Origin of the sequence: Streptomyces sp. P1-3 (genome assembly GCF_050613155.1) — a bacterium.
Taxonomy (GTDB): domain Bacteria; phylum Actinomycetota; class Actinomycetes; order Streptomycetales; family Streptomycetaceae; genus Streptomyces.
Genome location: NZ_CP192512.1, coordinates 6,204,973 through 6,262,643, shown reverse-complemented (window position 1 = coordinate 6,262,643; position 57,671 = coordinate 6,204,973). Strand labels below are relative to the sequence as shown.

Here is a 57,671-nt window from a genome sequence, read left to right as displayed (position 1 = left end):
CTTGTTGATGTCGGCGGCACCGGAGCGCTCCTTGGGGTAGAGGGAGCCCGCGGTCACCATCGCCTTGACGGGCAGCCGTCCGGCGTCCAGGACGCGGGCGCGCAGCGCGGCACCGGGGGCCTCAGGCCGGCCGTCGAGCTGGTCGACGGCCTCGCCGAGGCGGCGGCGCAGCAGGTTCAGCAGGGGGGCGCGGCCCACCCGGCCGCGTGCGGCGAGCTCGAAGAGCGGGGCGGCGGCGCACAGATGGACGGTGATGGTGGTGAAGACGTCGGTCAGCGCGCCGTCCCCGTCCACCAGGATCCTGCGGTCGTCGAACCCGCCGCAGAGCTCCGCGGCGCGCGCCGGGTCGCCGCCGAGGGCGGCGGCGAGGCGGCCGGGGTGGACGCGCGGCCCGTCGTGGTCCTTGACCAGCAGCCGCAGCCCTGTCTCGTCGAGGACGAGGGAGGTGTTCTGCTGGTGCGCCTCCAGCGCGACGCCGTACGCGAAGAGGGTGGTGTGGACGGCGAACAGCGCGGTGAGGTAGGCGTCGAGGAAGGCGGTGAGGTCGCCGCCGTAGAAGCGGTCGGCGAGCGCGTCGGCGACCAGGGTGCCCTGGGGGGTGGCGGCGAGGAGCGCGGCGACGGGCACGACCTGGCAGTGGTCGAGACCGGCCGGGTAGCGGCGTATGAGCGTGGCCAGGAACTCGTGGTCCGCGTGCAGGCAGGTGGTTTCGTCGGCGAGCAGGAGGGTCCGGGCGAGTACGGGTTCGCGGGCGGTGACCGTCTCCAGCAGCCGCTGCGCCACCGCGCCGTCGGTGAGCGTGCCGGGTTTGATGGTGCGTCTGTTGAGCGCGCCGAGGGTGGCGGTGGGCAGCGGCAGTTTGAGGTGGGTGGCGGGGTCGCGGAGGGTGGCGACGGTGCGGGTGGAGAGGGTGGGGCGTACGTCGATGAAAGCCCGGTCCGCGAGGTGGGCGTCGTCGGCGAGACCGGCGGCGCGCAGGACCGCGGGCAGCGCGCGGCCCACGGTGAGTGGGTGGACGGGCAGCGCGAGGTGGGTGCCGTCCAGGGCGGGCAGCCCGAGGGCACCGGGGGTGGGCCACCAGGCGGGCAGCCGGGCGGGGTCGCCGGTCACGGCCGCGCGGGGCAGCGCGACCCAGCGCAGCACGAAGGCCGGATGGAACTCCGGTGCGTAGGGCGTCAATTGGTCGGCAGTGAGTCCGATGCGCGCCCGGCCGGTGGGGTGGACGGGGTGGCCGCGGAAGGCCGCGAGGGTGTCGTAGGCGAGGGACCCGGCCAGTCCGCGCCAGTGGTCGGCGGGCCGGTCGCCGTGGTCCCGGGCCAGCCGACCGACGACACCGGGGCGGATCCGGTCGTGCAGCCGTAAGGCCGCCAGCTCGGCACGGCATTCGACGGCGAAGGCGTCGTAGCGGTCGTGGTCTTCGGGGGTGGTGATCCGGCGTACGCGGTCCAGGACGGCGTCGAGGGTGTCGAGGGTGGCAGGCGGGGTGAGCGCGGGATCGCCATCCGGCTGGTGCTCGGCATACGGGAGACGTACCACCAGGTCGCCCTGGAAGCCGTCGGGGCCGACCGGCAGCAGCAGGTGCCCGGCCCCCGGGCCCAACGGGACGCGCAGCCAGTCACCGTCGGCACGCCGCAGCGGGCGGGCACGGGTGCGCAGCCCGTAGGCGTCCTCACGCAGGAGGGTGGTGAGCACGCGGCCCAAGAGCGGGGGTTCGTGATCGTCGGGTACGGCTCGGGTGGGCGTGCGGCCGGATGTGGGACGAGGCGCGGGGCCGGGCAGGCTGGACGGGCCGGACACGGGACGAGGCACGGAGCCGGGCGTGAGGTGAGGCGTGGGGCCGGGTACCGGCCGCGGGGGCTTCACGGCACGATCTCCCATCGCTGCGCTGCCAGGAACTCCGCGACGGCCCGGTCGATCCGCTGCTGGTCGGTGCCGGTTGCGCGCAGCACGCCCAGGAAGTCCCGGTTGGTGTGGTGGAGCGGGTGCTCCTCGCCGATCTCCCGCAGCGGGCGGTAGTCCAACCGCACGCCGCCGGTCTCGCGCACGCTCGCGGCGGGGGCGGAAACCAGTCTGCCGCCGCGGTCGGCCGTGACGTACTCCAGGCGGGCCCGCGCGTCGGTCCGCGCGCCGAGGTCGTCCGGCAGCGGTTCGCCGAGGTGGGTACGGAGGATGTGGTCGAAGAGCGGGACACCGAGCAGTCCGGCCAGCACCAGGTCGCACTGGTCGCCTATGGCACGGTAGTTGACCTCGATGAGGCGGGCGCGGTCGCCCTGCACCACGTACTCGGTGTGGCTGGCGCCGAAGCCCACCCCGAGCGCGCGCAGCTGGTCCAGCACCTGGGCGGTGTGCGGCTGCGGCGGCTCGGGGAGCAGCACGAGGCGTTCTTCGATGAAGTGCGGGGGCGGCGACAGCTCGGTGCTGAAGGAGGCGTAGGCGTGCAGGGTACGGCCGTCCCCCAAGGTCTCCAGGGTCCGCAGCGGCCCGTGCAGGAACTCCTCCACGACCAGCGCCTCCCCCGGGCGCCGGGAGCGGATCTCGCGGCAGCGGGCGAGGAGTTCACCGGCGTCGGCGACGAGCCGGACGTCCTCGCTGGCGACGCCCTCGCGGGGTTTGACGACGCACGGGAAAGGCGGGGCGAGGGCGGTGAGCACGGCCGGGTCCTGGGCCGGGCCGAGCTCGGCGGACCAGACGGTGTCGGCGCCCGACTCGGCGAGAGTGCGCCGCAGTTGGGCCTTGTTCTTGGTGCGCAGCGCGGCCCGCCAGTCCTTGCCGGGCAGGCCGAGGAAGTCGGCGGCGAGCGCGGCCTGGGTCTGGAGGTGGTCGCTGTTGCTGAAGACGGCGTCGGGGCGGGCGGGCCCGGCGGCGATCCGGCCGATGACCTCGCGGAAGTCGCGTACGTCGCAGGGCGTGACGGCGAGGTCGGGGAGCAGGCCGCCGGCGGCCGCGTAGCGCCGGTACGCGCGCTCGTGCGCGGCCGGCTGGTCGGTGAGGAGGGTGACGGCCAGCCCGAGCCGGGCGGCGGCGGGCAGGAAGCCCTCGGTGACGGAGTCGGTGGGATTGAGCGCGAGGAGCTGGAGCCGCCGCGTGGCGCGCGGCCGACGCCGGGCCGCGCCGTGATCATTCTCGTGCACAGGGAGAGATTAGGTTAGGCATGCCTAATGCCGCCAATTCGCGGGCGCGACATGCCCGTTTCGCCCCCTTCGCCGTCAACTCTCCTGGAAGGGAACGTCAACCGGGCAACCCTATGGCGCGGTGCCGGGCGCGGCGCGCGGCCAGTCGTTCGCCCTCGTCCTGGGCGCGCAGGTCGGCGAGTTCGGCACCGAGGGCGCGGCCGAGCCGGGCGAGGAAGCCCGTAGGCGACTCGGGGCCGTCGTCTCCGCGCTCGGGGCCGCCGTCTCCGCGCTCGCGGGCGTCGTCTCCGCGCTCGGGGCCGTCGTCTCCGCGCTCGCGGGCGTGCTGTTCACGCTCGCGGGCGTCCTCTTCGACGATACGGTCCACGATGCCGTGGGCGAGCAGATCGGCGGAGCGCACGCCCTGCCGTCCGGCGATCTCGTACGCCCGGTCGGTGGTCCGGTACAGGATCGCGGACGCGCCCTCGGGCGGCAGCGGGGAGAGCCAGGCGTGCCGTGCCGCCAGCACCCGGTCGGCGGGCAGCAGGGCCAGCGCGGCACCGCCCGCACCCTGCCCGAGCAGCAGGCACAGCGTCGGCGCGGGCAGCGTCACCATGTCGGCCAGGCAGCGGGCGATCTCGCCCGCCAGGCCGCCCTCTTCGGCCTCGCGGCTGAGGGCGGCACCCGCGGTGTCCACGACGGTCAGCAGCGGCAACCCCAGTTCGGCGGCGATCCGCATCCCGCGCCGCGCGGTGCGCAGCCCGGCCGGGCCGAGCGCCTGTCCGGGCCCGTCGGCGGGGTGCCGCCCGTCGCGGTCGTGGCCGAGCACGACACAAGGCGTCCCGCCCACCCGCGCCAGGGCGAGCAGCAGCCCCGGATCGTGCTCGCCCGCGCCGGTACCGCTGAGCGGGGTCACATCCTCGGCGGTGGCGCGCAGCAGGGCGCGGATGCCGGGGCGTTCGGGCCGACGCGAACGCCGGATCGACTCCTCGGCGGAGGGCACGCCCACGGGACCGTACTCCGGTCCGCCTGCCCCGGGCTCGGCGGCCGGAGCCGAACCACCCGCTTCGGCGGCGTCCGCCGACAGCACGCGCAGCGCCCGCGCCGTCACCTCCGCCAACTGCTCTGCGGGCAGCACCGCGTCGACCAGTCCGTGCGCCAGCAGGTTCTCGGCGGTCTGCACGCCCGCCGGGAACTCCTCGCCGTACAGCGCCTGGTGCACGCGCGGGCCGAGGAATCCGATCAGGGCACCCGGCTCGGCGGCGGTCACATGGCCCAGCGATCCCCAGGAGGCCAGCACCCCGCCGGTCGTGGGGTGGCGCAGATAGACGAGATAGGGCAGGCCGGCCGCTTTATGCTCCGTGATGGCCGCCGCCACCTTCACCATCTGCAGAAACGCGATCGTGCCCTCCTGCATCCGGGTGCCACCCGACGCGGGCGCGGCGAGCAGCGGCAACCGCTCCCGCGTCGCCCGCTCCACGGCCCGGACCAGCCGCTCCCCCGCCGCGACCCCGATCGATCCGCCCAGAAACCCGAACTCGCCGACGACGACCGCCACCCGCCGCCCCTCGACGCGCCCCTCCCCACTGACCACGGACTCGTCCAGCCCGGTCCGCGCCCGCGCCCGCTCCAGGTCGGCACGGTAGTCGGGGTCGCCGGCGGTGACGGCGACGGGTTCGTCCCAGGACCGCCAGGTCCCCGGGTCGGCCACGGTCTCAATCAACTGACGCGCACCAACGCGCCCGGGCGTTCCGCTCATGGCACCCACCATGCCACGGCGGCCGTTGCGGCGACCGACCTGATCTCAGACTCAGCGCCCCCTTAAGCGGACCATAAGGATCGACCCGCGGGCCTTCTGAGCGGCGAATCGGCCGGTCGGTGCGGCTAGCGTGCTGCTCCCCCACCCCACCTCTGGAGGAGCCCCCCATGCACGTTCGCCGCAAGGCCGCTGCCCGGATCGCCGTGCTCGGCATCGTGTCCATCGCGCTCACCGCGCTGGCCGCCGATCCGGCCGTCGCGCACGGGTCCATGTCGGATCCGGTGAGCCGGGTGGCCGCCTGTTTCGCGGAGGGGCCGGAGAGTCCTGACTCGGCAGCCTGCAAGGCCATGGTGGCGGCCGGCGGGACCCAGCCGCTGTACGACTGGAACGAGGTCAACATCGGCGACGCCGCGGGGCGGCACCGGGAGATCATCCCGGATGGCAAGCTGTGCAGCGCCGGCCGTGAGAAGTACAAGGGGCTGGACCTGCCGCGCGCCGACTGGCCCGCCACGAAGCTCGCCCCCGGTGCGCACTCGTTCAAGTACCGCGCGACCGCCCCGCACCGGGGCACCTTCGAGCTGTACATAACCAAGGTCGGATACGACCCGACGAAGCCGCTGAAGTGGTCGGACCTGGAAGCGAAGCCCTTCGCGAAGGTCACCGACCCCAGGCTGGAGAACGGCAGTTACGTCTTCTCCGGTACGGTCCCGAAGAGGTCCGGCCGCCATCTGATCTACAGCATCTGGCAGCGCTCGGACAGCCCAGAGGCGTTCTACACCTGCTCGGACGTGGTCATGGGCGGCACCTCGGGCAAGGTCCCGGCGTCGGCTCCGGAGGCGCCCAGTGAGGAGCAGATCACCAAGGAAGCCGCCAAGTCGACGGTGGACCACCACGGCCACGGCGGCGACGAGCACGCGGCGCACTCGCGGCAGGCCGAGGCGGAGGGCACGGGCGTCCGGGATGCCGAGGCGGAGGGCACAGACGCCCGGGATGCTGAGGCCCGGAAGGCCGCGGCGCAGCCCGGCAACGCCCCCGCGCCGCAAGGCGAACGCCTCGCTCAGACCGGCGGGGACTCCTCGACCGCGCCCTTGGCGGTCGGCGGCGCCGCCGTCCTCGCCGCGGGTTCCGCGCTGCTCTTCGTGACCGCCCGCCGGCGCGCCGCCCGCAGCCGCGGCTGAGTGAAACCTTCGACAGCCTTCGACAGCCCCTCGATGGCCCCCGATAGACCTTGATAGGCCTTGATAGGCCTTGATGACGTCGCCGTCAGCGCCGCCCCGCGCTGACAGCGACGTCATTCCGCTTCATCCGTCCAGGGCGGAGCTCCCCATGACGGCATCCTCCAGGGCCCCGCCCTCCAGCGCGGAGTCGAGCGCATGGGTCAGCCGGTGCAGCCGGGTCCGCAGCTCGGCCAGCTCGCGCGGGTCCAGGCCGCTGGCGGCGATGACCTTGCGCGGCACGGCCCCGGCGTCCGCCTTGAGCGCCGCGCCCTCCGCGGTCAGCCGGACGTTCACCGAGCGCTCGTCATGGGCGCTGCGCTCCCGCTGCACCAGCCCGGCCGTCTCCATGCGCTTGAGCAGCGGGGAGAGGGTCCCGGAGTCCAGCCGCAGATACTCACCCAGCTGTTTGACCGGCATCTCGCCGTGCTCCCACAGCACGAGCATCGCCAGGTACTGCGGATAGGTGAGCCGGGTCTCACGGAGGACCTGGCGGTACACGCCCCCGAAGGCACGCGAGGCGGCGTGCAGTGCGAAGCAGATCTGCAGGTCGAGACGGAGCAGGTCCTGCTCCTCGGATCCGTCCGGGTGGGGTGCCGGGTCGGTGGTTTCGGGGTGGCGTGCCATGCCCCCAGCGTACCTTTTAGTTGTGCGCAATTAAGTTGTGCACTATCGTTCGAGGTGTTGGCGCGACAAGCACGCGCGGCGACACGCATCAGGCATCAGGCATCACAAACACGCATCACGCATCACAAAGGGGAATGGTCTTCATGGACGCGCTGTACACCGCGGTGGCAACGGCCAACGGCCGCGAGGGACGGGCCGTGAGCTCCGACGGGCAGCTTGACCTGCCGCTGGCCCCGCCGCCGGCCCTTGGCGGCAACGGCCAGGGCACCAACCCGGAGCAGCTCTTCGCCGCCGGTTACGCCGCCTGCTTCGCCGGTGCGCTCGGTGTCGTCGGCCGCCAGGCGAAGATCGACACCAAGGACGCCTCGGTCACCGCCGAGGTCGGCATCGGCAAGGACGAGTCCGGCTTCGGGATCAAGGTGACGCTCCGCGTCGAGCTGCCGGAGTCCCTGCAGGGCGAGACCGGCCGCGACCTGGTCGAGCAGGCCCACCAGGTGTGCCCGTACTCGAAGGCGACCCGCGGCAACATCCCCGTGGAGCTCGTCGTCGAGTAAGTCGCGTACGTCGCGTCACCGGGCGCCGGACAGCCGGCGCGATCCGGTCCGCGTGTTCCCCGCCTCCGCCCCCGCAGGAGGCGGGGAACACGCTTGCGGTCGCCTCGGGTGCCGGCGGACGGCCCGCGCCAGGTCAGGGCCGCCACGCATCGCGCGCCTCCCGCACCGGGTCAGGGCCCGCTGTCGGCCGCGGGCGGTGCCTCGGCGGGGAACGGGACGACACGGTCGCCGACGAGTTCCGGCGCGCGCCGGGCACCCCGACGTGCCGCTGATCGTGCTCTCCGCCATGGGGCACGACGCCACCCAGGCCAGCCTCTGGCCGGAGGGCAGCACTGCGCCGGCCCGCTCCCTCAGTGGCGTACCAGACAGAAGGGGTGCCCTGCCGGGGCCGCGTAGACGCGCCAGGACTGCTCATCGGCGCCGTCACCACCCCCACCGGCGCTGTCACCGCCGTCCAGTAGCGTCGCGCCCAAGGCCGGCACCTGCTCCTGCGCTCGGTCCAGGTCCGGAACACCGAAGTCCAGATGGAACTGAAGGCCGTCGGTGCGGGGTCGGAGCCTGTCACGCCGCATCCAGGAAGGACGCGGGCCGCACCGCCCCCGCGCCGAAGCGGGCCCGGGCGCGGTCGGCGGCGGCCTCGGCCCGGTGGGCCTTGTCGTCCTCCGGGTCGAACGTCAGCTGGTGCGCGGCGAGTCCGGCGTCCATGAGGCCCTCGGCCCGCAACGCCACGGACCGTACCCGCGCCCGTTCCAGAGCGAGCCCCGCGTGCAGCGCGTACGCGGCGGCGGTCAGCGCCGGGGTGTGCGCGGTCGGTTCGGGGAGGGTCCGGGAGCGGGTGGTCGTGGAGCGGTCCGCGTAGCGGACGGTGAGGGTGAGGGTGCGGGCCACCTGGCCGCTCGTACGCAGCCGTACGCCGAGGCCGTCGGCGAGAGTGAGCAGCGCGCGGCGCCGGCGGCCGGGGTCCAGTTCGTCATGGGCGAAGCGGTGTTCGGCGGCCATGGCGCGGGCGGGGGCGTTGGGGGTGACCGGCGCCGGGTCAGTGCCGTGCGCCCGCTCGTGGACCCGCCGCCCGGCCGCCGCGCCCAGGATGCGCTGGAGGGTGGCCAGCGGAGCCGCCGCGATCCGGTCGACGCTGTCCAGCCCGTACGCGCACAGGGCCCTGGCGGTCGCCGGGCCCACGCCGGGCAGGGCGGCCGCGGGCTTGTGCGCGAGGAAGGCGGCGACCGCCTCCGGAGTGCCGGGAACGGAACGGACCGCGCCGGGCACGCCGCCCTCCGCCAGGTGCGCGGCGGCGGCCATCCTGGCGAGCAGCGGGTTGGTGGCGACGCCCACGGTGCAGTCCACGCCGTACCGGGCCAGGGCCCGGACCCGTACGATCTCCGCCAGCCCGGCCGCGTCCCGGCCGAAGTAGCGCAGCGCGCCCCGGACATCGGCCAGCGCGGCGTCGGGCGGCAGCGCCTCGACGACGGGGGTCAGTTCGGCGAGCAGGGCGAGCAGCCCTTCGTAGGTGTCCGCACCGGGCTCGGCGCCGTCGGCGGAATGGAAGCGCACGTACAGCACACCCGGCACGTCTCGCCGAGAGCCCCCGGCCGGCCCCACCGGCACACCCGCCACGCCCCGCCGCGAACTCCCGGCCGGCTCCACCGGTACGGCCCCCACCGCCGGTCGTCCCGTGCCGCGCGCCTCCACCGTGCGGGTCGGCGTCCGGCCGCGCACCGGCAGCCGCGCGCCCGGGCCGCCGCCCGCGCCCTGCGGCGCGCCGGACGGGCGGGGCGCCCCGCCGACCCCGCGCACCGCAGGGGTCAGCGCCGTGGGCGGGGGCGGCGCGGACGCCCCGGACGGTTCGGGTACGCGCAGTGGCCGTCGTGTCATCGTCCCGCGCTCCCTGGACTGGAGTGCCACAACTTGCGCCCCGTGGCCGCGCCTTCACCCGCGGGGCGGAGGTCGGCCCAAGGGTGCATCTCGTAGCCGGTGGGCAGGTGGATACGGCGCGCCGTGTCCGCGGGGGCCTCCTCGTCGCCGGGGGCCTCGCCGGGGGCGGCGTCCCGGCCTTCGGACGGCGGCGCGGACGTCCCGGCGGGAGCCGGCGCCGCGAGCCGCGCGGCGACCGCCTCCAGGCCGCCGGTGCGCCGCAGTTCGGCCAGTTCCGCGAGGTTCCACGCGGCCGAGCCGACGACGCTGAGGCTGCGCGGGCCGCGCCGCTGGACCACGCCCCGTACGAGCAGCAGCCAGGAGTGGAAGACGGTGTGCGCGCACGTCGCGTGGCTGTCGTCGAAGAACGCGAGGTCGACCAGGCCGGTGCCGTCGTCGAGGGTGACGAAGATGACGCGCCGCCCGGAACGGATCGGGGGCGTCTGGGTGGCGGCCTTGGCCCCGGCGACCAGAACGGTCTCGCCGTGCCGGGCCACCCGCAGCCGCTTCGCCGGGATCACGCCCAGCTCCTCCAGAAACGCGCGGTGATCCCCCATCAGATGCCGTGATACGTCCATGCCGAGGACCCCGAGCTCGGCGTCGAGGCGTTCGGCCGCGTCGAGGTCCGGGAGCCCGGCGGGCGCGGCCGGGCCGGTCTCGGCGAGCGGCAGCTGGCCGCTGTGGGCCCCGCCGCCGCGCGAGGAGGCCCGGCGGTGCAGTTCGGCGATGTGCAGCAGCAGGTCGCGGCGGTTCGCGCCGAAGCCGTCCAGCGCGCCGACCTCCGCGAGCCGTTCGGCGACCGGCCGCCCCGGACGGGCCCGCAGCCACAGGTCCTGGAGCGAGGAGTACGGCCGTCCCGCGGCGATCCGCGCCGCTTCCGCCTCGCTGATGCCCCGTACGTCGCACAGCGCCATCCGGAGCCCCACACTTCCCCGGTCACTGCCTCCCTCGCCGCTTTGCCCGCTGCCGCCTCCCCCTTCACCACCCTTACCGGACATCAGTTCGATTCGATAGACCGTGTCGGACCGGTTCACGTCCAACGGCAGGATCGGCACCCCCTGCCGCCGCGCGTCCGCCAGCAGCAGCCGCTTGGGGTACATCCCGGGGTCGTGGGTGAGCAACCCGGCATAGAAGGCCGCCGGATGATGCGCTTTCAGCCAGGCCGACTGGTACGTGGGCACGGCGAAGGCGACCGCGTGCGCCTTGCAGAAGCCGTAGGAGCCGAACGCCTCGACGATCGCCCAGGTGCGCGCCAGCACCTCCGGGCCGTAGCCGCGCCTGGCCGCCTCCGCGTGGAACCAGGCCCGCACCCGGCCCTGCCGCGCGGGGTCCGACAGGGCGCGCCGCCCCTCGTCCGCGAGGTCCCGCCCGCAGCCGGTCATGATCGAGAGGATCTCGATGATCTGCTCGTGGAAGACGACGACGCCGTAGGTCTCGCGCAGCGCCTCCTCCAGGTCCGGGTGCGGGTAGTGGGGCCGGGTGCGGCCGTGCCGGGCGGCGATGAAGGGCCGCACCATGTCGGCGGCGACCGGTCCCGGCCGGAACAGCGAGATGTCGACCACCAGGTCGTGGAAGGTGGCGGGCTGGAGCCGGCCGATCAGGTCGCGCTGGCCGGGCGACTCGATCTGGAAGCAGCCCAGCGTCTCGGTGGAGCGGATCAGCCGGTACGTGGCCTCGTCGCCGGGCGGCACCTGTGCCGGGTCGTCCAGGTCCAGCGGCCGCCCGGTGACGCGTTCGACCTCCCGCGCCGCGTGGGCCATCGCGGACTGCATCCGCACCCCGAGGACGTCGAGCTTGAGCAGCCCGAGCTCCTCGACGTCGTCCTTGTCGAACTGCGACATCGGGAAGCCCTCGCCGCTGGTCGGCACGACGGGCGTACGGGCCAGCAGCCCGGCGTCCGACAGCAGGACGCCGCACGGGTGCATGGCGAGGCCGCGCGGCAGCGCGTCGAGCGCCTCCACCAGCTCCCAGAGGGCGCCGTAACGTTTCTGCGCGGCCGTGGCCTCCCGCACCTCCCGCAGTTCGGGCAGCTCCGTGATGGCCGCGCGCGCGTCCCGGGCGCGGATGTGCGGGAAGGACTTGGCGAGCCGGTCCACCTCGGCCGGATCCATGCCGAGGGCCGCGCCCACGTCCCGTACCGCGTGCCGCACCCGGTAGGTCTCGGGCATCGCGACGGTCGCGACCCGCGCCGCCCCGAAGCGGTCGAAGATCGCGCGGTAGACGTCCAGGCGGCGCGCGGACTCCACGTCGATGTCGATGTCGGGCAGCGCGCGCCGCCGCACCGACAGGAAGCGCTCCATCAGCAGCCCGTGCTCGACCGGGTCGGCGTGGGCGATGCCGAGCAGGTGGTTGACCAGGGAGCCGGCGCCGGAGCCCCGCGCGGTGACCCGGATGCCCAGTGCGCGGGTGTCGTCCACGACCTGGGCGACGGTCAGGAAGTACGTGGCGTAGCCGAGCCGTTCGATGGTGTGCAGCTCGTCCTCCAGCCGCCGCCAGCGCCGCCCGTCGCGGTCGTAACCGCGCAGCACCATGGCGGCGGCACAGCGGGAGCGCAGCACGCGCATCGCGGTCCGGTGTCCGGCGCCGACCAGGTGCGGTTCGGGGAAGTGGACGCTGCCGAGCCCCAGGTCGTCCTCGGGGTCGACCCGGCAGGCGGCGGCGGTGTCCTGGGTCTCCTCCAGCAGCCGGTGCGCGGCGGCGCGGCGGAATCCGGCCGCCGCCGCGACGCGCTCGGCGGTCCGGGCCATGTCGGCGGGGCCCTTGAGCCAGCCCTCGCCGCTGTCGAGCGCGCCGGGGGTGCGGAAGTCGATGGGGACGAGCCGGCGGGCGGCGTCCAGGACGTCGGCGACCGGGCCCTGGCCGGGGTCGGCGTAGCGGACGGCGTTGCTCAGGACGGCCCGTACGCCCTGGTCGGCGGCGAAGCCGACGGTGCGGGCGGCCAGCCGCAGCGAGCCGGGGCCGGTGCCGGTCCGCCTGTGCCAGACGGCCTCCAGCCGCAGCGCGTCACCGAACATTTCGCGCCAGGGCGCCAGCAGCCGCTCCGCCCGGTCCGGGCGCCCTGCGGCGAGGGCCCGGCCCACGTCGGAGTCCGGGCCGAGCAGCACGGTCAGCGGGGCGAGCGCGCCGGACGCCGCGCCTTCGAGGTCTTCCCAGCGCAGCAGGGGGCGCGCGTCGTGGTGGGCGGGGCCGGTCCGGTGCGCGTCGGCCGACCAGCGCGCGGGGTCGGCCGGACGCGTGTGGGACCCGGTGCCCTGGTGCGCGTGGGCGGCGGAGACCAGTCCGCACAGCGCCGCCCAAGCGGGCGCGCCGCCACGGGCGAGGAAGACAGCACGGGGCGTGGACTCGTCGATGAACGCCCCACCGCGCACCGGGGCGCGCCGCCGGGAGCCGCCGGCCGCGCCGGCCGCCCGCTGCGGTTCCCGTACCGCCAGGTCCACCCCGAACAGTGGCCGGATCCCGGCCTCGGCGGCGGCTCTGGCGAACCGCACGGCCCCGGCGAGGCTGTCGCGGTCGGTCAGGGCGAGCGCGTCCATGCCGCGTTCGGCGGCGCGTTGCGCCAACCGCTCCGGGTGGGCGGCTCCGTACCTCATGGAGAACCCGGACGCGGTGTGCAGGTGCGTGAAGTCTGGCATCCGCACCTCCTGCTCCTTGCTCACCCCCTGACCAGCCTGCCTCTGTCCCCTCTCCATCACCATAGACCACTTTTCGAACGTTCGTGCGATGCGCGGGTTGGGGGCACGACGGGACCCCGGGGTCACGTCGGCCCGTCGCCTGAACGGTCCGCGCCTGAACGGCCCGCGCCGCCTGCGCCGAACGGCTCCGGCCGCACACCATGTGGAGACACCTGCCCCGGACGGCGCCCGGCGAGGAGCGACGGATGACCCCTACGAGCAGAGCCACCCACCTCACCTACAGCGCCGGAGGCGGAGACGGGGTGACGAGGCGCGCCGCCCTGCTGATGGTCGGCGTGCTGCTGCTCCAGCTCGCCTTCATCACCTCGTACGTGGGCGCCTTCCACAACCCCAGGCCGGAGCGCGTCGACCTCGCCGCCGTCGCCCCGGGCCCGGCCGTCGACCAACTGGTGCGCGACCTCGACGCGCTGCCGGGCGAGCCGTTCGACGCACGCGCGGTCGGCAGCGAGGCCGCGGCGATCCGGAAGATCAGGCACCGGGAGGTCGACGCGGCGCTGGTCGCCGCCCCGGCCGGCACCACCGACCGGCTGTTCGTCGCGAGCGGCGCGGGAGCCTCGCTCTCCCTGGCGGTCGAGCAGGCCGTGACCGCGGCCGAGAAGGCCCGGGGACGCGCCGTCCGCACCATCGACGTCGCTCCGGTCCGCAAGGGCGACGCTCGGGGGCTGACCTCGTTCTACCTGGTGGTCGGCTGGTGCGTCGGCGGCTATCTGTGCGCCGCGGCGCTGGCGATCAGCGCCGGGGCACGGCCCGCCACCCCGCACCGGGCGCTGATCCGGCTCGGTGGGCTCGCGGCGTACTCGGCCCTCGCGGGCCTGGGGGGCGCGGTGATCGCGGGCCCGATCCTCGACGCGCTGCCGGGCAGCGTCTGGGCGCTGTGGGGGCTGGGCGCGCTCGTGGTCTTCGCGGTCGGGGCGGCGACCCTCGCGTGCCAGGCGGTCGCGGGTGTGGTGGGCATCGGCCTGGCGATCCTGCTGGTCGTCGTCCTGGGCAACCCGAGCGCGGGCGGCGCGTACCCCTACCCGCTGCTGCCGGACTTCTGGCGCGCCATCGGGCCCGCGCTACCGCCGGGCGCGGGCACCTGGACGGCCCGCTCGATCGCGTACTTCCGCGGCAACGGGGTGACCGGTCCGCTGCTGGTGCTCGCCGCCTGGGCGGTCGCAGGCGCGGCCGTCACCCTGATCGCCTCGGCGCTCCGCGGCCGCCGACCCGGACGCGGCATCCAGCTGGTTCCACCCGTCCCCGGCAGCCCGCACATCTGACGCCGGAGCGACGCTTTCCGGTCGAGCCTCGCCGACCGATGCGCGGCCGTCGGCGCCACACTCCGGCGATGGTACGGATCTCAACGAACGACCGGACGGCTGGCCAGACCGGCTGTGACGCATTGTGGGCAACTGATCTACACAGAGATACTGGTCATCGGATTGACACAATCAGCCACCAGACGATTGCCGACAGTGACCGGAAGTGACTGTTCGACTGTGCGCTTCTCGCCCGCTTGAGCAAGACTCCGGTCCAGACCGGACACCTGTCCGGTATCTGCAACCACGAGCAAGGGAGTGTTCGGAATGCGGAAGATCGCTGGATCGATCGGCCTCGGCGCCGCCCTGACCATGAGCTGCCTCGTCGCGGCCGGCAGCGCCGCCAGCGCCGAGCCGGCGCAGCCGCGCAGCCTGTACGCACCCTCGGCACTGGTCCTCACCATCGGCAGCGGGGACGACCCGGCGACGGCCACGGTGCAGCGCGCGGTGACCCTGAACTGCCGCCCGAAGGCCGGCGGAACGCACCCGGCGCCCACGACGGCGTGCGCGGAACTCTACGCGGTCAACGGCCAGTTCGCCGACCTTCCGGCCCTGAATTCGGAGGGCCGGGCCTGCACCAAGGACTACCGACCGATCGTGGTCACCGCCCAGGGCGTGTGGGACGGCAAGCGGGTCGAGTACGCCAAGACCTACGGGAACGCCTGCACGATGGAGTCGCTGCGGTCCGTGGTCTTCTCGTTCTGACCTCGGCCGACTCTCCGGCACGTTGAAAGCCTGCCACCCCGCGCAGGGGGGAGGCCCCGGACACAAGTGGGGTGTCCGGGGCCTCCCCATCCGCGGCCGTTCCGTGGCCGGCGGACGTCCGCGTCAGCCGATCTCGGCGCCGTATACCTCCAGCGGCTCGGTCACCGGCTGGAAGAAGGTCTCACCGCCCGAGGAGCAGTCACCGCTGCCCCCGGAGGTCAGACCCAGCGCCGTCTCGCCGGCGAAGAGCGCGCCGCCGCTGTCGCCGGGCTCGGCGCAGACGGTGGTCTGGATCAGCCCCTCGACCGTGCCCTCCGCGTAGTTGACGGTCGCGTCGAGAGCGGTGACCTGGCCGTCGTGCACCTGGGTGGTGCTGCCGCTGCGCCGCACCTCCTGACCGACCGTGGCCTCACCCGCCTGGGTGATGGCCTGGCTGCCACCGTCGTACAGGTTCACCTCGCTCGGGTGGTCGATCTCCGCGGTGTACTTCACGAGTCCGTAGTCGTCGCCCGGGAAGCTGCTGCCCTCGTTGGCGCCGATCTCGGAGCCGCCCTGGGAGTCGGACCAGCTGCTGACCGCCTCGGTGCAGTGCCCGGCGGTCAGGAAGTACGGCTGTCCGTCCTTGACCACGTTGAACCCCAGCGAGCAGCGCGCGCCGGAGCCCCAGATGGCGTCGCCGCCCGCGATCCGGGTCTGGAACTTCCCGGCCGAGTGGCGCACCCGGACCTTGTCGCCTAGGGAGCCCGCGACCTTTTCGAGCTTGGCCAGCCGGTCGCCCGTGACCGTGCTGTCCGCCGTGATGACGACCTTGTTGGTCTTGGGGTCCATCGCCCACGCGGTACCGGGGATGGCGGCCTTGGCCTTCAGCGTCGCGCGTGCCGCGTCGAGCTGCGCCAGCGTGTGCTTGACGACCTTGGCCTCGGCGCCCGCGTCGCGCACCGCGTCGGCGGCCGCCTCGTCCACGACGTTGACCACCAGCTTCCCGGCCTCGGCGTCGTAGTAGGAACCGGCCGTGTCGCCGTTGAGGGTGGCGGCGAGATGGGTGGAGAGCTTGCCGGCCGCGGCGGCCGAGAGGGTGTCCGCGTGCGCGGCGGGCGCGGCGTTCGCGTTCTGCAGGGTGAGGGTCACGAGGGCCAGGGCGGCCACGCCCGCTCCGGCGATGGCGGTGCGGCGCTTGGATATGCGTCCGTGCTTCAACTCAGTACCTCCAGTGGGGGGATGGGCCCGGCGGTGGGGTGCCCGGCCCGGAGGACCTGCCAGCATGAGCACGCCTGCCCACAGGAAGTCGCGTCCATGCCAACTCGTTTCACTTGAGTATTCCGAGGGCGCGCGGGCGCACACAAGGTCGCGTTCTGGTCGCTCGAGCGAAAGTCGAGAGGTCCCGGCCGCCCCCGGGCACGCCGGTGCCCGCGCATGTCAGTCATGACGCGGGCACAGGGTGCGACGGCTGCTTGAACAGCCGGTGACGGCTACGCCTGTCCGGTTACCGCCCTTCCGCTTCCGGTATCCGACTGCGCGCCCGGACGGGGCCGCGAGCGCGGCCCGCCGGGGTGCGGTTGGTCGGGGTGCGGTTGGTCGGGGTGCGGCTCCCGGGTCGGCTCACCGGGCGGCGCGTCAGCGGCGGACTCACCCGACTCCACTTCGGCACGCGGCTCGCCCGGTTCGATGTCGACGCGCGATTCGCCCGGCTCGATATCGGCGTGCGGCTCGCCCCGCTCGATGTCGACGTGCGGCTCGCCCGGCTCCATTTCCGCGTGCGACCGGCCCGGCGGTACTCCGGTGTGCGGCTCGCGCGGCTCCACTTCGGCGTGCCGTTCGCCGTGCCGCGCGCCCTTCTCCTCGGCCCCCTTCTCCAGGAAGCGCAGCAGCTCCACCGGAATGGGCAGGACCAGGGTGGAGTTCTTCTCGGCGGCGACCGCCATCACGGTCTGCAGCAGCCGCAGTTGCAGCGCCGAGGGGGTGTCGGCCATTTGCGCGGCCGCCTCCGCGAGCTTCCTAGACGCCTGGAGTTCGGCGTCCGCGTTGATCACGCGCGCCCGCCGCTCGCGGTCGGCCTCGGCCTGCCTGGCCATCGAGCGCTTCATCGTCTCGGGGAGCGACACGTCCTTGATCTCGACCCGGTCGATGTGCACGCCCCAGCCGACCGCCGGGCTGTCGATCATCAGCTCGAGGCCCTGGTTGAGCTTCTCCCGGTTGGACAGCAGATCGTCCAGGTCGCTCTTGCCGATGATGGAGCGCAGCGAGGTCTGCGCCATCTGCGAGACGGCGAAACGGTAGTCCTCGACCTGCACGATCGCGTCCGCCGGGTCGACGACCTTGAAATAGACGACGGCGTCGACGCGCACCGTCACGTTGTCGCGGGTGATGCCCTCCTGGGCGGGCACGGGCATCGTCACGATCTGCATGTTGACCTTGCGGAGCCGGTCGATGACCGGGACGATCATCGTGAATCCGGGCTGGCGGACCGCCGAGCGGAGCCTGCCGAGCCGGAAGACGACGCCCCGCTCGTACTGCTTGACCACACGGGCGGCCGCCATGGCATAGACCGCCGCACCCGAGAACGCCAGCGCACCCGCTGCCACGAGCTCTTCGACCATCACGGCCACCTGCCCGTCCGTACCTGTCGCGAGCGATGCCCCCGAGAGGGACCCCGCGAGGTCCGGCAGGGGGCCTCCCAGGGACCCACAGGGGGTCTGTTTTGTCCACGATAGTCCCGCTCTGACCGGGCCGGGAGGCCTCGGGGAACGAACCGGGGCGCCACTGAGCCCCCGCCCGGTGCACCAGGCGGGGGCTCAGCCTCGACTCGTCTTCGACGCGCCCTCGGCTCACCCGCGGACGGCCGCGGCGCCACGGGTCCTACAGGTGGGGGGCGGCGATCAGTAGACGCTCACGCCGTACGCGTTCAGGGCCTCGACGACCGGCTGGAAGAAGGTCGTGCCACCGGAGGAGCAGTTGCCGCTGCCGCCGGAGGTCAGACCCAGCGCGGTGGTGCCGGAGTACAGCGGGCCGCCGCTGTCGCCGGGCTCGGCGCAGACGGTGGTCTGGATCATGCCGTAGACGACATCGCCTCCGCCGTAGTTGACGGTGGCGTTCAGACCGGTGACCCGGCCGCTGTGGGTGCCGGTGGTGCTGCCGCGGCGGGTCACCGTCTGACCGACGGTCGGGTTGGCCGCGCGGGTGATGTCCTGGCCACCGACGGTGCCCGAGGGCGTGACGGATCCGCTGTAGCGGACCAGGCCGTAGTCGTTGGTCGGGAAGCTGGAGCCGGCGGTCGGGCCGATGACCGTGCTGCGGCCGGAGTTGGAGTACCAGGTGCCCGCGCCCTCGGTGCAGTGCCCGGCCGTCACGAAGTAGTTGGTTCCGCTGCTGTTGCGGACGTTGAAGCCCAGCGAGCAGCGCCCGCTGGACGAGTAGATGGCGTCGCCGCCGGAGATGAGCTTGCTGAACGTGCCGGAAGTGCGCTTGACCTCGATGGCGTCGGCGTTGGCACCGGCCGTCTTCTTGATCTTGGCTATCTCGGCTTGACTCACGGTACTGTCGGCCGTGACGACAAGGGTGTTGGTCGCCTTGTCGACATACCAGGCGGTGCCGGCGACGTCGGCGTCGAGCACCGCGGCGCTCGCGGCCTTGGCCTCGGACGCGCTGAACGTCTTCGCCGGGTCGTCGGACGCGTTGGCCACGGACGGCACGGCGATCGCCGCGGTGGCCACGACCGCCGATGCCGCGGCGATGAGCTTGGCACGTCTCGCGACGCCGGTGCGGGGGGTGTTGCGCTTGATCCTCAACTCTTCCTCCGAGGGGGAATCGGGGGCCCTCCCTCCTGGCCCGCCATCGGGCAGGAGGGGCCCAGATGAGCGGAGGGCCCGTGAGGCGCAGCCAGGACACGCGACGAACTCCGCTTTCGCCGTGCTCCTGACAAGCGCTGCCGGAAGTATTCGCGCATTCAACGGGATCGCGCAAGACGTCACATCGGACTATTGCGAACTGTTCGCAAATAGGCATGGCCCCGGCGGCCGACCAGGCCGCCGGGGCTGCGCACACCCGATTCCCCTCAGGTCGCCCCTTCGACGGACCAGCGGGCGACCGGGTTCCGCCCTCTCACCGATTCACCGTCCGCAGGCCGCAGTTGGTGGACTCAGCAGCCGTCGCAGGGGCAGCAGCAGTCACAGCCGCAGCCGCCGCAGTCGCACTGGTGGCACCAGCCCTCGCGCTTCTTGTTCTTGCGCCACGGGTCGTCGTACTTCTCCCGGCAGCAGACCTGGCACGTGCAGAACAGCCCAAGCCAGACCGCGCATCCGGCGATCGTGCCGCGCTTGCGCGGGTACGGATCGGACGGCCCATGTCCGTACGGACCGCCACCGTACGGTCCGCCGCCACCGGGTCCACCCGGTCCGCCCGGTCCACCCGGCTGGTAAGGGTTGTTGGGTCCGCCACCGTACGGATTGCCGTACGGCTCCCCGTACTGACCGGGGGCGTACGGCCCGCCCTGGCCATACGGGTTCCCCTGACCGTACGGGTCGCCTTGGCCATACGGGCCGCCCTGGCCGTAGGGCCCCTGGCCGGGGCCCGGCGCCGCGTGCGAGCACGTCGTGCCGAACGCCCGCTCCACCGCGTGCTCCAGCTCGTGCACCAGCAGCAGATGCGTCAGTTTGCCCGCGCCCTTGGTGAACTCCGCGTCGTGCAGCGCCAGGTGCACACCGCGCACCGCGTCGTCACACAGCCTGCGCACCTCGGCGAGCTCCGTGCCGGTGGCCGCGACCGGGTTCCACGCCCCCGTCTTCGCGTCCTCGTGCAGGTCCTCAACCGCGTCCAGCAGATGCGCGATCCGCCCGAAGAGCCGTCCCGCCTCCTCCAACGGCGCGATGTTGCCGGGGCGGCCGGCCAGTACGGCGGTATGGCCGAAGGCCGCGGCCGTCGCGGTCTCGGTCGGTTCGGTGATCTCCAGCAGCGGTGTGCCGAGTCCGGCGGCGCGTTCGAGCGCGTCCTGCCGGCCGACCGCGTCGAGCAGTACGGCGGTGTCGAAGCCGATGTCCGCACCGGACCGAGCGCCGGCCCGATCCCACTTGGCCGCCACCCGGCGGGCCGCCGCGGCGAACGGACGGCGCGCCAGAAGCCCGTCCCGGTCGACCACATGGTCCCGTACCTTCGCCGAGGCCAGCACCAGCGAGACGGTCGCGGCCAGCCGCGCGCCCTCGCCCTGGGCGACGGGGGCGGTACGCATCCCGCGCAGCGGGCACGGCCCGGCGGTGCGCCGCCAGCCGCCCGCGGCACCCGGCAGCTCCGACTGGGCCTCCGTCAGAACGGAGATGACCAGGCCGTCGTAGTTGGTGGCCACCCGCGCGAACTGCCCGTGAGCACCGCGCAGCGCCAGGCACAACCCGCACAGATGCGCCATCCACTCCGTGCGCAGCGTCTCCGACATCCGGTGCCGACAAGGCCGAATTATTCCGAACATACTCCCCCGATCACCCAGACGTCCTCGACGTCACCCGTCCGGCTCGGCGGAGTTTACCCATTGCCACGTCATGCCCCCTACGCAGCAGGAACTCTGAGCATCCGCCAACCGTTCTGCACCAGTACCGTCACGAATCCCCTGTGCGACGGCTAACCACTTGGCACATCATCCACGTCATGGAGGACGATAGAGGGGAGGAGACAATACACACCGTTGGTGAGAGGAGGCGTCCATGGGATCGGTGCGCAAGGCGAGTGCCTGGCTTGGCCTCGTCGACGACAGCGATGACGAGCGCTACTACGACGACGACTACGCCGAGGGGCCCGAGCCCAGCGACGCCTGGGTGACCGACCCCCGGGTGCGGGTGGCCGACGAGGCCGCGCAGGACCAGGGGACCCGTATCGCGACAGTGACCCCGGACGGCTTCCGGGACGCCCGCACCATCGGCGAGCTGTTCCGCGAGGGCGTCCCGGTGATCGTGAACCTCACGACCATGGAGCCCGGGGACGCCAAGCGCGTCGTGGACTTCGCGGCGGGGCTGACCTTCGGGCTGCGCGGCTCGATCGAGCGCGTCGCCACCCGCGTCTTCCTGCTGACGCCCGCGGACTACCAGATCGTGAGCGGCGACGCGGGCCGTGCGAGCGGCGGCTTCTTCAATCAGAGCTGAGCCGGGCGGGGCGGCTCATCGGAACCGGCGCGTGGAACCGGCTCACCGGAACGCGTCGAGGCCGGTGAGCGCCTTGCCCAGCACCAGTTGGTGCATCTCCACGGTGCCCTCGTAGGTGAGCACCGATTCCAGATTGGTCGCGTGCCGCATGACGGGGTACTCCAGCGAGATCCCGTTGGCGCCCAGGATCGTCCGGGCCGTGCGGCAGATCTCGATCGCCTCGCGCACATTGTTGAGCTTGCCGAAGCTGACCTGCTCCGGGCGGAGCTTCCCGGCGTCCATCCGCCGCCCGAGGTGGTGGGCGAGCAGGATCCCCTTGTGCAGTTCGACCGCCATGTCGGCGAGCTTGCCCTGGGTGAGCTGGAATCCGCCGATGGGCCTGCCGAACTGCTCCCGGCTCCTGGCGTACTCCAGGGCGCTTTCGAAGGAGGACCGGGCCGCGCCCATCGCGCCCCACACGATGCCGTAGCGGGCGTGGCTGAGGCAGCTCAGCGGCCCGCGCAGTCCGGTGACCCCCGGCAGTACGGCATCCTCCGGCAGCCGTACCTCGTCCAGGACCAGCTCACTGGTGACGGACGCCCGCAGCGACCACTTGTGCCTGATCTCCGGGGCCGAGAAGCCGGGGGCGTCCGTGGGCACCGCGAAGCCGCGGATGCCCTCGTCGGTACGGGCCCAGACCACCGCGACCCCGGCCACCGAACCGTTGGTGATCCACATCTTGCGGCCGGTCAGCACCCAGTCCGCGCCGTCGCGCTTGGCGTACGTACGCATCCCCGCCGGGTCCGAGCCGTGGTCCGGCTCGGTCAGTCCGAAGCAGCCGATGACCTCGCCGGAGGCCATGCGCGGCAGCCACTGCCGCTTCTGCTCCTCGGAACCGTAGGCGTGGATGGCGTACATCGCGAGCGACCCCTGGACGGAGACCAGCGACCGGATCCCCGAATCGGCCGCCTCCAGCTCCAGGCAGGCAAGGCCGTACTGGACGGCGCTCGCGCCCGCGCAGCCGTACCCCTCCAGGGACATGCCGAGGGCGCCGAGCGAGCCGAGCTCACGGGCCAGCTCGCGGATGCCGGGCAGCTCACCGCGCTCGTACCAGTCGGCGATGTGCGGCAGGACCCGGTCGGCGGCCCAGCGGCGGACGGTGTCCCGGACCGCGAGCTCCTCGGGGTCGAGGAGGTCGTCGATGCCCAGCGGGTCGGTCGGGTCGAACGGCGGCAGGCTGCGCGTGGACATGGATTCGCCTCCGGCTGAGGATCTTCACGGCTCGCCTGACGTTACGACTGGGTAACCCATGCCGTCCAGACCCGCCCGCTCAGCCTGCCGGGGCGCGGCCGAGGCGGCGGGCCCTGGAACACCCCACCGGGGCGCTCAGCCCGAGGGCTCCACGGTCACCGGGGCCCGGGAGGTCCCGGCCGTGTCCTCCGCGCCGGGAGGGGGCACTGCCGCGTCCTCCCCGCCCGCGGCGGGCACGACCGCGTCCTTCGCACCGGAGTCCGCACCGCACTCCATCACGCGGGGCAGCCGGAGCGCCGCGACGGCTCCCAGGACCAGCAGCAGCGCGCTGACCAGGAGGGTGACGTGCAGACCGTGGACGAACGCCTCACGAGCGGCCACCCGCAGGGCGCCTCCGGCGGGTCCGGCGAGCTTGTCGGAGACCTCGTACGCCTCGGCCAGCGACTGCCGGGCGGCGATGGCGTCGTGGCGCGGGACGCCGTCCACGGAGGTGACGCCGGGCGCGTACGCGGCGTTCATGACGCTGCCGAGCAGGGCTATCCCCATGCCCGCGCCGAGCTGGTACGAGGTCTCCCCGATGGCCGCGGCACCGCCCGCGGACTCGGCCGGGGCCTCGCTGAGCATGGATTCGTACGCCCCGAAAAGGGTCATCTCCAGGCCGAAGCCGAGGGCGACGAAGCCGCCGATGAGGAGCGCGGGCCGGTCGGACTGCCCCATGAGGGTGAGGCTGAGCACGGCCGCCGCGGTGAGGGCGAAGCCGAAGGCGACCATGGTGCGCGGTCCGAGCCGGTGGAGCATCCGGGACCCGACGAGGCCGGCGGCCATGGCGGCGAAGGTGAGCGGCAGCAGCCGCAGGCCGGTCTCCAGCGGAGTGAGTCCGAGGACGAGTTGGAGGTACTGGGCGGCGACGAGCTCCAGGCCCACGAGCGCCAGCAGCGCCAGCACGATGCAGCCGACGGATATACCGAAGGCCGGGCGGACGAACAGGCCGAGGTCCACCAGCGGATGGGTGCGGCGCCGCTGGCGGCGGACGAAGAGGGCCAGCAGGAGGGCGCCGAACAGCAGCGGACCGAGGGTGGCGGGCTCCGTCAGCTCTTCCCCGCTGCCCATCCGCTTCACACCGAGGACCACACCGGCCAGTCCGAACGCGGCCACCAGCGCGCCGACCACGTCCCACGGGCCGTCCCGGTCACCGGCGGACTCCGGCAGCAGCCAGCGGCCCACCGGGAGGGCGACCACCATCAGCGGGATGTTGATCAGGAAGACCGAACCCCACCAGAAGTGCTCCAGCAGGAAGCCGCCGAGCAGCGGGCCGACCGCCGCGCCGATGCCGGCGACCGCGCTCCAGACGCCGATGGCGAGCGCGCGCTCACGTCGGTCGGGGAAAACCTGTCGCAGGATCGACAGCGTGGCGGGCATGATCATCGCGCCGCCGACGCCGAGCAGGGCGCGGGCGAGGATGAGTATCTGGGGGGTGTCGGCGAACGCGGCGAGTGCCGAGGCGGCGCCGAACAGCGCGTAGCCGAGCAGCAGGATGCGCCGTCGTCCCACCCGGTCGCCGAGGGTGCCGAAGAGGATCAGCAGCGAGGCGCAGACCAGCGGATACGCGTCGATGATCCACAGCAGTTCGATCGCGCCGGGCCGCAGGTCCTCGCTGACGGCGGGGACGGCGACGTGCAGCGCGGTGCCGTCGACGGCCACCAGCAGGAGGCTGACGCAGAGCACGACGAGCACGACCCAGCGGTTGCCCCCGCCGATCGCGTCCATGCCGCGCCGATGCCGGAGAACGCCCGCCGCCCGCCGAGTGCCGGCCGTGGTCGTCCCGGACATGTACGCACCTCCCTGTCTTACCCTCGCGCCGAGGCCGGGCCGGCCGGGGATGTCGAAGCGTCGGTCCCGGCGGCCCAGTGGCATAGGCGAGTGAGACGTCAGAGTACGCGAGTCCCTGTGCGGCTCGTGTGCCGCAGGTCATCTTGAGACCGACATCGCAGCCCTGCTGACCGGCACGTTCGCACTGGTGTTCCCTTTTGTCCCCCGAACCGTGTCCTCCGCACGACCTTGCCGCGCTCCGGCGTTCCGCGGTTATCCACAGGTGGCCGGGGCGGACGCGGCCATGCCGGATAATCAAGATCATGACCGAACTCGCCCACCCGCCCGTCACAGCGCGGAGCTCCGGCGACGGCGCGGTGCGGACCGCGTTGCGCCGGGCCGCTCCCGCCCTGCTGGCGTATACGGTGACGCGGCTGCTGGGCATCGCGGTTCTGGCGATCTGGGGTGCGATGGCGGACCGGAGTCCGCACCAGCTGCTCTCGGCCCGCTGGGATTCCCTGTGGTACAGCCGGATCGCGGAGCAGGGCTACGGCTACACGCTCAGACTGCCCGACGGCTCGGTCCACTCCGATCTGGCCTTCTTCCCGCTGCTGCCCTGGCTGGAGCGGCTGATATCGGCCGTCTCCCCGCTGTCCGCGGCGGACGCGGGGCTGCTGGTGAGCGCGATCGCCTCACTGGCCGCGGCCTGGGGCGTCTTCGCGGTCGGCGAGCGGGTGTCGGGGCGGCGGGCGGCCGTGGCCCTGGTGGTGCTGTGGGCGGTGCTGCCGGTCGGCATCGTCCAGTCGATGGCGTACTCCGAGTCGCTCTTCACCGCCCTGGCGGCATGGGGGGTGTACGCGCTGCTGGAGCGGCGGTGGGTCACCGCGGGGGCGCTCGCCGCGCTGGCCGGGCTCACCCGGCCGGTGGGCGCAGCCGTGGTGGCGGCCGTGTGGCTCACCGCCGCGGCCGAGCTGGCGCGGGACCCGCGATGGCGGGAAGGACGGTGGCGGGCGGCCTGGCGCGAGGATCGGCGACTGCTGGCCGGGGTCGCGCTCGCGCCGCTGGGCTGGCTGGGTTACTTCGCGTGGGTGGGTGAGCGGACCGGCAGCCTCACCGGCTATCTCGATGTGCAGGGCGGCTGGGGGAACGGCTTCGACGGGGGGCTGGCGTTCGCCGCGTTCATCGGAGGGCGGCTGTCCGACGGCACCGTCGCGGCCGGGGTCGGCCTCCTGCTCGGCGTGGGGCTGCTGCTGTGGCTGTATGTGCTGTGCATACGGCGACGGCAGCCGGTGCCACTGCTCGCGTACGGCGGCGTGGTGCTGCTGCTCGCGCTCACGGCGAAGGGATATTTCGGCTCGAAACCGCGGCTGCTGATGCCGGCCTTCCCGCTGCTGCTGCCGCTCGCGGTCGCCCTCGCCCGGCTGCGTCCGGCTCGATCGGCGCTGGTCCTCGGCTCGGCCGGGCTGGCCTCGGCGGTGTACGGGGCGTTCTGGCTGCACGGCACCGGCCCGCCGTGACCGTGCGATCCGGCGGCCCGCCTGGAAGTGATCAAGCCGGCAACGGGCGGGGAAACACCGTGGAACGGTACGGCGAATGGCCGATAAACCGCGTCACACGAAAAGCATAAGAAGGGATAGGCGACCCCTCACGATGACTGCTCCAGTGAATCGAGCAGAGCTTTGTGCATTTCGCGGAATGGCTGATTCCAAATCCTTGACCGAGACGCACTCCACATCACATCGTCATCACAAAGCGACCTGATCGTGCGGAAGTCACCTGTCACGCAATGTAACGTCGATTGAGTGCGTACCGATGACAAGCTCCCTCGCACGGAGGGACGCCCCACCGATCTCGTGCGGCCGCGCATGACCCGGACCCGGCGCTGGCTGCTCGGGTCCACGCTCGCTGTCTACGCGGCGACTGTGATCGGCGTGCTCACCACCTCGTGGCTGGTGAAGCTCGACTGGCAGGTCATGCTCTTCCGGCCGTACAAGCAGTGGCCGGAGTTCCACACCTTCCTGGACTACTTCGTCGTGATGGGGCAGCGCGGCCCGACGGCGGTGGCCGTCACCGCCTGGCTGGGCTGGTGCTGCTGGCGGCAGCGCACCCCGCGCCCCCTGCTGGTGCTGGGCACGTCGCTGCTCCTGCTGAACGCCACCGTCGGCGCGGCGAAGCTCGGCATGGGCCGTCTCGGCCCGCACTACGCGACGACCGTCGGCTCGAACGAGATGTGGGGCGACGGCGATATATTTCCCTCGGGTCACACGGCGAACGCCGTGGTCACCTGGGGGGTCCTGGCCTATCTGGCCACCACGCCGCAGGCCCGCAGGGTCGCCTCCGTCATCTCGGCGATGCTCGCCCTGGGCGTGGGGATGACGACGGTCTACCTCGGTACCCACTGGGTCAGCGACGTCCTGCTCGGCTGGGCCGCCGGCCTGCTGGTCCTGCTCGCCCTGCCCTGGCTGGAGCCCTCGATGGCCCGGGCCGAGCGGATGCTGCTCACGCTGTGGCGCTGGATGCGGCGCCTCGGATCCAGCACCTCGGTGGTTCTGCCCGCGCCCGTCCCGCCGCAGGTCACGGGTGCCGTGGCCACGCCGCGCAGCGCCGGGGACGACGTCGTACCGGCCCGCGAGACGGTGGCTGTCGGCGGCCGCGGCGCGCGGGTCCCGGACGCCTGGCCGCACCATCCGGCCCGGCCGCACACGGCCCGTTCGGAGCGGACCCCCGTCACGCCGACCGGCAGCCGCCGGCCCCCGCACGCGGACCGCACGCCGCGCGCCGCGGCCCCGGTCGGCCCCGCCACGAGCCGCGGCCGCGGCGCGGGCGGCTGAGGCCGTACCGTCCCCCTACACCCTGGGGGCGTAGGGGGGACCCCCAACCACAAGGCCGCCCAGGCCCGCGGACGGGCCCGGAGGCCGGCGGGACGGTACGCACCGCCAGCAGGCCCCATTGCACATGGGCGGGCCCCGGACCTCCACAGGAGCTCCGGGGCCCGCCCATGTGCGCTCAGCCCTTCCAGCAGCGCCGTACGACGCCGTCGGCGACCTCGAAGTTGAGCCTGCCGCGGAGATACTCCATGGTGATGATCGCGCCGGGCGGCAGCGTCCGGACGGTGTTCCAGCCGCGGTCGCGCGCCTGCCGCTCGGCGGTGCCGGCGTCCAGGCCGACGTAGCCGCCAGGAGCGTCGTCGGGCTCGGGTGCGGGCGTGGGTATCGGTGCCATGTCAGCCACCGTAGGCCGCCGCGCGGCACGGCGGAAGCGCGGGCCGCGGCGTGGCGAACCGGGAGCCGGGACGCGGCGGACCGTGGGCCGGAGCACGGCGGAGGCGCGGGCGGAGCACGGCCTCATCCGCTCCAGGTCCACCACGGGTCACACTTGTGTCACAGATAATTCCGCCGGGCCCAGCGCTCGCCGGGTCACTCGTAAGGGGGTTTCCGGCCGCACGGGGAAGCCCCGACTTCCGTTCCCCGATTACTTCCGTAGACCGCCGAATTCGCCATCTTCCGATCTCCGTATCAACGTGCTCGCGGGAAATTCCACGACCCCGCGAATACCGGTGGGCGATGCGCACCGAACGTGCCCTCTTGAGCCACTCGGACCGTTATTGCCACGGGAGAGTGCGGCTCCTCGCAAAGCGGGCGATATACCGCGCATCATGTCTGATCTAACAAACCGTCAGTTGATGCCGAGGGAGCCCGATGGGTACGGACACCGCGCAGGCGGCCGCCGACCAGGCGCGACAGCCACGGCGCGGCAAGGCGGTCATCGACTGGCTGACGACCACCGACCACAAGAAGATCGGGCATCTGTATCTGATCACCGCCTTCGGGTTCTTCCTGGTCGGCGGGGTGCTGGCGCTGGTGATGCGGGCGGAGCTGGCCCGGCCCGGCCTGCAGGTCGTGTCGCAGCAGGGGTACAACCAGGCCTTCACCCTGCACGGCACGATCATGCTGCTGCTGTTCGCCACACCGGCCTTCGCGGGGTTCGCCAACGAGATCGTGCCGCTGCAGATCGGATCGCCGGACGTCGCCTTCCCCCGGCTCAACATGCTCTCGTACTGGCTGTTCCTCTTCGGCGGCCTCATGGTGCTGGGCAGCCTGCTCGTGCCCTCGGGGGCCGCGGACTTCGGCTGGACCGCGTACGCCCCGCTCAACAGCAAGGTCCGCTCCCCCGGCATCGGCGCCGATCTGTGGATCATGGGGCTGGTGCTGTCCGGCTTCGGCACGATCCTGGGGTCGGTGAACTTCCTGGCGACCATCATCGGGATGCGCGCGCCCGGCATGACGATGTTCCGGATGCCGATCTTCACCTGGAACACCCTGTTCACCACCATCCTGGTCCTGATCGCGTTCCCGGTGCTGGCGGCGACGCTGCTGTGCCTGGAGGCGGACCGGCGGTTCGGGGCGGTGGTCTTCGAAGCCCCCTACGGCGGGGCGCTGCTGTGGCAGCACCTGTTCTGGTTCTTCGGGCACCCCGAGGTGTACATCATCGCGCTGCCGTTCTTCGGCATCATCACGGAGATCCTCCCGGTCTTCTCCCGCAAGCCGATCTTCGGCTACGGGATGCTGATCGGCGCGACCATGGCGATCACCGGCCTGTCCGCGGTGGTCTGGGCGCACCACATGTTCGTCACGGGAGGGGTGCTGCTGCCCTTCTTCTCCCTGCTGTCCTTCCTGATCGCGGTGCCGACCGGGGTGAAGTTCTTCAACTGGATCGGCACGATGATCGGCGGCTCACTGTCGTTCGAGGCTCCGATGCTGTGGTCCATCGGCTTCCTCGTGACCTTCCTGTTCGGCGGGCTGACCGGCGTCGTCCTGGCCTCGCCGCCGATGGACTTCCACGTCACGGACACCTACTTCGTGGTGGGCCACTTCCACTACACGGTGTTCGGCACGGTGGTGTTCGCCATGTTCGCGGGCTTCTACTTCTGGTGGCCGAAGTTCACCGGCAGGATGCTCGAAGAGCGGCTCGCCCGGATCCACTTCTGGTCGCTGTTCACCGGTTTCCAGGCCACCTTCCTGGTGCAGCACTGGCTGGGGGTGGCGGGCATGCCGCGCCGCTACGCCGACTACCTGGCGGCCGACGGCTTCACCCTGCTCAACACCGTCGCCACCATCGGCTCGTTCCTGCTGGGCATCTCGACGCTGCCGTTCCTCTACAACGTCTGGAAGACCGCGAAGTACGGCCGGAAGGTCGAAGTGGACGACCCCTGGGGCTTCGGCCGGTCGCTGGAGTGGGCGACGTCCTGCCCCCCGCCCCGGCACAACTTCCGCGCCCTGCCCCGGATCCGCTCTGAGTCCCCCGCCTTCGACCTGCACCACCCGGAGGTGGCCGCGCTGGACCGGGAGGAGCCGCGGCCCCGGCCGCGGGGCCGGATCAGCCCAGGGCCCGATCCAGGCGGTCCCTGATCCGCCGGACGTGCTCGGTCAGCGCGGCGGGCTCGCGCACCTCGAAGTCGAAGCCCATCAGGACGATGTGAATCACCATCACGTCCAGACTGTGCGCGCCGGTGTGCAGCAGGCAGCTGTGCTCGTCGACCGGCTCGAGCACCCCGGCGGACGGTGAGACGCTCTCCGCCGCCACCTCGGCGGGCACCTTCAGCAACACGGTGGCGCGCTCGGTGTACGCGCGGGTGGACACGCCCTCGGAGACGTAGGCGGCCAGGTCCTCGGCGGGCGGGCGGCGCGGGGCGAAGCGCGGCCCGTGCGGCGGCCTGGGCGTGATGCGGTCGCCCCGGAACGTACGCCAGTCCTCCCGCTCCACGTCCCAGGCCACGAGGTACCACCGGCGCTGCGCGCACACCAGCCGGTGCGGTTCCACGGTCCGCCGGGTGGTGCCGCCGCCGTGGTCGCGGTACTCGAAGCGCAGCCGCTCGCCGTCCCGGCAGGCGGCCGCCAGTTCGGTCAGGACCGCCGGGTCGACGCCCGCGCCCGTGGCACGGCCGACCATGGGGACGGTGAAGGCGGTCAGCGCGCCCACCCGGCGGCGCAACCGCTCGGGCAGCACCTGTTCCAGCTTGGCCAGCGCCCGTACGGAGGTCTCCTCGATCCCCTGGACGCCGCCGCCCGCCGACTGCCGCAGCCCGACGGCGACCGCCACGGCCTCCTCGTCGTCCAGCAGCAGCGGCGGCAACTGGGCGCCCGCGCCGAGCTGGTAGCCGCCCGCGGTGCCGGGGGTGGAGTGCACGGGGTAGCCGAGTTCGCGGAGCCGGTCGATGTCCCGGCGGACGGTGCGCGCGGTCACCCCGAGGCGGTCGGCGAGATCCGCGCCCGACCATTCGCGATGGGCCTGGAGCAGCGAGAGCAGGCGGAGCAGACGTGCCGAGGTCTCCAACATGACCCGGAGTCTGCCAGCCATCGCGGACAGGTGCGGTCCGCGATGGCCTTCTCAAGGACCCGGGTACGGCGACCGGATACGGGGCTGAGCCCCCGGGACGCGCCCCCTACGCGGCCTGGACCCGCACCGACAGGTCGTTGTCCACCGTGTAGTACGGGACGGCCTTCGCGGCACCGTGCGGGGCGTCGACCTTCCGCGCCGGGTAGGTGAAGATCGGCTTCTTGTCGGCGACGTCGTCCAGGATCCGGGCGATCCGCACCGGGTCGCCCTCCGCCGGGCGCAGCCACAGGTCCCATACGTCCGCGTCGCCGCTCCAGCTCGCGGCCGGGTCCGCGTAGGGCAGGGTGAAGGCGAAGCCGTCGCCGTCCGCGGTGACCGGGACCGTGAGCGCCTGCTTGTCGCTCCGGCGGCGGGCCTCGACGACCGCTCCGGCCAGCCAGGTGCCCGGGTCCTCGACCCGGTGCAGGCGGCCGACGACCGCCAGCGCACCGCCGTCGACCCGGATGTCGCCGGCCTCCGCGTGGTCGGCCCGCAGCCAGCTGCGCAGCGAGAGGTTGCCGTGCTTGGTGGCGTACGGGATGCGCACCGCCAGCGGTCCGGTGCCCGGTTCCGGGGTGCGGTCGACCAGCGCGCGCAGGTCGTTCATGCCCGGCAGGATCCGCTGCGGGGCGGCGCCGTCCGCGGCCACGTGGACGTCCCAGCGGCCCTCGGCCAGCGTCGCGGAGGCGGTCAGCACCGCCCGCAGCCGTCCCTCGGGGCCCGGGGTGAGCGGCAGCCGTACCTCCTCGGTGGCGGTGTCGGCGTCGCGCGGCACGAGGACCAGGTACGCGGCCGTGCCGGCGGCCGGCCGCCAGTCGGCCACGTCGAAGGTCAGTCCCCCCGCGGAGTCCGCGAGGCAGTCGGCGCTGGGCGGGACGGACACGGCGGTGGTCTCCTCGGCAGGGGTGGGTGACGGTGCGGGGACGGGCGAGGACGCGGGGGCGGGCGAAGGCGCGGTGGTGGTCACGCGGCGTGGGCCTTCCCGAAGACCGAGCGGCCGGCGTCCTTGGTCGCGAAGGCGCCGCTGAGCAGGGTGCCGCGGGTGCGGTGCAGCGCGCCGCGCAGCCCGCCGCGCGCGACGAGGTCGGTGAACATCGACTCGTAGCGCCCGGCGACGTTCGACGGGTCGAAGCGGGCGGAGCGCTCCAGCGCCTTCCGCCCCATCCGCTGCCGCAGGTCATCGTCGTTGATCAGGCTGAGGAGGCCCTTGGCGATGGCGCCGACGTCGCCGGACTTCACCAGCCGGCCGTCCACGCCGTCGTCGATGATCTCGGCCGGGCCGTGCGGGCAGTCGGTGGCCACGACGGGCAGTCCGCAGCGCTGCGCCTCGACGATGGTCATGCCGAAGGACTCGAGGCTGGAGGTGACGGCGGCGATGGAGCCCTTGGCCCACTCGGGGTCGAGCGGGTTGGCGGGGCCCATCAGGTAGACGTGGTTGTAGAGGCCGAGCTTGTTGATCAGGGCGCGGAGCTTGGCCTCCTGGCCACCGCCGCCGTAGATCCGCAGCCGCCAGTCGGGGCGCTCCGCGCTGACCTTCGCGAAGGCCTTTATCAGCAGGTCGTACCGCTTGACGGGGGCGAGCCGGCCGGCCGCGACGACCCACTTCCCGGTGCCGTCGGCCGGCGCGACGCCGGGCTCGGGCACGCTGTTGGGCACGGCTTCGAGGCGTACGCCGGGCAGCCGCATCTGGCGGCGGTAGGTGTTCGCGTCCGCCTCGGTGACGGTGGTGACCGCGTCCAGTCGCGGGTAGACGGCACGCAGCGCGAGCTTGAGTTCCGGGGAGTGCGTGCTGAGGGTCAGGTGCTCCTGGCCGACGCGGACCGGGCCGCGGCGGGCCTCGCGGGCGATGTGCACGTTCAGCCCGGGGCGGGTGCCGACCACGACATCCGCGTCCAGCCGCCGCAGGTGCTCGCCGATACGGCGGTCGGTCAGCGCGTTGTACTGCTTGTAACGGCCCTCCGCGCTGGGGAAGACGCGTGCGGGGCGCGCGTAGTCGGGGTCGTCGCCGTCATAGGTGGGGCTCTCCTTGCGGATGTCCACCAGGTGCCGCAGCCGGACGTTCTGGCCGGGGTCGAAGACCGGTGTGTCGCGGTGGCGGAAGACCGAGACGATCTCCACGTCGTGATGCTCCGCCAGCGTGCGGGCGGTGTTGTACGTGGTGCGGATCGTCCCGCCGATCCCGTACGCGTTGTGTATCAGGAATGAGATGTGCATCCGTCCCCGTGCCCCACCGTTTTCGTGCGAACGCATCGGGCGTTCGCGTAGTCACAGGGGTAGACCGTGAAATCGGTTGCAAGGTTGGGTTTGATCATCATCTTGTTCCACAACAGATACCGAATCGGTAGCGCACATATGGAACCTACCCCGGCCCTTGCCCATCAGGGCTCGTGAGGGTGCGTCAGCGTCGGCCGCCCGCGCGTGACCGAGGCCACTGATCCCGCGTTGAGCAGTACGCGCCGTGGAACGCCCGGCGCTGAAGCACGAGACCGAGGAGCCACCGTGCCGCAGCTCGACGTCAGTGACGACGTACGTGCCGAGATCGGCGATGAAGAGGCCAACCGGCTGCTCGCCGGTGACGGCGCCCCTGGCACTTACGACTGCACCTCCTGCCGCACTCCCGGCGACACCGCGCAGGAGCGCACCAGCACGGTGCTCTTCGTCGGCGAGGAGACCGCCGTCCTCGCGTTCGCCCACGCCACCTGCGTACCGTCGCAGGTGGTCCCGGTCTCCGAGGACCAGTTGCAGAGCGCGGTGCACTCGATCACCGGTGAGGACCCCGGGGCCAACGGCGGGATGACCGGGAGCGAGGTGCCGGGGGCGGAGCCGGCTCCCCGTCAGGCCGTGCTCAACGTGACCTGCGGGCTCATCCTGATGGACGGTGAGCCGCGCCCGGCGCTGGTCGTCGAGCCGACCGCGCCGATCGCCCGGCCCGGCACCAACGGCCCGGGAGACGACTTCCTCCCGCTCCTCATCGAGCAGGGGTTCCTGCCCGTCGACGATCTCGCCCAGGCGCCGTCGCCGATCCACGGCTGGTCCGTGCTGATGGCCGCGGGGCAGCTGCACGCGGTGCTGATGCCGGACGGCGCGGGCTCCCCGGTGGCGTGGTGGCAGGCGCATCGGCCCATGCCGGTGACCGAGGGCTGGCGGCTGGCGGTCAACAAGACCCCGTCGGTGCTGGTCTACGCCGCTCCCGCCGGGTCGATCGGCAACCAGCCGCGTGAGGACCAGATGCGTGACGCTCTGGAGCGGGCCGCCGCGCGGGGTGTGCTGGTCGCCGCCGCGATGCCGCTGTCGGGCACATGACCGGTACCGCCGCACAGCCGTCACGGCCGTACCCCCCGTCACGGCAGTCGCAGTCGGCCCAGCCTCCGGAGTACATGGCCCAGTACCCGCAGCCGGCCCGGCCGGGGTACCCAGCGCATCCGGCGCAGCAGGTGCAGTGGCATCCCGCCGCAGCGCAGGTCCCGGCGCGCTTCGCGCCTGTGGCCCATTCGCCGCAACGACCGCATCCGTCCGAAGACCTGGTCGTTGGCTCCTACGTGCACGCATACGACCCCGCCTCCCGCTCCCCGTATCCGATTCCCGGAATGCGGCAGTCGCAGGACCCGTCGTCCGAGTACCAGCAGCGCTCGGCCACCCCGATCTACGACGCGCTGTACGCGGAGTACCGCAGGCTGTTCCGGGCGCTGCCCGGCGACCGTACCGGCGACGAGGAGCTGGGATTCACCGGGTTCGAGGCCTTGGGGTCGGGCACGGGGCAGTTGGCTTGGCGGCGGCAGGAGGTCGCCCGGCCGTCGCCCGAGGACCGCTCGCCCGAGCGGCCGTACCGCGGGGGCTACCGGCCCGCGCTGCCTCCCGCACCACGCGACGGGCGGGCCCGCGGGTTCTGAATCCCCGCGAGCCGCCCGCTGCCGTTTCGCCGGAGGCGGCTACTTCTTGCGGCCGCGCTTCTCCCGGACCCGTACCGAGATGTGGATCGGGGTCCCCTCGAAGCCGAACTCCTCACGCAGCCGCCGCTCGACGAAGCGGCGGTATCCGGCCTCCAGGAAGCCGGAGGCGAAGAGGACGAACCGCGGCGGCTTGGTGCCCGCCTGCGTCCCGAAGAGGATGCGGGGCTGCTTGCCGCCGCGGATCGGGTGCGGGTGCGAGGCGACGATCTCACCGAGGAAGGCGTTGAGCCGCCCGGTGGGAACCCGGGTCTCCCAGCCCGCCAGCGCCGTCTCGATGGCCGGGACCAGCTTCTCCATGTGGCGGCCGGTGCGGGCCGAGACATTGACCCGCGGCGCCCAGGAGACCTGGCCCATCTCGGTCTCGATCTCGCGCTCCAGGTAGTAGCGGCGCTCCTCGTCGAGGGTGTCCCACTTGTTGTACGCGACGACCAGGGCGCGGCCCGCCTCGACGGCCATCGTGATGATGCGCTGGTCCTGGACGCTGATGGACTCGCTGGTGTCGATCAGGACGACCGCGACCTCGGCCTTCTCGACGGCGGCCGCGGTGCGCAGCGAGGCGTAGTAGTCGGCGCCTTCCTGGAGGTGCACCCGGCGCCGGATACCGGCGGTGTCCACGAACTTCCAGGTCTTGCCGCCCAGCTCGATGATCTCGTCGACGGGGTCGCGGGTGGTGCCCGCCAGCTCGTTGACGACGACCCGCTCCTCGTTCGCCACCTTGTTGAGCAGCGAGGACTTGCCGACGTTCGGGCGGCCGATGAGCGCGATGCGGCGCGGTCCGCCGACCCCGCCGCCGAAGGTCTGGGCGGGGGCCTCGGGCAGTGCCTCCAGGACGGCGTCGAGCAGGTCGCCGGTGCCGCGGCCGTGCAGCGCGGAGATCGGGTGCGGCTCCCCCAGGCCGAGCGACCAGAGCATCGCGGCGTCCGCCTCGCCGCTGGGTCCGTCCACCTTGTTGGCGCACAGGACGACGGGCTTGCCGGCGCGGCGCAGCAGCTTCACCACGGCCTCGTCGGTGTCGGTCGCGCCGACGGTGGCGTCCACGACGAACACGACGGCGTCGGCGGCCTCGATGGCGAACTCCGCCTGGGCCGCCACGGACGCGTCGATGCCGAGGACGTCCTGCTCCCAGCCGCCGGTGTCGACCACCTTGAAGCGGCGGCCGGCCCATTCGGCCTCGTAGGTGACGCGGTCGCGGGTGACGCCGGGGCGGTCCTCGACGACGGCCTCCCGGCGGCCGAGAATGCGGTTCACCAGGGTCGATTTGCCGACATTGGGGCGGCCGACGACGGCGAGCACCGGCAGCGGGCCGTGCCCGGCCTCCTCCAGGGCGCCCTCGACATCCTCGACGTCGAAGCCTTCCTGCGCGGCGAGCTCCATGAACTCCGCGTACTCGGCGTCGCCAAGCTCACCGTGCTCGTCGCCGGTGTGGATCTGGTCGTTCATGAAGCCTGTTTCCTGTCGTCCGTCATCCGTGGTGATCCCGTACGGATCACTTAAGTCTCACACCGGCGCCCGGTGGAACGCCTGGCGTTTTCCAGGTGCGCGCCCAGCCGCCGCTGGATGCGCACGGTCGCCTCGTCCAGCGCGGCCTTGGTGCGGCGGCCGCTGCCGTCCCCCGCCTCGAAGGCGTCTCCGAAGACGACGTCGATCCGGCCGCGCAGCGGCGGCAGCCCGGAGAGCACCCGGCCGCGCTTCTCGTTGCTGCCGAGGACCGCGACCGGCACGATCGGCGCGCCGGAGCGCACCGCGAAGTACGCCAGTCCGGCGCGCAGCGACGCGAAGTCGCCCTCGCCCCTGGTTCCCTCGGGGAAGATGCCGAGGACGCCGCCGTGGCGCAGCACGGCCAGCGCGCTGGTGATCGCGGTCCGGTCGGCGCCGGACCGGTCCACCTTCAGCTGGCCTATCCCCCGCAGGAACGGGTCCAGCGGGCCGACGAACGCCTCTTTCTTGATCAGGAAGTGCACCGGGCGCGGCGCCGTCCCCATCAGCATCGGTCCGTCGATGTTGTGCGAGTGGTTCACCGCGAGGATGACGGGCCCGCCTGGCGGGACCCGCCAGGCGCCGAGCACCCGGGGCTTCCACAGCCCGTACATGAGGCCGATGCCGATCCGGCGGCCGACCGCGGCACCGGCGGCGGACGGCGGCGCGAACGCGCTCGCCTGGCCCGGCGCGGCTGCGCTCACCTGGCCTGCCGCTTCTCTTCGACCAGGGTGACCACGCACTCGATGACCTGCTGCAGGGTGAGGTCGGTGGTGTCGACCTCGACGGCGTCGTCGGCCTTGGCCAGCGGGGAGGTCTTGCGGCCGGAGTCGGCGGCGTCGCGCTGGGCGAGGGCGGCCTGGGTGGCGGCCAGGTCGGCGGCGTCCTTGCCCTTCAGTTCTCCGCTGCGGCGGGCGGCGCGGGCCTCCGGCGACGCGGTGAGGAAGATCTTGAGGTCGGCGTCGGGCAGCACCGTGGTGCCGATGTCCCGGCCCTCCACGACGATGCCGCACTCGGCGCCCACCGCGATGGACCGCTGCAGTTCGGTGATCCGGGTCCGCACCTCCGGGACCGCGCTGACGGCGCTGACCCGCGAGGTGACCTCCTTGGTGCGGATGGGGCCGGCGACGTCGACGCCGTCGACCGTGATGCCCGGGGCGGCCGGGTCGGTGCCGGAGACGATGACCGGCTTGGCGGCGGCGTCGGCGACGGCGGCCGCGTCGGCCACGTCGATGCCGTTGTTCAGCATCCACCACGTGATCGCCCGGTACTGGGCACCGGTGTCCAGGTAACCGAAGCCGAGCTTGGCTGCGACGGCCTTGGAGGTGCTGGACTTGCCCGTGCCTGCGGGGCCGTCGATCGCGACGATCACTGCTGCCGGAGCGGTCCGGGCGGCGGTTTCCACGGTGACAGACACCTTCCTGTGCACGGGGCGAGCTGGTGGGGCTCGGTGAGCGGTCTTGGGTGGGCTCGGAGGATGAGCCCTGCACAAGGTTACTGGGTGAGCCGGTGGCCCCGGACAGCCCGTGGCCACCGGGCGCTCACTGGCGGATCGACCAGCCCCGCTCGCGCAGCGCCGCGGTCAGGCCCGGAACCGCCCGCGGCTCCACCATGAGCTGGATCAGGCCCGCCTGCTGCCCGGTGGCGTGCTCGATGCGCACGTCCTCGATGTTGACCCCGGCCTGTCCGGCGTCCGCGAAGATCCGGGCCAGCTCGCCCGGCTGGTCGCCGATGAGGACCGTGACGCTCTCGTACGCCCTCGGGGCCGCGCCGTGCTTGCCGGGGACCCGCTCGCGGCCCGCGTTGCCGCGTCGCAGCACGTCCTCGATCCCGGCCGCGCCGCCGCCGCGCTTGTCCTCGTCCGCGGAGTCCAGCGCCCGCAGCGAGCGGACCGTCTCGTCCAGGTCGGCGGCGACGGCGGCGAGCACGTCGGCGACCGGGCCGGGGTTGGCGGACAGGATGTCGATCCACATCCCGGGGTCGGAGGCCGCGATCCGGGTCACGTCCCGGATGCCCTGCCCGCACAGCCGTACCGCCGTCTCGTCGGCGTCCCGCAGCCGCGCGGCGACCATGCTGGACAGCAGCTGCGGGGTGTGCGAGACGAGGGCGACGGCGCGGTCGTGCGCGTCGGCGTCCATCACCACGGGCACGGCGCGGCACAGGGCGACGAGCTCCAGGGCGAGGTTGAGCACCTCGGTGTCGGTGCCGGGGGTGGGAGTGAGCACCCACGGCCGCCCCTCGAACAGGTCGGCGGTGGCGGCCAGCGGGCCCGAGCGCTCGCGTCCGGCCATCGGGTGCGTACCGATGTAGCGCGTCAGATCGCAGCCGCGCGCCTCCAGTTCGCGGCGCGGCCCGCCCTTGACGCTGGCGACGTCGAGATAGCCGCGCGCGGCGCCCCGGCGCATCGCGGCGGCCAGGCTCTCGGACACGTGCGCGGGCGGTACGGCGACGATCGCGAGGTCCACCGGCCCGTCCGGCTCGGCGTCCGTCCCGGCGCCGAGCGCCGCGGCGGTACGGGCCTGGGCCGGGTCGTGGTCGGTGAGGTGGACCTGGACGCCGCGGCCGGCCAGGGCCAGCGCGGCGGAGGTGCCGATCAGTCCGGTACCGATGACGAGGGCGGTTCTCACTGGGCGATGTCCTTGCGCAGGGCCGCGGCGGCACCGAGGTAGACGTGGGCCACCTCGGACCGCTCCAGGCCGGTCTCGACGTGGGCGAGGATGCGGACGACCCGCGGCATGGCGCCGGCGATGTCCAGCTCCTGGGCGCAGATCAACGGTACGTCGGTGATCCCGAGCCGGCGCGCGGCGACGGCCGGGAAGTCGCTGTGCAGGTCGGGGGTGGCGGTGAACCACATGCTGATCAGGTCCTCCCCCGTCAGCGAGTTGCGCTCCAGGACGGCGGTGATCAGCTCCGAGACCCGCTCGTGCATGTGCTCCGCTTCGTCCCGGTCCAGCTGGACGGCCCCGCGGACCGCTCGTACCGCCACGTGCCTGCTCCCTGGGTGTCCCGTCTTCGGTGCCTGATCAGCTTAACGAGCCGGTGCGGTGCGCCGCCGCGGAGACCGTCCCGCGAGACGGGAGCGGGCCCGTCCGGTAGAACCATGAGCATGATCTACCACTTGGTGCGACTCGACGACTGGCTGGTCGCTCCCGACCGCCCGTATGCCCCGCCGACGCTGGCGGAGGACGGGTTCGTGCACTGCTCGCCCGACGAGGACACCGCCCTCGCCGTCGCCGACGCCTTCTTCCGGGACACCCCGGGCCCGCTGATGGCCCTGATGATCGACGAGCACCGGCTCGATGTGCTGGTGCGCTGGGAGCCCGCCGATCCGGCCCCGCCGCCCGGCGTGCCGCCCACCACCGTCTTCCCGCACGTGTACGGGCACATCGCGCGCTCGGCGGTGGTGGGGATGCTGGAGGTCGTACGGGAGCCGGACGGACGGGCGACCGGCTTCGCCGTCTGGTCGTAGCGAGCGACCGCCCGGTCTACAGATCGACCTCGCGCATCAGCATGCCGACCTCGGTGTTGGTCAGCCGCCGCAGCCAGCCGGACTTCTGGTCGCCGAGCGCGATCGGGCCGAAGCTGGTGCGCACCAGCTTCTCGACCGGGAAGCCGGCCTCGGCGAGCATGCGGCGCACGATGTGCTTGCGACCCTCGTGCAGGACCACCTCGACCAGGTAGTTCTTGCCGATGTTCTGCACCACCTTGAAGTGGTCGGCGCGGGCATAGCCGTCCTCCAGCTGGATGCCGTCCTTGAGCTGCTTGCCCAGGTCGCGCGGGAGGGGGCCCTGGATCGCGGCGAGGTAGGTCTTCTGCACGCCGTACCGGGGGTGGGTGAGGCGGTGGGCCAGCTCGCCGTGGTTGGTGAGCAGGATGATGCCCTCGGTCTCGGTGTCCAGGCGGCCGACGTGGAACAGCCGGGTCTCGCGGTTGGTGACGTAGTCGCCCAGGCACTGGCGGCCGTCCGGGTCCTCCATGGTGGAGACGACCCCGGCGGGCTTGTTGAGCGCGAAGAACAGGTACGACTGGGTGGCGACGGTCAGCCCGTCGACCTTGATCTCGTCCTTCTCGGGGTCGACGCGCAGCCCCTGCTCGGTGACGATCTTGCCGTTGACCTCGACCCGGCGCTGGTCGATCAGCTCCTCGCACGCCCGGCGGGAGCCCATGCCCGCGCGTGCCAGGACCTTCTGCAGCCGCTCGCCCTCCTGCTCGGCTCCGGGGAAGGTCTTGGGGGTCTTGATCCGCGGCTTGTCCGCGTACCGGTCGCGGTTGCGCTGCTCGATCTTGGCGTCGAGCTCACGGGGGCGGGCCGGGACACCGTCGCGGCGGGGGCCGCCGCCGCGGGTCTTCTGCGAGGGCTTCGGACCGCCCTTGGCGCCGCCGCGCGCGGCCGCGCCGCGGCCCCTGCGCTGACCCGGCTCCTCGGCGGAGCCGGAGCCGGAGCCGCCGACGTCATAACGGCGCTCCTCGGGGCGGGGACGGCGCGGGCGCTGTCCCTGCCTGTCGTCGCGCGAGTTGCCCGCCCCCCGGTAGTTACCGCGTCCGCTGTTCTTGCCGCTGCCGCTGCTTCGCATCAAAGTTCCGTCGTCGTGTCGTCTGTGTCGGTGTCCGGTGCGTCCGGATCGAACGACGGCACACCCTCTTGCGTCTCTGCCTCGATCGCGTCCGCCTCGGGGAGGAAGGGCGCGAGCTCCGGGAGCTCGTCCAGGCCGCGCAGGCCCATCCGCTCCAGAAAGTAATTCGTCGTCCTGTACAGGATCGCACCTGTTTCGGGTTCCGTCCCCGCCTCCTCCACCAGACCGCGCTGCAGGAGGGTCCGCATCACGCCGTCGCAGTTCACTCCGCGGACGGCCGAGACCCGGGAACGGCTGACCGGTTGACGGTACGCGACCACGGCCAGGGTCTCCAGCGCGGCCTGGGTCAGCCGGGCCTGCTGGCCGTCCAGAACGAAGCCCTCCACGGCACTCGCGTAGGCGGGCCGGGTGTAGTAGCGCCAGCCGCCGGCGACCAGTCGCAGCTCGAAGCCGCGGCGCTGCACGGTGTACTCGTCGGCCAGCTCACGCAGCGCGTCGGCGACCTCCCGCCGCGGCCGCTGGAGGATCTTCGCGAGGTGCTCCTCGGTGGCGGGCTCGTCGACGACCATGAGGACGGCCTCCAGGGCCGGCTTGAGGTCGAGCTGGGCGAGCTCGGAGGTACCGGCCGGGGCGTCGGAGGCACCGGGCGGGCTGTCGGCGGTGCCGGCCAGGCCGTCGGAGGCACCGGCCGGGGTGGCCGGGCCCTCGGGTGGGGCATACACCGGGGCTGCCAGGCCCTCGGCTGGGGCTGCCAGGCCCTCGGGCGACGCGTACAGGTCCTCGGGCGAGGCGTCCGGGGTCCGCTCCGGGGCGGCCTCGGCCTCGGTCGGCTCATGGCTCATGGCTGCTGCTCCTCGGTCGCTGTCCTGTCGCCGCCGCCCCGCCCGGCCGTCTCCTGGTCGAACTCGTCGGTCACCAGCGGCCGTTCCCCGTCCGCGCCGGTCCAGCGGACGGTGAGCGGGCCGAGCGCCTCCGCCTGCTCCAGGACGACCGCGCGCTCGCGGTACAGCTCCAGTAGCGCGAGGAAGCGCGCGACGACGGTGAGGGTGTCGGGTGCGTCCTCGGTGAGCGTGGCGAAGGTGGCCTCGCCCAGTTCCCGCAGCCGCGCGACGACCACCTCGGCCTGTTCGCGGACGCTGACCAGCGGGGCGTGGATGTGGTCGACGTACACCTGGGGCTTGGCCTTGGGCTGCATGGCCTTCACGGCCAGCTTGGCGAAGCCCTCCGCGCCGATGCTGATGACGACCTCGGGCAGCAGGTCGGCGTGGTGCGGTTCGAGTCCCACGGTACGGGGGTACCGCTTGGCCTCCGCCGCCAGGCGGCCGCTGAAGATGTCCGCGACCTGCTTGTACGCGCGGTACTGGAGCAGGCGCGCGAAGAGCAGGTCGCGGGCCTCCAGCAGGGCCAGGTCCGCCTCGTCCTCGACTTCCGCCGCGGGCAGCAGCCGGGCGGCCTTCAGATCCAGCAGGGTGGCGGCCACGACGAGGAACTCGGTGGTCTGGTCGAGGTCCCAGTCGGGGCCCATGGCTCGGATGTGCGCCATGAACTCGTCGGTGACCTTGGACAGGGCGACCTCGGTGACGTCGAGTTTGTGCTTGGAGATGAGCTGGAGGAGGAGGTCGAAGGGGCCTTCGAAGTTGTCCAGCCGTACGGTGAACCTGCCGTCGCCAGGACCGGTTTCGCCGGGCGCGGGCTCGGCCTCGGGTGCGCTGGGCGCCGGTGGCTCTTCCCCGTTCCCGCCCCTTCCCTCAACCGGGAGAGGCCCCCCGGACCTGCTGGGCTCCGAGCCGCCCGAGTCGGCGGCGGCCGGCGGGTCGGCTTCCCGCCCGGTGGTGGGCGTCGGACCCTCAGAGACCGTGTGGCCCTGCGGCGCGGAGTCGGCCGCAACGGGACCCGACGTCAGGCCCCCGGGCGCGGATTCGGCCGCCGTGGCTGGGGGCACCTCCCGGTCGAAGACTGGGGGAGGACCCGTGCCCGGGCCCCGCCCCAGGGCGCGGCGGAGCGTGCGCGGGGGCGAGGTCGAGTCGTCGTCGTTGGTGGGCATCGCGGTCCAGTGTGCGGGAGGAGGGCGCGGCGGCCCGTACGAGCGGGCAGGCTACCGCCCGGCTCCTCAGCGGCCGCGTAGGCGGCGCACCAGGATGCTCGCGTCGCCACGCGACTCCAGGTCGGCGAGGACCACCGCGACCGCCTCCCGGACGATGCGGCCGCGGTCCACCGCGAGCCCGTGCTCACCGCGCAGCACCAGCCGCGCGTGCTCCAGGTCCATCAGCTCCTCGGCGGAGACGTAGACCGTGATCTTCTCGTCGTGGCGCTCGCGCCCGCTGGGGCGGCGCGCGGCGGCCCGTCCTCGGCGGCGGGCCTGGCCGGACTGCCCCGGTGTGGCCGATCCGTCCTGCGACTGGCGGTTCTTGGGGCGGTCCTGGGCGGAACCGCGCCGATCCCCCGTCGAGGCGGTCTCGTGGTGTTCTGGCTCCCGGCCGCCGTGCTCCCCGGCCCCTGCTCCGGCCCCGGGAGCGGGCGGTGCCTCCGGTGCCGGGGCGGTGTCGGCCTCGGCCGGGTCCACGGCCGCGGTGTCGCTCTCGCCGGCGGGGGCGGGCACGCGGGGCTCGCCGTTCGCCTGGCGACGGGGGGACGACGGCTGGAGCGCCATCCCCCCGGTGGTGCGGAACAGCTCGTCGGCGCCCGGCAGACTCACGCGGCGTGACACCGGGCGAGCACCTCCCTGGCGAGCTGGCGGTAGGCGGCGGCACCCACGGAGTTGGACGCGTACGTGGTGATGGGCTCGCCCGCGACGGTGGTCTCCGGGAAGCGGACCGTACGGCCAATCACCGTGTGGTAGACGTGGTCGTCGAACGCCTCGACCACGCGGGCCAGGACCTCCCGGCTGTGCACGGTGCGCGAGTCGTACATCGTCGCGAGGATGCCGTCGAGCTCCAGGTCGGGGTTGAGCCGCTCCTGGACCTTCTCGATGGTCTCCGTGAGCAACGCCACACCGCGCAGGGCGAAGAACTCGCACTCCAGCGGCACGATCACCTTGTGCGCGGCGGTCAGGGCGTTCACCGTGAGCAGGCCGAGCGAGGGCTGGCAGTCGATGACGATGTAGTCGTAGTCCGCCATCAGCGGCTTCAGGGCGCGCTGCAGGGTGGACTCGCGGGCGACCTCGCTGACCAGCTGCACCTCGGCGGCCGACAAATCGATATTGCTGGGCAGCAGGTCCATGTTGGGCACGGCCGTCTTCAGCAGGACCTCGTCAGCCGACATGCCCCGCTCCATGAGCAGGTTGTAGACCGTGAGGTCGAGCTCCATCGGGTTGACCCCGAGGCCGACGGACAGGGCGCCCTGCGGGTCGAAGTCGACGAGCAGCACCCGGCGTCCGTACTCCGCGAGTGCCGCGCCCAGGTTGATGGTCGAGGTGGTCTTGCCGACCCCGCCCTTCTGGTTGCACATCGCGATGATCTTCGCGGGCCCGTGGTCGGCGAGCGGCCCCGGGATGGGGAAGTACGGCAGGGGTCGGCCGGTCGGGCCGACGCGCTCGCGGCGCTGGCGGGCGGCGTCCGGGGCGAGCGTGGCCGCGTACTCCGGGTCGGGCTCGTACTCCGCATCAGGGTCGTAGAAGTGCCCGTCGGGCAGGTCGTCGTAGTCGGCGAGGGCGGGGTCGTTGCCGCGCTTATCGCCGGCCATGGCGTTCACGTGATGGCCGTCCATGCTCTGGTGGGCTGTCGTCATGCTCTGGTGGGTTGCGAAGGTCTGGACAGCGACGGAGCCGACAGCCGCGAGCCCCGAAGGAGCCTGGCCCCGCGCAGCCGATCCTGGTAGACCACCCCCGGGAGAAAATGTCGACTCATTCACAAGTCGTCCTACCTCCTTGGTGACCAGGAAATTTCTCGATTGGTCAGCGTGACACCATGCCGACGCTTGGCGACTCTATGGCGTGTCGGCGCCTCACAGCAACACAATCCGCCGGACGCGGCACGTTGTGTCGGCAACCGAACATCCGGATGTCAAGGGCGTAATCGCCCCGGCGCGGCTGACTCGTGGCGGGTACGAATCGACTAAAGAGCTACATTCACGGCGAGTTGGCCGACCCGCCCGGCGGTTGCGGCGCGTCATGTTCCGGGCATGACTGTGGCCGGGTCTCGCCCATGGGCAAGACCCGGCCTCATGCGCCGTGTTGACGGTCGGGGTTGACACCCTCTATGGTCCGCCGCCACGGGTCGGCTGGGGGGTCCCCCTACGCCCTCAAGGGCGTAGGGGGAGGTCCCGTCACCGGGACCGGCGGCGGGCGGAGCCGCCACCGCGCCGGTCAGGCCAGGAGCGTGTCCAGCTCCACGTGCGGCAGACCGTGCGCCTCGGCGACCTCGCGGTAAACGACCTGCCCCTCATGGGTGTTGAGGCCCTTGGCCAGCGCCGCGTCGCGGCGCAGCGCGTCCTGCCAGCCGCGGTTCGCCAGCTCCACGATGTACGGCAGCGTGGCGTTGGTCAGCGCGTAGGTGGAGGTGTTCGGCACCGCGCCCGGCATGTTGGCGACGCAGTAGAAGATCGAGTTGTGGATCTTGAAGGTCGGCTCGGCGTGCGTGGTGGGACGGGAGTCCTCGAAGCAGCCGCCCTGGTCGATCGCGATGTCGACAAGGACACTTCCGGGCTTCATCTTGGCGACGAGCTCGTTGGTGACCAGCTTCGGGGCCTTGGCGCCCGGGATGAGCACCGCGCCGATGACCAGGTCGGCCTCGACGACGGCCTTCTCCAGCTCGAAGGCGTTGGAGACGACGGTCTGCACCTTGGTGCCGAAGATCTTGTCGGCCTCGCGCAGCTTGTTGATGTCGCGGTCCAGCAGGGTCACGTGGAAGCCCATGCCGACGGCGATCTGCGTGGCGCTCCAGCCGGAGACGCCGCCGCCGATGACCACGGCCTTGCCGGCGGCGACGCCGGGGACACCGCCCGGCAGCACGCCGCGGCCGCCGGCCGCGCGCATCAGGTGGTAGGCGCCGACCTGCGGGGCGAGCCGGCCCGCGACCTCGGACATCGGGGCGAGCAGCGGCAGCGCGCGGTTCGCGGTCTCGACCGTCTCGTAGGCGATGGCGGTGGTACCGGACTCCAGCAGCGCGTCGGTGCACTCGCGGGAGGCGGCCAGGTGGAGGTAGGTGAAGAGGGTCTGGCCCTTGCGGAGGCGGTGGTACTCCTCCGCGATCGGCTCCTTGACCTTCAGCAGCAGGTCGGCCGTGGCCCAGACCTCGTCGGCGGTGCCGAGGATGCTCGCACCGGCGGCGGTGTACTCCGCGTCCGTGATGGAGGAGCCGAGGCCGGCGCCCTGCTCCACGAAGACCTGGTGGCCGTTGCGGACGAGCTCGTGCACGCCGGCGGGCGTGATGGCCACGCGGAACTCGTTGTTCTTGACCTCGCGGGGGATGCCGACCTTCACGTCGATCACGGTCCTTGAATCTGGGGTATTCCTGGCAATACCGACATGTAACTACATGACGGAAGGGTTAGCGGTAGGCGCTATGGCAGCCAGTCTAATGAAGGATGTCGTCGTGTCTAGCCTTTGTTTGCATCAATCTTTCGCGGCCCCACTACTGATTTCGTAGGTAGGCTCGTTTTCGTCTTCCCGCGCGTCCTCCTCGGCCGCGGCGGTACGGGCCAGCAGCCGCTCCGCGGCGTTCCGATGCAGCTCGGCGGCGGCGGCGTCACCCAGCCGCTCCAGGGTGTCCGCCGTACGCAGCCGCACCGCGGCCTGAAGCCGCAGGTCACCTGTACGCCGCGCGCATTCCAGCGCCTCCAGGCAGGTGCGCAGCGCCTCCCGCGGCCGCCCCGCGTATTCCTGGACCCGCGCCGTCTCGCCCAGCGCCCGCGCGTGTCCCGTCGCATCGCCCAGCCGGCGCGCGGCGGCGGCCGCGGCCCGCCAGTTCCGCAGCGCGTCGCCCCACTGCCCCGCGTAGCTGAGGACGGCGCCGAGCCGGGCGTACAGCCGTGCTTCCGCGGCGAGTTCACGGCGGCTCAGGTGCAGCGCGAGGGCCCGTCCGTACCAATCGGCGGCCCGCTGCCAGTCGCCCAGTTCCTGGTACGTGCCGCCGATCGACTCCAGCGCACGTCCGGTGGCGTACGGGTCGGCCGCCGCCCGCGCCGCGTCCAGCGCCTCCTTGTAACGGGTCAGCGCCTCGCCCGCCCGTCCGGCCCGTGCGTCGAGGTCGCCCAGGTTCAGCAGCGCTGCCGCCTCCTCCAGCGCCAGGTCCTGGCGCCGGGCCACTTCGAGGACGAGCTGGTGCAGTTCGTACAGCTCCGGCGCGGCGTCGTCGACACCGCGGTGCGCGACCAGCGCCTGGGTGAGCGCGGCCACCAACCGGCGTGCCAGTGTGTCGAGTTGACCGTCATCGGCGGCCAGCCGGGCGGCCTCCCGCAGCTCCCGCCCGCGTTCGTCCAGCCAGCGCGCCGCGGCGCCCCTCGACGGGAACCGCAACGCCCCCGGCAGACCCGCCAGCTTCTCGCGCGCCGCCGGGTCGTCGGACTCCGCGGTCAGCCGACAGGCGTGCAGCAGCCGTACGCTCCGCTCCAACACCCGCGCCCGGGCCAACTGCACCTCCGCCGGGCGCTCGTCCTCGCGCAGTACGGCGTGCAGCAGCGGTTCGAGGCAGCCGGGCACCTGGAAGCGCGTGGGCGCGCCGGGCGCGGGGGCCTGGCCATTGCCCGGGATCTGGCCAGGGGCCGGGGCCGGGCTGGACGCGGGGGCCGGGCGGTTGCCCGGGCCGGTGCCCGGGATCTGGCGGGTGCCAAGGGGCAGGTCGGCGCCTGGGACCTGGCCGGACCCGGCGGCCGGGCCGGACCGCGGGACCGAGCCGGTGCCCGGAGCTTGGCCGACCGACGGGCCGTGCCCGGAGACCAGGCCGGTACCAAGGGACAGATCGGCGCCTGGGACCTGGCCGGACCCGGCGGCCGGGCCGGACCGCGGGACCGAGCCGGCGCCAGCAGCCTCGCCGGTCGACGGGACAGGCCCCGGCGCCGGGTCCGGGCCGAGGGCCGGAGCGTGGACGACGGCCGGGTCATGACGTACCGCCGCGGCCTGGCGTACCTCCGCGTCCAGTCGCGCCCCGGGAGCCTGGTGTGCCTCCGGAGCCTGGCGCGCCTCCGGGGCTTGACCGGCGTGCGCGATCCGGCCGACCCGCTGGGCTGCGCCGGCCGCCAGGACCTCGCCGGCCGCTGAAGCCCGGCCCGTGGCCGAGATCTCGCCGGGCAGCGCCCGCAGCAACCCGCAGGTCGCGAAGTCCTCCAGCGCGGACTGCGCCGTCGGTACCGAGCAGCCCGCGAGCGCCGACGCGCTCTGCGCGTCCACCGTGGCGTCCGGTGCGAGGACGAGCAATCGCAGTATCCGGGCCGCGAGCGGCGGCAGCCCGCCGTATGCCAGCCGGAAGGCCCGGCTCAGCGGCCGGTCCGCCGCGTCCTCGTCGCCGGGCGGCACCTCGCGCAGTTCCCTGGCCGCGGCCGCGACGGAGGACTTGGGGCGGGCGGCGAGCCAGCCGCCGACGAGCGCCAGCGCGGCAGGCTGCGCACGGCACAGCTCCACGATGGTCTCCGCGGCGATCGGGTCGTTGATGACCCGGTGGCCGGCCACGCTGGCCAGCATCTTCACGGCAGCCGCGGTCTCCAGGCCGCCGAGGGTGCACGGCCGGACGTCGGGGATACCGGTGAGCGGCCCCTGCGCGACGGCCACGACCAGAGAGCCGGGGGCGTGCGGCAGCAGCAGCTCCACCTGGTCGGCGCTGTCGGCGTCGTCGAGCAGGACGATCGCCCGCCGCCCGCGCATCGCGTCGCGCAGCCGGTCGGAGAGCTCCTCCTCATCGGCGCCGGGCGGGACGGGCGCCCCGAGCGCCCGGAGGAAGTCGCGGGCGATGCGGGCGGGCAGCACGGGTTCGCCGCCCGCGGTCGTCAGACGGGCCCGCAGCAGCCCATCGGGATAGTCGTCCCGCAGCCGCCGTACGAGTTCCTCGGCCAGCGCGGTCCGCCCCGAACCGGGCCGCCCCGCGATGAGCAGCACCCGGCCGTGGGGGATGACACGGCCCGCGAGGGTGTCGAGGCCGGGCCGTCCGATGTCCTCCCGCAGCGCGGACAGCTCCCGCAAGCGCCCCCAGAACCCGCTCTGCGTCGCGGCGGCCGCGGCGCGGCGCTCATCTACGCCGCGGTCCTTCGCACCGCGCTCGCCAGTGCCGCGCGAGCGCGCCTCCTGTCCGTTCGCCCGGCGCGCGTCCCCCCAGCGCTCACCCACGTCCGGCACCTGCACCCTGCGCTCACCCGCGCCCGAGTCCTGCACCCCGCGCTCGCCGACGCCTGGGCCCTGCGCGCCCCGCTCGCCAGTGCCGCGCTCGCGCGCCTCCTGTCCGTTCGCCCGGCGCTCGTCCCCCCAGCGCTCACCCACGTCCGGCACCTGCACCCTGCGCTCACCCGCGCCCGAGTCCTGCACCCCGCGCTCACCGACGCCTGGGCCCTGCCCCATGCGTTCGCCCGCACCTGGGTCCTGCACACTCCGCTCACCCGCACCCGAGCCCCGCACCCCACGCTCACCCACACCCGGGCCCTGCACCCCACGCTCGCCTGTGCCGCGCCGCGCGGCATGGCGCACGTCCGCGCCGCCCGCCTGCGCGATTCGCTCGGTCACGCCGTGGCCATCCGCAGGACGTCCGGCTGTACGGACCTCCCCCACAACGGACCCGCCCCCGCCCCGCGCCTTCGCACCACCGGTATCCGCACCACTCACCCGGGCACTGCGCTCGCCCGCACCGTGCCCATCCCCGGCAAGCTCCACCACAGGACGCCCATCCGCACGCACCTCCCCCGCAACGGGCTCACCTCCAGCCCGCCCGTCCGCGCTGCGACGGTCCGCCTCGTGCTCCTCGGTGCGGCGCCCGCTCAGGCTGCTCCCGTCCGCGTCGCGCTCCGCCACAGCACGCTCGGCTCCGCCGCGGTCCGCCGCACGACACCCATCCGTACCGCGTGCGTCCACACCGTCCGACATGCCGCGCGCGTCCGTACCGTGCTCCGACGTACCGCGCGCGCCCGTGCCGCCCTCGCCCGCGCCGCGCTCCTCCGCCTGGTGCACGACCACGCCGCTTGCGTCCGCGCCGCGCTCGCGCGCGCCGTCGCGCTCCTGTGCCCGGTGCTCGCCCGCACCATGCGCGTCCGCGCCGGGCTCCCTCGCACCGTGCTCTCCCATGGCCGGCGCCTCGCCGTCCTCCGGCCGCCGCGCGCCACCGCCGGCGGGCGACCCCTCGTCGTCACGCGTGGCCTTGCCGCCCGGGCCACGGCCGCCCGTACCCGACCGCCCGGCCGCCGCCCGCGCGCGGCCCTTCGTGCCGCGCGTGCCACGCGGGCGGCGATCAGGTGTGGTCGGGCGAGCGGATTCCTCCTTGTCGGCGACGGCGACGCCCCGTGCGTCGGCCGCTGTCTCCCGACGGTTGTGGGCTGACGTGTCAGCGTCGGCTCCCGAGCGGACCACGCGGCTGTCCGCGATGCCGGAACCATCGGCAGTACGAGCACCATCCGCGGCACGAGAACCGTCCAGGCCACCCGGGGCGCTCGGGGCGCTCGGGGCGCTCGGCCCATCCTTGCCACCGGCCCGCTGATCGGCCGGCTCCTCGACCGCGGCCCGCGCACCGCCCTCGCCGCCGCCCTCGCCATCGGCCGGCGACTCGTCCACCCGCACATGCTCGCGCCCACGGCGGGCGGGCCCACCCACGACCCCCGTCGAGCCTTCGCGTACGCCCGCGGCCGAGCCCCCACCCTCAGTCTCGGTCCCGGCCTCGGGCCGACGCGGCTCCGTGCGAAGCACCTCGGTGCGGTCCGGTGTCGTTCGCCCCGGGTTCGGGGCAGCGGCGGCAGCCCGCCGGTTCCGGGGCGTGCCGGACGCTCCCTCCGTGCCGACCACCTGCTCCGCCACGGGCCACTCCCGTCCACCTGCGCGTTCGAGCCCGCCGCGACCGCGGTCCGGGTCGGTACGAGCGTAGTTCACGCGGGGTCAGGTCCCCGGCACTCCCGGCCGATGCGACCGTACAAAGATCACCTGATCGGATCCGATGATCGTCGGACCAGCGACTGAGAAGGAGGAAGAGCTAAGGAGAAGAGGAAGAGTAAGGAGAAAGAGACGGCGGAGACGAAGACGAAGTCACAAACAACGCGAAGACGAAGACGAAGGCGCGTAAGAGCGCGGCGCCACGCCGCGGAGCCGAGACGGCGCGGTCCGGCGGCCCCGAAGAGCCGCCGGACACAGGTAGCGCGGGCCTACGCCTCGAACGGGCGCGCCGGCCACGGCGCCTCCGCCGGGCGCAGCGTCTCCACGCCGCCCGCGCCGGACAGCACGGCCTGGAGCGACAAGGCCCCGACGACCAGGCAGTTGTTGTGCAGTTCGCCGGCGAGCACGCCCCGTACGAGCTCCTCCAGCGGCACCCGGGCCAGCTCCATGTCGGCCTCTTCCTCCGCGACCTCGAAGCGCTCGCCCTCGGCCTCGGACAACCCGCGGGCGAGGAAGATCCGTACGGCCTCGTCGCAGCCGCCCGGCGTGGTGAAGACGTCGGTGAGGACCCGCCAGTCCTCGGCCTTCACGTGCGCCTCCTCGTACAGCTCGCGCTGGGCGGCGTGCAACGGGTTCTCCCCGGGGACGTCCAGCAGCCCGGCCGGGATCTCCCACAGCTTGTGCCGTACCGGGTGGCGGTACTGGCGCAGGACGAGCACCCGCCCGGCCTCGTCCAGGGCGAGGACGGCCACCGAGCCGGGGTGGACCTGGTAGTCGCGGGTCACGGTGGAGCCGTCGGGCATGACGACACGGTCCGTGCGCACGCTGGTCTTGTTGCCGGTGAAGGGCGTGGCGGTCTCGACGACCTGCCACTCCTCGTGGGTGTCCTGAATGGCCATGCGTCCCTTAAGTCCTTGCCGTCCTCGTGCGGACATGAAGCAGAGATGAGAGAGATGAAAACGCCGGGGTGCGGGCCGCTGCGACCCGCACCCCGGCGTTCACCACCGTATCGGCACCGTATCGGTCAGCCCTTCGCGGCCTTCGCCGCCTGCTGCCGCTCGACGGCCGCCTTCACCAGGCCCGCGAACAGCGGGTGCGGGCGGGTCGGGCGGGAGCGCAGCTCGGGGTGCGCCTGGGTGCCGACCAGGTAGGGGTGCACCTCGCGCGGGTACTCGACGTACTCGACCAGCTTGTTGTCCGGGGAGGTGCCGGAGAACAGGATCCCCGCCTTCTTCTCCAGCTCGCCGCGGTAGGCGTTGTTGACCTCGTAGCGGTGGCGGTGGCGCTCCTCGACGTACGGCTGGTCGGCGTAGACCTCGCGCACGATCGAGCCCTCGGCGAGCTTGGCCGGGTACATGCCCAGCCGCATCGTGCCGCCCATGTCGCCCTCGCCCGCGACGATGTCGAGCTGCTCGGCCATGGTGGAGATCACCGGATCGGTGGTGCCCGGCTCGAACTCGGTCGAGTTGGCGCCCTCGACACCCGCCAGGTTGCGCGCGGCCTCGATGACGATGCACTGCAGGCCCAGGCAGAGGCCCAGCAGCGGGATCTTGTTCTCGCGGGCGAAGGTGATGGCGCCCACCTTGCCGTTCACGCCGCGCTCGCCGAAGCCGCCGGGGACGCAGATCGCGTCGACGTCGCCGAGCTGCTTGCGGGCACCGGCCGGGGTCTTGCAGTCGTCCGAGGTGACCCACTTGATCTTGACGCGGGCCCGGTTGGCGAAGCCGCCCGCGCGCAGCGCCTCGGTCACCGACAGATAGGCGTCGGGCAGGTCGATGTACTTGCCGACGAGCGCGACCGTGACCTCGTGGTCGGGGTTGTGGACGCGGTCCAGCAGGTCGTCCCAGGTGGTCCAGTCGACATCCCGGAACGGCAGGTCCAGCTTGCGCACGACGTACGCGTCCAGGCCCTCGGTGTGCAGCACCTTCGGGATGTCGTAGATCGACTTGGCGTCGATGGCGGCGACCACCGCGGCCTCGTCGACGTCGCACATCAGCGAGATCTTGCGCTTGATGGAGGTCGGCACGTCGCGGTCGGCGCGCAGCACGATGGCGTCCGGCTGGATGCCGATGTTGCGCAGCGCGGCGACGGAGTGCTGGGTCGGCTTGGTCTTCAGCTCACCGGACGGGCCGATGTACGGCAGCAGCGAGATGTGCACGACGAAGACGTTGTCGCGACCGACCTCGTGGCGGACCTGGCGGACGGTCTCCAGGAACGGCAGCGACTCGATGTCGCCGACCGTGCCGCCGACCTCGGTGATGACGACGTCGACCTCGTCGGTCGCCATGCGCCGGATGCGGTGCTTGATCTCGTTGGTGATGTGCGGGATGACCTGGACCGTGTCGCCCAGGTACTCGCCGCGCCGCTCCTTGGCGATGACCTGCGAGTACACCTGTCCGGTGGTGACGTTCGCGGAGCCGTCCAGGTCAACGTCGAGGAAGCGCTCGTAGTGGCCGATGTCCAGGTCGGTCTCGGCGCCGTCGTTGGTGACGAACACCTCACCGTGCTGGAACGGGTTCATCGTGCCCGGGTCGACGTTCAGGTACGGGTCGAGCTTCTGCATGGTGACCCGCAGGCCGCGGGCCTTGAGCAGCGCGCCCAGGCTGGAGGCGGTGAGGCCCTTGCCGAGTGAGCTGGCGACACCCCCGGTGACGAAGATGTGCTTGGTCGTCATGGACTGAGTGGCAAGTGCCAAGAGGGGGCTCCCGTGGTCGCGAGGTGAGATGCGGATCGGCAGCTTCCGCGATGTCGCGGGGGTGCCGTCACTGCGGTTCGGGGGTTGTGCGCCCACCGGTCCACGGGCTACCAGGGTAACAGCGACCCGGGGCGATGGTGTCCGGCGACGCGTGCGGGCCCGGCGCCGACCGCACCGGACCGACGTGCGGACGGTGTCGGGACCGACGTGCGGACCGCACCGGGACCCGCCCGATCGACCACACGAACGGCCGAGCCACATTGTGGAACGACACCAGCGGACGACCGGCGTTAGTCGTATCCTGCTCGGACACACGCTGCGAGCTGCGGTCGGCAAGGCATCTATCCGTTTAAGCCCCGGAAGACGAGCTCGTCGGGAAATTTCCGAGACCGCACAAGGCGCCCTGAGGGGCGAGGCCGTTCGAATGGGGATGCAGGTGGCCGGGCGCATCGAGGACTACGCACTCATCGGCGATATGCAGACCGCCGCCCTCGTCTGCAGGGACGGCACGGTCGACTGGCTCTGCCTGCCGCGCTTCGACTCCCATGCCGTCTTCGCCGGGCTGCTGGGCACCGAGGAGCACGGCTTCTGGCGGCTGGGCCCCGCGCACCCCGCCGGCAGCACGCCGCCCGCCGCCGACCGGCGCCGCTACCGGGGCGACTCACTGGTCCTCGAATCGGAGTGGGACACCCCACGCGGCACGGTCCGCGTCATCGACTTCATGCCGCCGCGGGACGGCGCCCCGCAGCTGATCCGGATCGTCGAGGGCGTCAGCGGGCGGGTCCCGATGCGCTCCGCCCTGCGGATGCGGTTCTCCTACGGCTGGGTGGTGCCGTGGGTGCACAAGGTCGACCACCGCACCGTGGCCGTGGCCGGTCCCGACTCGGTCTGGCTGGACACCGAGGCCGACACCTACGGCAAGGACCTGACCACCTTCTCCGACTTCACCGTCGGCCCCGGTGACCGGGTCGCGTTCACCATCAGCTGGCAGCCCTCGCACAAGGAGCCGCCCGCCCTGCCCGACCCCGAGGGCTCGCTGACGGCCACCGAGGACTTCTGGCGCGAGTGGGTGGAGCACTGTACGTACCACGGCCCCTACCGTGACGCGGTCGTCCGCTCCCTGATCACCCTCAAGGCGCTCACCTACGCGCCCACCGGCGGCATCGTGGCCGCCCCCACCACCTCCCTCCCCGAGGACATCGGCGGCTCCCGCAACTGGGACTACCGCTTCACCTGGCTGCGGGACGCGGCGATCACCCTCTCCTCGCTGCTGCGCACCGGCTACCGCGAGGAGGCCCGCGCCTGGCGCGAGTGGCTGCTGCGCGCGGTCGCCGGTGATCCGGAGAACCTCCAGATCATGTACGGGATCGCGGGTGAGCGGGAGCTGTCGGAGGCCGAGCTGCCCTGGCTGCCGGGGTACGAGAACTCCCAGCCGGTCCGGGTCGGCAACGGCGCCGCCGGCCAGCTCCAGCTCGACGTCTACGGCGAGACGATCGAGGCGCTGCACCTGGCGCACATGACCGGGCTGGCCCGCAACGACTACGCGGCCCTGCTCCAGCTGCGGCTGATCACGTACCTGGAGGACCACTGGGACGAGCCGGACGAGGGCATCTGGGAGGTGCGCGGCCCGCGCCGGCACTTCGTGCACTCCAAGGTGATGGCCTGGGTCGCGGTGGACCGCACGATCAAGCTGATCGAGTCGGGTGACGTGGACGGGCCGCTGGAGCGCTGGCGCGACCTGCGCGACGAGATCCACCGGGCGGTGTGCGAGCGGGGCTACGACCCGGAGCGCAACACCTTCACCCAGTCCTACGGCTCCAAGGAGCTGGACGCCTCGCTGCTGCTCATCCCGCAGATGGGCTTCCTGCCGCCGGACGACAAGCGGGTCATCGGCACCATCGAGGCGATCCAGCGGGAGCTGTCCACCGAGGACGGCTTCGTCCTGCGCTATCCGACGGCCGGCGAGGAGGCGGGGGTGGACGGCCTCGAAGGCGACGAGGGGGCGTTCCTCGCCTGCTCGTTCTGGCTGGCGGACGACCTGGCGATGATCGGCCGAGTGGACGAGGCGCGGCAGCTGTTCGAGAAGCTGCTGTCGCTCCGCAACGACCTGGGCCTGCTCGCGGAGGAGTGGGACCCGCGGCTGAAGCGCCAGGTGGGCAACTTCCCGCAGGCGTTCAGCCATGTGCCGCTGATCGACACGGCGCTGCGGCTGACCGCCTCGGGCGCGTACGGCGGCTGACCGCCCGTGGCGGCACCCGAGGCCGGTGGGCCACCCGGCCCGCAGGGCACCATCACCGTGGCGCGGGCGCTCCAGCTGCCCGCGCTGCGCCGCGGTCTGCCCGAGGTGGTGGCCGCCGAGGACCGGCTGAACCGGCCGGTGCGCTGGGTGCACGCGGGCGAGGCGCCGAACATCGCCTCGCTGCTCAGCGGCGGGGAGCTGCTGCTGACCACCGGTATCGGGCTGGGGCCCCGCCCGGCCGAGCAGCGGGCGTTCGTCCGCACGCTCGCCGCCCGGGAGATCGCCGCCCTGGTGGTCGAGCTGGGGTCCCGCTTCACCACGCTGCCCGCCGCGGTGGTGGACACCGCGCGCTCGGTCGGGCTGCCGCTGGTGCAACTGCGCCGTGAGGTGCCGTTCGTCGCGGTCACCGAGGAGATCCACACCGAGCTCGTCAACGAGCACTACGCCCTGCTCCGCCGCGCCGAGCAGGTGCACCGGCAGTGCACCCAGGCGCTGCTGCGCGGCGGCGGGGTGCCGGAGATCCTGCGGCTGCTCGCGGCCTTCGCGGGCAATCCGGTCTTCCTGGAGACCTCGGACGGGCAGCTGCTGTACGCGGCGGGGCCCGGCCCCGCGGGGCAGCCGGGCACCGCCGATCCACTCCAGGTGTGGGACGGACTGCGGGAGCGGCGGGCGGCCCCGCGTCCGGAGCTGCCCGCGGGCAGCGTGGTCGTGGACGTCCCCGGCGGCGGTCCCGGCGTGGTGCGCGCCCGGCTGACGGTGCCGCCGGTGGCGGGGGTGCTCGCCCCCGTCCACCGGATCGCGGCCGAGCGTACGGCGGATCTGCTGGCGGTCGTGCTGCTCCAGGCGCGTCAGGAGGAGGAGCTGGCGGCGCGCGGCCGCGGGGACTTCCTCACCGATCTCGCGGAGGAGCGGATCGAGGCGGCGGACGCGCCCGCGCAGGCGCGGGTGCTGGGGTTCCGGCCGCCGGCCGGCGGTCCGCTGCTGCCGGTGGTGATGCGGGTGGCGACGCGGACGGCGGCGGGGGTGCCCGCCGGGCCCGGGGAGAGCTGGGCGGCGCTGGCGCACGCGGTACAGGAGGAACTGGCCGCGGTCGGCGCACCGGTGCTGCTGGGCGTACGGCTGCCGGAGGGCCGGGTGCCGCTGCTGGTGGGGCTGCGGGACGCGGCGGAGCGGACGGCGGTCGCCGACCGGGTCGCGGCCGCGCTGCGGGCGGGCGTCCAGCGGGCCTGGCCGGACCGCGCCGGATCCCGGCCGCCCACCGTGGTCGTGGGGGTGGCGGGCGGCTGGGAGACGGCCGGGAGCGAGCTGCGGCACGCGGCGGAGGCGGCGAACGCGGCGCGGGGGCCGGCGGACCGGCCCTGGCACGACGTGCGGCGCACGGAAGTCGATGTGTTGCTGTGGCGACTGCGCGAGCACGGAGACCTGGCCGCCTTTGTCGACAGGGTGATCGGCCCGCTGCTCGCCCACGACCGTACGGCCCGGCCGCCGCTGATCCCCACCCTGGAGGCGTATCTGGCGCACGCGGGCCGCAAGGCGGAGACGGCGCGCGAGCTGCATCTGAACCGGCAGACGCTGTACGACCGGCTGGCGCGGATCGCGCGGCTGCTGGGCAGCGACCTGGAGGACCCGCAGACGGTGCTCGCGCTGGGGTTGGCCCTCCAGGCCCGCCGCCATCTTCAGTGAGTGAAAATCTCTCTCCCCCGCACCTCAGAACGGCGTCAGGGTGAGGGTGATCCCCGTCGGGGCGCCGTCCTGGATGTACGAGGCGAAGTCGGCGACGTCGTCGAAGGCGAAGCCGTACGCCTTGCCGTCGACGGTCGCCGCGTGCATCGCCCTGGCGTAGTGGTTGGTGACCGTCGGCCGGTAGAAGGCGGCCGGGTCGGTGGTCGGCTGGGCGGCCGTGTCGTGCAGCGTGGTGCGGTTGAAGCCCGCACCGAGGATCGCGGCGACGGGCCCGGTCTTCCCGTCGTTGGGCGCGGCCAGGGCGCCGTCGCAGAACAGCACGTCGCGGGTGGAGGGCTTGGCGAACGAGACCTCGGCGGGCCCGGTGAAGGACAGCCGCCCGCCGCCGACCCGCCCGGTGAAGGTGCCCGCGTTGGTGGTGACCTTCAGCTCCCTGGCCGCGTACGTCTCCCACACCTGGTCGATGTAGGCGGCGAGGTAGTCCCGGGCGAAGCTCCCGGCGTCCAGGCCGTGCCCGGGGGCGATGACGCGCAGATCGCCGCCGGTGACCAGCGGCGCGAAGGCCTCGTGGCCGGCGAGGTCGGTGAAGACCCGCGCCCGGGCGCCGTCCTTCAGCGTGCCCGTCGTCTGATCCTTCGCACCGGTCAGGCGGAT

Annotated in this window: 44 protein-coding genes and 2 pseudogenes (2 of these 46 only partly in view); 14 read left to right on the top strand and 32 right to left on the bottom strand. The window is 73.1% G+C overall.

Going from position 1 to position 57,671, the window contains the following annotated elements; all coding sequences use genetic code 11:
- The 3 genes from ACQUSR_RS26760 to ACQUSR_RS26750 form a co-directional block, all read right to left on the bottom strand.
- Window positions 1-1,878 carry the 5' portion of an IucA/IucC family protein gene (locus tag ACQUSR_RS26760; RefSeq protein WP_431045165.1) on the bottom strand. It extends 45 nt beyond the left edge of the window, so 1,878 of the gene's 1,923 nt are visible here — the first part of the coding sequence; the start codon lies at window positions 1,876-1,878; its stop codon lies beyond the left edge, outside the window.
- The gene (locus ACQUSR_RS26755; RefSeq protein WP_431045164.1) at window positions 1,860-3,131 is read right to left on the bottom strand and encodes an ATP-grasp domain-containing protein; all 1,272 of its coding nucleotides are present in this window, start codon (window positions 3,129-3,131) and stop codon (window positions 1,860-1,862) included. Before ACQUSR_RS26755 ends, ACQUSR_RS26760 begins: the two co-directional genes overlap by 19 nt.
- 97 nt (window positions 3,132-3,228) lie before the next feature.
- Entirely contained in the window at window positions 3,229-4,869 is a 1,641-nt protein-coding gene (locus tag ACQUSR_RS26750; protein WP_431045163.1) for a carboxyl transferase domain-containing protein, read from the bottom strand.
- Between the two features lie 167 nt (window positions 4,870-5,036).
- On the opposite strand from ACQUSR_RS26750, the gene ACQUSR_RS26745 reads away from it, so the two are divergent.
- The gene (locus ACQUSR_RS26745) at window positions 5,037-6,047 is read left to right on the top strand and encodes a lytic polysaccharide monooxygenase auxiliary activity family 9 protein (RefSeq protein ID WP_431045162.1); all 1,011 of its coding nucleotides are present in this window, start codon (window positions 5,037-5,039) and stop codon (window positions 6,045-6,047) included.
- Between the two features lie 123 nt (window positions 6,048-6,170).
- Here the strand turns inward: ACQUSR_RS26745 and ACQUSR_RS26740 are convergent, their stop codons facing one another.
- Window positions 6,171-6,710 (bottom strand): MarR family winged helix-turn-helix transcriptional regulator, encoded by a 540-nt coding sequence (locus ACQUSR_RS26740; RefSeq protein ID WP_431045161.1) that lies wholly within the window; start codon window positions 6,708-6,710, stop codon window positions 6,171-6,173.
- Window positions 6,711-6,853: 143 nt separating this feature from the next.
- Here ACQUSR_RS26740 and ACQUSR_RS26735 point away from each other — a divergent pair, with 143 nt between their 5' ends.
- A complete protein-coding gene (locus tag ACQUSR_RS26735; protein WP_431045160.1) occupies window positions 6,854-7,264 on the top strand; it encodes an organic hydroperoxide resistance protein in 411 nt (136 codons plus the stop codon).
- Window positions 7,265-7,614: 350 nt separating this feature from the next.
- On the opposite strand, the pseudogene ACQUSR_RS26730 reads toward ACQUSR_RS26735, so the two are convergent.
- The 3 genes and pseudogenes from ACQUSR_RS26730 to ACQUSR_RS26720 form a co-directional block, all read right to left on the bottom strand.
- Window positions 7,615-7,845: pseudogene (locus tag ACQUSR_RS26730) on the bottom strand (VOC family protein); the annotation flags it as partial.
- The gene (locus ACQUSR_RS26725) at window positions 7,826-8,878 is read right to left on the bottom strand and encodes a DNA polymerase Y family protein (RefSeq protein ID WP_431047867.1); all 1,053 of its coding nucleotides are present in this window, start codon (window positions 8,876-8,878) and stop codon (window positions 7,826-7,828) included. The pseudogene ACQUSR_RS26730 and the gene ACQUSR_RS26725, both read right to left, overlap by 20 nt.
- A gap of 254 nt (window positions 8,879-9,132) precedes the next feature.
- Window positions 9,133-12,807, bottom strand: a complete 3,675-nt coding sequence (locus ACQUSR_RS26720; protein ID WP_431045159.1) for a DNA polymerase III subunit alpha — start codon at window positions 12,805-12,807, stop codon at window positions 9,133-9,135.
- A 245-nt stretch (window positions 12,808-13,052) separates the two neighbouring features.
- On the opposite strand from ACQUSR_RS26720, the gene ACQUSR_RS26715 reads away from it, so the two are divergent.
- Window positions 13,053-14,126, top strand: coding sequence for a DUF3533 domain-containing protein (locus ACQUSR_RS26715; protein WP_431045158.1), 1,074 nt, complete (start codon window positions 13,053-13,055; stop codon window positions 14,124-14,126).
- A 306-nt stretch (window positions 14,127-14,432) separates the two neighbouring features.
- Window positions 14,433-14,870: a subtilase-type protease inhibitor gene (locus ACQUSR_RS26710; protein WP_431045157.1), complete on the top strand. Its 438-nt coding sequence runs from the start codon at window positions 14,433-14,435 to the stop codon at window positions 14,868-14,870.
- 123 nt (window positions 14,871-14,993) lie between these two features.
- Here the strand turns inward: ACQUSR_RS26710 and ACQUSR_RS26705 are convergent, their stop codons facing one another.
- The 4 genes from ACQUSR_RS26705 to ACQUSR_RS26690 all read right to left on the bottom strand — a co-directional run bounded on the left by ACQUSR_RS26705 (window position 14,994) and on the right by ACQUSR_RS26690 (window position 20,325).
- Window positions 14,994-16,067, bottom strand: a complete 1,074-nt coding sequence (locus ACQUSR_RS26705) for a S1 family peptidase (protein ID WP_431045156.1) — start codon at window positions 16,065-16,067, stop codon at window positions 14,994-14,996.
- A 272-nt stretch (window positions 16,068-16,339) separates the two neighbouring features.
- Entirely contained in the window at window positions 16,340-17,467 is a 1,128-nt protein-coding gene (locus ACQUSR_RS26700; protein WP_431045155.1) for an SPFH domain-containing protein, read from the bottom strand.
- Between the two features lie 279 nt (window positions 17,468-17,746).
- The gene (locus ACQUSR_RS26695) at window positions 17,747-18,655 is read right to left on the bottom strand and encodes a S1 family peptidase (protein WP_431045154.1); all 909 of its coding nucleotides are present in this window, start codon (window positions 18,653-18,655) and stop codon (window positions 17,747-17,749) included.
- 350 nt (window positions 18,656-19,005) lie between these two features.
- Window positions 19,006-20,325 (bottom strand): DUF5685 family protein, encoded by a 1,320-nt coding sequence (locus ACQUSR_RS26690; RefSeq protein ID WP_431045153.1) that lies wholly within the window; start codon window positions 20,323-20,325, stop codon window positions 19,006-19,008.
- A 232-nt stretch (window positions 20,326-20,557) separates the two neighbouring features.
- On the opposite strand from ACQUSR_RS26690, the gene ACQUSR_RS26685 reads away from it, so the two are divergent.
- Window positions 20,558-20,992 (top strand): cell division protein SepF, encoded by a 435-nt coding sequence (locus tag ACQUSR_RS26685; RefSeq protein ID WP_431045152.1) that lies wholly within the window; start codon window positions 20,558-20,560, stop codon window positions 20,990-20,992.
- A 42-nt stretch (window positions 20,993-21,034) separates the two neighbouring features.
- On the opposite strand, the gene ACQUSR_RS26680 is transcribed toward ACQUSR_RS26685, so the two are convergent.
- Together ACQUSR_RS26680 and ACQUSR_RS26675 are read right to left on the bottom strand one after the other, a co-directional pair.
- Window positions 21,035-22,222, bottom strand: coding sequence for an acyl-CoA dehydrogenase family protein (locus tag ACQUSR_RS26680; RefSeq protein WP_431045151.1), 1,188 nt, complete (start codon window positions 22,220-22,222; stop codon window positions 21,035-21,037).
- Window positions 22,223-22,357: 135 nt separating this feature from the next.
- Window positions 22,358-24,052, bottom strand: coding sequence for an MFS transporter (locus ACQUSR_RS26675; RefSeq protein ID WP_431045150.1), 1,695 nt, complete (start codon window positions 24,050-24,052; stop codon window positions 22,358-22,360).
- 302 nt (window positions 24,053-24,354) lie between these two features.
- Here ACQUSR_RS26675 and ACQUSR_RS26670 point away from each other — a divergent pair, with 302 nt between their 5' ends.
- On the top strand, window positions 24,355-25,548 hold the full coding sequence (locus ACQUSR_RS26670; protein ID WP_431045149.1) for a glycosyltransferase family 39 protein: 1,194 nt from the start codon (window positions 24,355-24,357) through the stop codon (window positions 25,546-25,548).
- A 285-nt stretch (window positions 25,549-25,833) separates the two neighbouring features.
- Entirely contained in the window at window positions 25,834-26,862 is a 1,029-nt protein-coding gene (locus tag ACQUSR_RS26665; RefSeq protein WP_431045148.1) for a phosphatase PAP2 family protein, read from the top strand.
- 175 nt (window positions 26,863-27,037) lie between these two features.
- Here ACQUSR_RS26665 and ACQUSR_RS26660 read toward each other — a convergent pair whose 3' ends face one another.
- Window positions 27,038-27,253, bottom strand: coding sequence for an I78 family peptidase inhibitor (locus ACQUSR_RS26660; protein WP_431045147.1), 216 nt, complete (start codon window positions 27,251-27,253; stop codon window positions 27,038-27,040).
- A 476-nt stretch (window positions 27,254-27,729) separates the two neighbouring features.
- Here ACQUSR_RS26660 and ctaD point away from each other — a divergent pair, with 476 nt between their 5' ends.
- Window positions 27,730-29,439 carry an aa3-type cytochrome oxidase subunit I gene (gene ctaD, locus ACQUSR_RS26655; protein WP_431045146.1) on the top strand — a complete coding sequence of 570 codons (1,710 nt, stop codon included), beginning with the start codon at window positions 27,730-27,732 and terminating at the stop codon, window positions 29,437-29,439.
- Here the strand turns inward: ctaD and ACQUSR_RS26650 are convergent.
- From ACQUSR_RS26650 to ACQUSR_RS26640, 3 genes and pseudogenes are all read right to left on the bottom strand, one after another.
- A pseudogene (locus tag ACQUSR_RS26650) lies at window positions 29,411-30,367 on the bottom strand (helix-turn-helix transcriptional regulator); the annotation flags it as partial. The gene ctaD and the pseudogene ACQUSR_RS26650 overlap by 29 nt on opposite strands.
- A gap of 106 nt (window positions 30,368-30,473) precedes the next feature.
- Window positions 30,474-31,373, bottom strand: coding sequence for a hypothetical protein (locus tag ACQUSR_RS26645; protein ID WP_431045145.1), 900 nt, complete (start codon window positions 31,371-31,373; stop codon window positions 30,474-30,476).
- Window positions 31,370-32,620 carry a glycosyltransferase family 4 protein gene (locus tag ACQUSR_RS26640; RefSeq protein ID WP_431045144.1) on the bottom strand — a complete coding sequence of 417 codons (1,251 nt, stop codon included), beginning with the start codon at window positions 32,618-32,620 and terminating at the stop codon, window positions 31,370-31,372. Before ACQUSR_RS26640 ends, ACQUSR_RS26645 begins: the two co-directional genes overlap by 4 nt.
- Window positions 32,621-32,905: 285 nt before the next feature.
- Here ACQUSR_RS26640 and ACQUSR_RS26635 point away from each other — a divergent pair, with 285 nt between their 5' ends.
- Entirely contained in the window at window positions 32,906-33,709 is an 804-nt protein-coding gene (locus ACQUSR_RS26635) for a hypothetical protein (protein ID WP_431045143.1), read from the top strand.
- 284 nt (window positions 33,710-33,993) lie between these two features.
- Window positions 33,994-34,296, top strand: a complete 303-nt coding sequence (locus tag ACQUSR_RS26630; protein ID WP_431045142.1) for a hypothetical protein — start codon at window positions 33,994-33,996, stop codon at window positions 34,294-34,296.
- A 39-nt stretch (window positions 34,297-34,335) separates the two neighbouring features.
- Here the strand turns inward: ACQUSR_RS26630 and der are convergent, their stop codons facing one another.
- From der to aroH, 5 genes are all read right to left on the bottom strand, one after another.
- The gene (gene der / locus ACQUSR_RS26625; RefSeq protein WP_431045141.1) at window positions 34,336-35,796 is read right to left on the bottom strand and encodes a ribosome biogenesis GTPase Der; all 1,461 of its coding nucleotides are present in this window, start codon (window positions 35,794-35,796) and stop codon (window positions 34,336-34,338) included.
- Between the two features lie 50 nt (window positions 35,797-35,846).
- Complete coding sequence (locus tag ACQUSR_RS26620) at window positions 35,847-36,575, bottom strand: lysophospholipid acyltransferase family protein (protein WP_431045140.1); 729 nt, start codon at window positions 36,573-36,575, stop codon at window positions 35,847-35,849.
- Window positions 36,533-37,249 carry a (d)CMP kinase gene (gene cmk, locus ACQUSR_RS26615; protein WP_431045139.1) on the bottom strand — a complete coding sequence of 239 codons (717 nt, stop codon included), beginning with the start codon at window positions 37,247-37,249 and terminating at the stop codon, window positions 36,533-36,535. Before cmk ends, ACQUSR_RS26620 begins: the two co-directional genes overlap by 43 nt.
- Before the next feature lie 124 nt (window positions 37,250-37,373).
- The gene (locus ACQUSR_RS26610) at window positions 37,374-38,459 is read right to left on the bottom strand and encodes a prephenate dehydrogenase (RefSeq protein ID WP_431045138.1); all 1,086 of its coding nucleotides are present in this window, start codon (window positions 38,457-38,459) and stop codon (window positions 37,374-37,376) included.
- Window positions 38,456-38,818, bottom strand: coding sequence for a chorismate mutase (aroH, locus tag ACQUSR_RS26605; protein WP_431045137.1), 363 nt, complete (start codon window positions 38,816-38,818; stop codon window positions 38,456-38,458). The genes ACQUSR_RS26610 and aroH overlap by 4 nt, the downstream gene beginning before the upstream one ends.
- Before the next feature lie 120 nt (window positions 38,819-38,938).
- Between aroH and ACQUSR_RS26600 the strand changes: the two genes are divergently transcribed.
- Window positions 38,939-39,301, top strand: a complete 363-nt coding sequence (locus ACQUSR_RS26600; protein WP_431047865.1) for a DUF952 domain-containing protein — start codon at window positions 38,939-38,941, stop codon at window positions 39,299-39,301.
- A gap of 16 nt (window positions 39,302-39,317) precedes the next feature.
- Here ACQUSR_RS26600 and ACQUSR_RS26595 read toward each other — a convergent pair whose 3' ends face one another.
- From ACQUSR_RS26595 to ACQUSR_RS26565, 7 genes are all read right to left on the bottom strand, one after another.
- Window positions 39,318-40,406, bottom strand: coding sequence for a pseudouridine synthase (locus tag ACQUSR_RS26595; protein ID WP_431045136.1), 1,089 nt, complete (start codon window positions 40,404-40,406; stop codon window positions 39,318-39,320).
- Entirely contained in the window at window positions 40,406-40,975 is a 570-nt protein-coding gene (scpB, locus tag ACQUSR_RS26590) for an SMC-Scp complex subunit ScpB (RefSeq protein WP_431047863.1), read from the bottom strand. The genes ACQUSR_RS26595 and scpB overlap by 1 nt, the downstream gene beginning before the upstream one ends.
- Before the next feature lie 269 nt (window positions 40,976-41,244).
- Window positions 41,245-42,450 carry a segregation/condensation protein A gene (locus ACQUSR_RS26585; RefSeq protein ID WP_431045135.1) on the bottom strand — a complete coding sequence of 402 codons (1,206 nt, stop codon included), beginning with the start codon at window positions 42,448-42,450 and terminating at the stop codon, window positions 41,245-41,247.
- Window positions 42,451-42,516: 66 nt separating this feature from the next.
- The gene (locus tag ACQUSR_RS26580) at window positions 42,517-43,113 is read right to left on the bottom strand and encodes a hypothetical protein (protein WP_431045134.1); all 597 of its coding nucleotides are present in this window, start codon (window positions 43,111-43,113) and stop codon (window positions 42,517-42,519) included.
- Window positions 43,098-44,111, bottom strand: a complete 1,014-nt coding sequence (locus tag ACQUSR_RS26575) for a ParA family protein (RefSeq protein WP_431047861.1) — start codon at window positions 44,109-44,111, stop codon at window positions 43,098-43,100. Before ACQUSR_RS26575 ends, ACQUSR_RS26580 begins: the two co-directional genes overlap by 16 nt.
- A 598-nt stretch (window positions 44,112-44,709) precedes the next feature.
- Window positions 44,710-45,825, bottom strand: coding sequence for an alanine dehydrogenase (gene ald / locus ACQUSR_RS26570; RefSeq protein WP_431047859.1), 1,116 nt, complete (start codon window positions 45,823-45,825; stop codon window positions 44,710-44,712).
- Window positions 45,826-45,957: 132 nt separating this feature from the next.
- Window positions 45,958-48,888: a tetratricopeptide repeat protein gene (locus tag ACQUSR_RS26565; RefSeq protein ID WP_431045133.1), complete on the bottom strand. Its 2,931-nt coding sequence runs from the start codon at window positions 48,886-48,888 to the stop codon at window positions 45,958-45,960.
- 117 nt (window positions 48,889-49,005) lie between these two features.
- Here ACQUSR_RS26565 and ACQUSR_RS26560 point away from each other — a divergent pair, with 117 nt between their 5' ends.
- A complete protein-coding gene (locus ACQUSR_RS26560) occupies window positions 49,006-49,857 on the top strand; it encodes a hypothetical protein (RefSeq protein ID WP_431045132.1) in 852 nt (283 codons plus the stop codon).
- Between the two features lie 812 nt (window positions 49,858-50,669).
- On the opposite strand, the gene ACQUSR_RS26555 is transcribed toward ACQUSR_RS26560, so the two are convergent.
- Together ACQUSR_RS26555 and ACQUSR_RS26550 are read right to left on the bottom strand one after the other, a co-directional pair.
- Window positions 50,670-51,299 (bottom strand): NUDIX domain-containing protein, encoded by a 630-nt coding sequence (locus ACQUSR_RS26555; RefSeq protein ID WP_431045131.1) that lies wholly within the window; start codon window positions 51,297-51,299, stop codon window positions 50,670-50,672.
- Between the two features lie 125 nt (window positions 51,300-51,424).
- Complete coding sequence (locus ACQUSR_RS26550; protein WP_431045130.1) at window positions 51,425-53,074, bottom strand: CTP synthase; 1,650 nt, start codon at window positions 53,072-53,074, stop codon at window positions 51,425-51,427.
- A gap of 451 nt (window positions 53,075-53,525) precedes the next feature.
- Between ACQUSR_RS26550 and ACQUSR_RS26545 the strand changes: the two genes are divergently transcribed.
- Window positions 53,526-55,334, top strand: coding sequence for a glycoside hydrolase family 15 protein (locus ACQUSR_RS26545; protein ID WP_431047857.1), 1,809 nt, complete (start codon window positions 53,526-53,528; stop codon window positions 55,332-55,334).
- A 6-nt stretch (window positions 55,335-55,340) separates the two neighbouring features.
- Window positions 55,341-57,017: a PucR family transcriptional regulator gene (locus tag ACQUSR_RS26540; protein WP_431045129.1), complete on the top strand. Its 1,677-nt coding sequence runs from the start codon at window positions 55,341-55,343 to the stop codon at window positions 57,015-57,017.
- A 24-nt stretch (window positions 57,018-57,041) separates the two neighbouring features.
- Here ACQUSR_RS26540 and ACQUSR_RS26535 read toward each other — a convergent pair whose 3' ends face one another.
- Window positions 57,042-57,671, bottom strand: partial view of a glycoside hydrolase family 64 protein gene (locus tag ACQUSR_RS26535; RefSeq protein WP_431045128.1) — the 3' portion only. The gene runs 507 nt beyond the window's last position; only the last 630 of its 1,137 coding nucleotides appear in the window; the start codon falls outside the window, past its right edge; the stop codon is at window positions 57,042-57,044.

Bases quoted from the DNA above. Each gene is read 5' to 3' on its own strand.
- ACQUSR_RS26700 (WP_431045155.1), bottom strand. From the start codon at position 17,467: ATGGTCGAAGAGCTCGTGGCAGCGGGTGCGCTGGCGTTCTCGGGTGCG.
- ACQUSR_RS26685 (WP_431045152.1), top strand. From the start codon at position 20,558: ATGGGATCGGTGCGCAAGGCGAGTGCCTGGCTTGGCCTCGTCGACGAC.
- ACQUSR_RS26550 (WP_431045130.1), bottom strand. From the start codon at position 53,074: ATGACGACCAAGCACATCTTCGTCACCGGGGGTGTCGCCAGCTCACTC.
- ACQUSR_RS26735 (WP_431045160.1), top strand. From the start codon at position 6,854: ATGGACGCGCTGTACACCGCGGTGGCAACGGCCAACGGCCGCGAGGGA.
- ACQUSR_RS26565 (WP_431045133.1), bottom strand. From the start codon at position 48,888: ATGGGGCAGGGCCCAGGCGTCGGTGAGCGCGGGGTGCAGGACTCGGGC.
- scpB (WP_431047863.1), bottom strand. From the start codon at position 40,975: ATGGTCGTCGACGAGCCCGCCACCGAGGAGCACCTCGCGAAGATCCTC.
- ACQUSR_RS26720 (WP_431045159.1), bottom strand. From the start codon at position 12,807: ATGCCAGACTTCACGCACCTGCACACCGCGTCCGGGTTCTCCATGAGG.
- ACQUSR_RS26585 (WP_431045135.1), bottom strand. From the start codon at position 42,450: ATGCCCACCAACGACGACGACTCGACCTCGCCCCCGCGCACGCTCCGC.
- ACQUSR_RS26670 (WP_431045149.1), top strand. From the start codon at position 24,355: ATGACCGAACTCGCCCACCCGCCCGTCACAGCGCGGAGCTCCGGCGAC.
- ACQUSR_RS26600 (WP_431047865.1), top strand. From the start codon at position 38,939: ATGATCTACCACTTGGTGCGACTCGACGACTGGCTGGTCGCTCCCGAC.
- ACQUSR_RS26660 (WP_431045147.1), bottom strand. From the start codon at position 27,253: ATGGCACCGATACCCACGCCCGCACCCGAGCCCGACGACGCTCCTGGC.
- ACQUSR_RS26640 (WP_431045144.1), bottom strand. From the start codon at position 32,620: ATGCACATCTCATTCCTGATACACAACGCGTACGGGATCGGCGGGACG.
- ACQUSR_RS26555 (WP_431045131.1), bottom strand. From the start codon at position 51,299: ATGGCCATTCAGGACACCCACGAGGAGTGGCAGGTCGTCGAGACCGCC.
- ACQUSR_RS26690 (WP_431045153.1), bottom strand. From the start codon at position 20,325: ATGTTCGGAATAATTCGGCCTTGTCGGCACCGGATGTCGGAGACGCTG.
- ACQUSR_RS26560 (WP_431045132.1), top strand. From the start codon at position 49,006: ATGGCGCACGTCCGCGCCGCCCGCCTGCGCGATTCGCTCGGTCACGCC.
- ACQUSR_RS26750 (WP_431045163.1), bottom strand. From the start codon at position 4,869: ATGAGCGGAACGCCCGGGCGCGTTGGTGCGCGTCAGTTGATTGAGACC.
- ACQUSR_RS26595 (WP_431045136.1), bottom strand. From the start codon at position 40,406: ATGCGAAGCAGCGGCAGCGGCAAGAACAGCGGACGCGGTAACTACCGG.
- ACQUSR_RS26575 (WP_431047861.1), bottom strand. From the start codon at position 44,111: ATGGACGGCCATCACGTGAACGCCATGGCCGGCGATAAGCGCGGCAAC.
- der (WP_431045141.1), bottom strand. From the start codon at position 35,796: ATGAACGACCAGATCCACACCGGCGACGAGCACGGTGAGCTTGGCGAC.
- ACQUSR_RS26680 (WP_431045151.1), bottom strand. From the start codon at position 22,222: ATGTCCACGCGCAGCCTGCCGCCGTTCGACCCGACCGACCCGCTGGGC.
- ACQUSR_RS26630 (WP_431045142.1), top strand. From the start codon at position 33,994: ATGCGGCAGTCGCAGGACCCGTCGTCCGAGTACCAGCAGCGCTCGGCC.
- ACQUSR_RS26745 (WP_431045162.1), top strand. From the start codon at position 5,037: ATGCACGTTCGCCGCAAGGCCGCTGCCCGGATCGCCGTGCTCGGCATC.
- ctaD (WP_431045146.1), top strand. From the start codon at position 27,730: ATGGGTACGGACACCGCGCAGGCGGCCGCCGACCAGGCGCGACAGCCA.
- ACQUSR_RS26715 (WP_431045158.1), top strand. From the start codon at position 13,053: ATGACCCCTACGAGCAGAGCCACCCACCTCACCTACAGCGCCGGAGGC.
- ACQUSR_RS26545 (WP_431047857.1), top strand. From the start codon at position 53,526: ATGCAGGTGGCCGGGCGCATCGAGGACTACGCACTCATCGGCGATATG.
- ACQUSR_RS26710 (WP_431045157.1), top strand. From the start codon at position 14,433: ATGCGGAAGATCGCTGGATCGATCGGCCTCGGCGCCGCCCTGACCATG.
- ACQUSR_RS26740 (WP_431045161.1), bottom strand. From the start codon at position 6,710: ATGGCACGCCACCCCGAAACCACCGACCCGGCACCCCACCCGGACGGA.
- ACQUSR_RS26675 (WP_431045150.1), bottom strand. From the start codon at position 24,052: ATGTCCGGGACGACCACGGCCGGCACTCGGCGGGCGGCGGGCGTTCTC.